The organism is Pseudomonas sp. efr-133-TYG-23 (genome assembly GCF_030209215.1).
Classification (GTDB): Bacteria; Pseudomonadota; Gammaproteobacteria; order Pseudomonadales; family Pseudomonadaceae; genus Aquipseudomonas; species Aquipseudomonas rhodesiae.
This window is the reverse complement of the sequence record NZ_JARVSL010000005.1, coordinates 1-57482: the sequence shown is the minus strand read 5'-3', so window position 1 is coordinate 57482 and position 57482 is coordinate 1. Positions and strand designations below refer to the sequence as shown.

Sequence of the window (57482 nt, the reverse complement as noted above, 5' to 3'; positions counted from 1 at the left end):
AGCAACGGCGCAACCATCAGCAGCCCTACGCCGACCCAGAAACCGTAGTCATGCCCGGTGCCGATCACACCCAACAACAACGGGCCCGACAGTTGGCTCAGCGCATAGCTGCAGCCATACAGCGCCACCAGCCGGCCACGCCACTGCTCCACCACTAATTGATTGATCCAGCTTTCGCCAAGGATAAAAACAATGGTCAGGATCACCCCAATCATCAAACGCAGCGCCAGCCACACGGGATAACTGGGCAGGATCGCCAGTAAACCGATGGACACCGCACCCGCCCACAGACACAAACGCATCAGGTTTGCCGTACCGAGCCAAGCGGCCAAGCGACTGGAAAGCTTAGCGCCGAGCAGCACGCCGAAGGCCGGCATCGCGGCCATTACGCCAATGGCGAAACTGCCGTAGCCCCAGCTCTCCAGACGCAGGGAGACCAGCGGCATACTGACGCCCAGGGCCAAGCCCACGCTGAGTACCGAAGCCAGGACGGCAAAGTAAGTCGCCCAACGCATTGCCACGCTCCTGTGGATAATTATTTTCTAGGTTCAAAACGAACTGTAGGAGCGAGCTTGCGCGGGAGCCGGCTTGCCCGCGATGCAAACACCTCGGTGTGTCAACCACACTTCGGTGATGCTATCGCAGGCAAGCCGGCTCCCGCACAAGCTCGCTCCTACACGGGCCCGGCAGTGTTGCTTACAGCTTGATCCAGGTGGCCTTCAGCTCGGTGTATTTGTCGAACGCGTGCAGCGACTTGTCACGACCGTTGCCCGACTGCTTGAAGCCACCGAACGGCGCGGTCATGTCGCCGCCATCGTACTGGTTGACCCACACACTACCCGCGCGCAGCGCCTTGGCGGTCAGGTGCGCCTTGGAGATATCCGCAGTCCACACCGCCGCGGCCAGGCCGTATTGGGTGTCGTTGGCAATCTTGATCGCTTCTTCGGCGCTATCGAAAGTGATCACCGACAGCACTGGACCAAAAATTTCTTCCTGGGCGATTCTCATGGCATTGGTCACACCATCGAAAATCGTCGGTTCGACGTAGGTGCCGCCGGTCTCTTCCAGCGTGCGCTTGCCGCCCGCCACCAGCTTGGCGCCGTCGGCGTGACCGGCTTCGATGTAGGACAGCACGGTGTTCATCTGCTGGGTGTCCACCAGGGCGCCGACATTGGTCGCCGGGTCCAGCGGGTTGCCGGGCTTCCAGCCTTTAAGGGCCTCGATCACCAGGGGCAGGAATGTATCCTTGATCGAGCGCTCCACCAGCAGGCGCGAACCGGCGGTGCACACTTCGCCCTGGTTGAAGGCAATGGCACTGGCGGCCGACTCGGCGGCGGCCTGCAGGTCGGGAGCGTCGGCGAACACGATGTTGGGGCTCTTGCCGCCTGCTTCCAACCAAACACGCTTCATGTTCGACTCACCAGAGCGAATCAACAGCTGCTTGGCGATCTTGGTCGAGCCAGTGAACACCAGCGTGTCGACGTCCATGTGCAGCGCCAAGGCGTTACCCACGGTGTGGCCATAGCCAGGTAGAACGTTGAACACGCCTTTCGGAATCCCAGCTTCAACGGCCAGTGCCGCGATTCGGATGGCGGTCAGCGGAGATTTTTCGGACGGCTTGAGGATCACCGAGTTACCGGTGGAGAGCGCGGGGCCGAGTTTCCAGCAGGCCATCATCAACGGGAAGTTCCACGGTACGATGGCGCCAACCACGCCGACCGGCTCACGGGTCACAAGGCCCAGTTGATCATGGGGGGTCGCCGCGACTTCATCGTAGATCTTGTCGATGGCTTCACCGCTCCAGCTCAAGGCATTGGCGGCACCGGGCACGTCGATATACAGGGAATCGCTGATAGGCTTGCCCATGTCCAGGGTTTCGAGCAGCGCCAGCTCTTCGGCGTTGGCTTTGAGCAGCGCGGCGAAACGGATCATGGTGGCTTTGCGTTTGGCCGGTGCCAGGCGCGACCACACGCCGGAATTGAAGGTGGCACGGGCGTTTTCCACGGCGCGCTGGGCATCGTCGGCGTCACAGCTGGCAACCGTGGCCAGCAGGCGGCCATCGACCGGGCTGATGCACTCGAAGGTGTCGCCGGAAACGGCGGCGGTGTATTCGCCATTGATGTAGGCGCGGCCTTCGATCTTCAGATCCTTGGCGCGTTGTTCCCAGTCGGCACGGGTCAGGGTGGTCATGCGAGTGTCCTCCTCTTATTGAATACGAGGGCCAGGCGATGTCGCCCGGCAGCCTCAAAGAATTCTTGCCCGCCAGCCAGCTGTTCGGCCAAAGGCAGCTGCCACCCTAAACCAGCGACCAGGGATGTTTCAATATATTTGACATAACGGCGGCAAACGCCCTTGCGATGTTCATTTTAATAAACATAGACTTTGGCCTTACCAACCGCAGGCCAGACGGGATATGCACATGAGCATCCAAGACATCGTCGACTTCAGCCAAGCCAACACCGCCCCCGAACGCTACCGCCCTGGCGCGGAAAAAATCCTCAAGGGCGACCCCGAGCAGACCCTCTACAACCACTACAACAGCCCCTGTGGCCAGATGAATGCGGGGGTCTGGGAGGGTGAAGTGGGGCAATGGAAGGTTAACTACACCGAACATGAATACTGCGAGATCGTGCAGGGCGTGTCGGTGCTGCGCGATGATCAGGGCAACGCCAAGACCCTGCGCGCTGGCGACCGCTTCGTGATCCCCGCCGGTTTCACCGGGACCTGGGAAGTGCTCGAACCTTGTCGCAAAATCTACGTGGTGTTCGAACAGAAAGCCTGATCAGCAACTCGCACGCAAAAAAAAGCCCGCATCGTGAGATACGGGCTTTTTTTCACAAGGAAGGAAATCAATTACTTGATTTTGCCTTCTTTGTAGATCACGTGCTTGCGAACGCGCGGGTCGAACATTTTCTTTTCGAGCTTGTCCGGGGTAGTACGCTTGTTCTTGTCGGTAGTGTAGAAGTGACCAGTACCGGCGCTAGAGATCATTCGAATCAATTCACGCATGATATAGCTCCTTAAACCTTGGCAGCGCGGCGGATGTCGGCCAGCACGGCAGTGATGCCACGCTTGTCGATGATACGCATGCCTTTGGCGGATACGCGCAGACGCACGAAACGTTTCTCTTCTTCAACCCAGAAGCGGTGATGCTGCAGGTTCGGCAGGAAACGACGACGGGTTTTGTTATTTGCGTGGGAAATGTTATTCCCAGTCACCGGACCCTTACCGGTAACTTGACAGACTCTCGACATGCCTCAGCCCTCTAAAACCACATGCCCAACCCGGCATGGGTTGGCCGCTTAATCTCTCAGTCATTTGGCGCCAGGCGCCGCGTTTCTTTAGGGTCTTACCGGCTACACCTACAAGCGAAGGAACCGGGCCCCTAGAAAAGAGCGCTGCTTTATACCAGAAAGACCCAGGTGCAACAACAGCCCGTGTGTTTTTACCGACTTAATTCCAAGCCGCTAACGCCCGAACCGCTGCCAGGAGGGGCCGCCCTTACGGCTGACCGCTCGTCGCACAGAATCAGTTCGAGCCCCCACCTAAGCGATCAGGCGCACGCAGAATCTCACCGAGGCGCCATCAAAACAGTATTTTCGGCAAAAGCACAGGCAAAAATGGGCTAGTCATTTATCAATCAGACCTCTACGGTAGGACTTTTCCAGACTGCACTCGCAGATGGGCCTACGATCTGCAAAGGAAACCTAATATGCGCCTCGCAGCCCTGCCGCTCTTGCTTGCCCCTCTCTTCATTACGCCGTTGGCCTCTGCCGCCAGCAATTTGAGCGTCTGCACCGAGGCCAGCCCCGAAGGGTTCGATGTGGTGCAGTACAACTCGCTGACCACCACCAACGCGTCGGCCGATGTGTTGATGAACCGTCTGGTGGACTACGACGCCACCAGCGGCAAGCTCGTGCCCAGCCTGGCAGACAGTTGGGAAGTCTCGCCCGACGGCCTGACCTACACCTTCAAGCTGCACCCCAACGTGAAATTCCACCGCACCGAGTATTTCACCCCAAGCCGAACGCTGACGGCCGAAGACGTGCGCTTCAGCTTCGAACGCATGCTCGACCCGGCCAACCCTTGGCATAAGATCGCTCAAAGTGGCTTCCCCCATGCACAATCCCTGCAATTGCCCACGCTGATCAAGAAGATTGACGCCCTCGACCCGCTGACGGTGCGCTTCACCCTGGACCACGCCGATTCCACATTCCTCTCGGCCCTGAGCATGGGCTTCGCTTCGATCTACCCGGCGGAGTACGCCGACAAACTGCTCAAGGCTGGCACGCCGGAGAAACTCAACAGCCACCCTATCGGCACCGGCCCCTTCGTTTTTGTGCGTTTTCAAAAAGATGCCGTGGTTCGCTACAAGGCCAACCCGGATTACTTTGCTGGCAAACCGGCTGTGGATAACTTGATCTTCGCGATCACCCCCGATGCCAATGTGCGCCTACAGAAGCTGCATCGCGACGAATGCCAGATCGCCCTGTCGCCCAAGCCTCTGGATGTGGGCGAGGCCCAAAAGGATGCCGCTCTCAAAGTGGAGAAAACCGCTGCGTTCATGACCGCTTTCGTGGCCATCAACAGCCAGCACCCACCGCTGGACAAGCCCGAAGTGCGCCAGGCTATCAACTTGGCATTCGACAAGACCAGCTACCTCAAGGCCGTATTCGAAGGCACCGCCGAAGCCGCCAGCGGGCCTTACCCGCCGAACACCTGGAGCTTTGCCAAGGAGTTGCCGGGTTATCCACAGGACCTCGCCAAAGCCAAAGCGCTGCTGGACCGCGCCGGGCTCAAGGACGGCTTCAAGACCACGATCTGGACGCGCCCCACCGGCAGCCTGCTGAATCCCAACCCTAACCTCGGCGCACAATTACTGCAGGCGGACCTGGCCAAGGTCGGCATCCAGGGCGAGATCCGTGTGATCGAGTGGGGCGAGCTGATACGCCGCGCCAAGGCCGGCGAGCACGACCTGCTGTTTATGGGCTGGGCCGGCGACAACGGCGACCCGGACAACTTCCTGACTCCGCAGTTTTCCTGCGCGGCGGTGAAGTCCGGTACCAACTTTGCGCGCTACTGCGACCCGACGCTCGACAAGCTGATCAGCGCCGGCAAGACCACCAGCGAACAAGGCGTGCGCAGCAAGCTGTATCAACAGGCCCAGGCGCAGATCCAGCAACAGGCGCTGTGGCTACCGTTGGCGCACCCGACCGCCTTCACCCTGACGCGCAAGGGTGTCGAGGGGTATCAGGTCAGCCCATTCGGACGCCAGGATTTCTCCAAGGTCAGCGTCAAGCCCTGAGCCCCGGCCCCCACCGGGCGGGGTCACAACCAGCCATGCTCGGCCATCGACAGCGGGTCGCCGTCGCCGACGATGATGTGGTCCAGCACCCGCACATCCACGACCTCCAACGCCTTTTGCAGCAGCTTGGTCAATTTTCGATCAGCTGCACTGGGTTCAAGGCTGCCGGAAGGGTGGTTATGACATAGGATCAACGCCGCCGCGTTGTAGGCCAGGGCGCGCTTGACCACTTGTCGCGGATAAACTATCGCGGCATCGATCGTCCCCTGGGACAACGCCTCGAAACCCAACACCCGGTGCCGCGAGTCGAGAAACAAGCAGCCGAATATTTCGTGAGGCTCATGCCGCAACATCGATTTGAGGTAGTCGCGCACCACCACCGGGCTATCCAGTACGGAGTCTTTGCGCAAGCGTTCGGCCATATGCCGCCGGGACATTTCCAGTACGGCCTGCAATTGCGCAAATTTCGCCGGCCCCAGTCCCAACTGCTGGTTGAACAGCGTCTGGCTGGCCTCAAGCAACGGCCGTAAGCCGCCGAACTGCGTCAGCAGATGGCGCGCCAGGTCCACCGCGCTGCGGCCTGCCACTCCTGTACGCAGGAAGATCGCCAGCAGCTCGGCGTCGGACAGACTTGCCGCGCCCCACTCCAAAAGTTTCTCCCGTGGCCGCTCTGCCGCTGGCCAATCGCGAATACTCATCCCACCTCCCTGTGCAAGTGCGCCGCTGTTGCGTGGCGGTCGCTGTGTTATCGTAGGCCCTCTTTTTTGCCTGCGATTTCACCTGGGGAGGGGGCATCGCAGGCGTCACTGAACTGGCTTCACTGAACTGGAAAGGCAAACCAATGCAGCGTCTGTATCGGAAACGCATCGTTCTCGGCGTCGGCGGCGGCATTGCCGCTTACAAGAGCGCCGAATTGGTTCGCAGGCTCCTCGACCAGGGCGCCGAAGTGCGCGTGGTCATGACCCGCGGCGGCAGTGAGTTCATTACCCCGCTGACCATGCAGGCCCTGTCCGGCCACCCGGTTCACCTGGATCTGCTCGACCCTGCCGCCGAAGCCGCCATGGGTCATATCGAGCTGGCCAAATGGGCCGACCTGGTGCTGATCGCCCCGGCCACCGCCGACCTGATCGCCCGCTTGGCCCAAGGCATCGCCGACGATCTGCTGACCACTTTGGTACTGGCCACCGACGCTACCGTTGCCATCGCCCCGGCCATGAACCAGGCGATGTGGCGCGACCCGGCGACCCAGGCCAACACCCAACTCCTGCAAGACCGTGGCCTCAAGGTGTTCGGCCCCGCGTCCGGCAGCCAGGCCTGTGGCGACGTGGGCCTGGGCCGCATGCTCGAAGCCACTGATCTGGCGCAATGTGCCGCCGAGTGTTTCCAGCACCTGGCCCTGACCGGCAAGCACGTACTGATCACCGCCGGACCGACCCAGGAAAACATCGACCCGGTCCGCTACATCACCAACCATAGCTCAGGGAAAATGGGCTTCGCCCTGGCCGAAGCTGCGGTTGAGGCAGGCGCACGCGTCACGCTCATCACCGGCCCGGTGCATTTGCCGACCCCGGATCGCGTCACGCGAATCGACGTAGTCAGCGCTCGCGACATGCTTGCAGCTTGTGAAGCAGCCATTCCGTGCGACCTGTTCATCGCTTCGGCGGCGGTGGCGGATTACCGGCCGGAAGTCGTCGCCCCGCAAAAGCTCAAGAAAGACCCTACAAGCGGCGACGGCCTGCTCCTGCAAATGGTGCGCAACCCGGACATCCTGGCCACCATCGCCACGCGTCCCGACCGCCCGTTCAGCGTCGGCTTTGCTGCCGAAACCGAGCACCTGCTGGACTACGCCGCACGCAAATTGAAAGACAAAAACCTCGACTTGATCGTTGCCAATGATGTCGCCAACCCGAGCATCGGCTTCAACAGCGAGGAAAACGCTTGCAGCGTGATCGACCGCGAGCTGCACGCCACCCTTTTCGCCCAGACCAGCAAGGGCAAGATTGCCCGCCAACTGATCTCTTTTATCGCCCAACGGCTGAACCAGGTTTAATTTACATGCACGCTTTGCAAGCCAAGATTCTCGACCCCCGCCTCGGCACCGATTTCCCACTGCCGACCTACGCCACACCGGGTTCCGCCGGCCTGGACCTGCGCGCCATGCTCAAGCAAGACACCGTGCTCGAGCCAGGCCAGACCCTGCTGATCCCCACCGGCCTGTCCATCTACGTAGGCGACCCGGGCCTGGCCGCGCTGATCCTGCCGCGCTCCGGCCTGGGCCATAAGCACGGCATCGTGCTGGGCAATCTGGTGGGGCTGATCGACTCGGACTATCAGGGAGAGCTGATGGTGTCGTGCTGGAACCGTGGGCAAACCGCCTTCAACATCGCCGTTGGCGAACGCATCGCCCAGCTGGTGCTGGTGCCGGTGGTGCAGGCGCACTTCGACCTGGTACAGGAATTCGACGAAACCCAACGCGGCGCGGGCGGTTTTGGGCATTCCGGCAGCCACTGACTAAGCTGGATCGGGCCGGACACTGACGTCCGGCTCAATGCTTCTGGCCAGGCTCTTCAGGATGAAGAATGGGTGAATTTAAACGGCAATATTTCTTGCTTAAAATCAACGCGTTATCTAAGCACGAAGACAGCAAGCGAGCCGCGATGGCATTTTTGCACCACGAACTCTCTGCCGAAAACGCCGTCATACCCTTCAGCTTGAGCCTGCCGGCCACCCCCATTTAGGCCAGCCTTGCCCCCTTCAGATGGAGTTTCCCCCCGCGATGAGTACCGCAGCCCGAGTAGCCCCGACGTTCCCCGACAGCATTTTCCGCGCCTATGACATTCGTGGTGTGGTCCCCAAGACCCTCACCGCCGAAACCGCCTACTGGATCGGCCGCGCCATCGGCGCGCAGAGCCTGGCGCAGGGCGAACCGAATGTATGCGTCGGCCGCGATGGCCGCTTGTCCGGCCCGGAACTGGTGGAGCAACTGATCCAGGGCCTGGCCGACAGCGGCTGCCATGTCAGCGATGTGGGCCTGGTGCCAACGCCGGCGTTGTACTACGCCGCGAACGTACTGGCCGGCAAATCCGGCGTGATGCTAACCGGCAGCCACAACCCGTCGGACTACAATGGCTTCAAGATCGTCATTGCCGGCGACACCCTGGCCAATGAACAGATCCAGGCCCTGCATACCCGCCTCAAGACCAACGACTTGACCAGCGGCCAGGGCAGCATCACCCAGGTCGACATCCTGCAGCGCTACTCCGATGAAATCACCCGCGACGTCAAACTCGCCCGCCGCCTCAAAGTGGTAGTGGACTGCGGCAATGGCGCCGCCGGTGTAATCGCTCCACAGCTGCTCGAAGCCCTGAATTGCGAAGTCGTCCCGCTGTTCTGCGACGTGGACGGCAACTTCCCCAACCATCACCCGGACCCGGGCAAGCCTGAAAACCTGGTGGACCTGATTGCCAAGGTCAAGGAGACCGGCGCTGACGTCGGCCTGGCCTTCGACGGCGACGGCGACCGTGTGGGCGTGGTCACCAACACTGGCGTGAACGTGTTCGCCGACCGCCTGTTGATGCTCTTCGCTCGCGATGTGGTCAAGCGCAACCCCAATGCCGAGATCATCTTTGATGTGAAGTGCACCCGTCGCCTCACGCCGCTGATCAAGGAATACGGCGGTCGCCCGCTAATGTGGAAGACCGGTCACTCGTTGATCAAAAAGAAAATGAAGGAAACCGGTGCCCTGCTGGCCGGCGAGATGAGCGGCCACGTGTTCTTCAAGGAGCGCTGGTTCGGCTTTGACGACGGCATTTACAGCGCCGCGCGCCTGCTGGAGATCCTCAGCAAGGAAGAATCCACCGCCGAAGAGCTGTTTCAGACCTTCCCGAACGATATTTCTACGCCAGAGATCAATATCCATGTGACCGAGGAGAGCAAATTCAGCATCATTGACGCACTGCACGATGCGCAATGGGGTGAAGGCGCCAACCTGACTTCCATTGATGGTGTGCGAGTCGATTACGCCAAAGGCTGGGGCCTGGTTCGCGCATCCAACACCACTCCGGTGCTGGTGCTGCGTTTCGAGGCGGATACCGAGGCTGAGTTGCAGCGCATCAAGGACGTGTTCCACGCCCAGTTGAAACGTGTTGCCCCTGATCTCCAATTACCGTTCTGATCTTTTACCGGAGCCCTGAATGACCCTCGAACGCGAAGCCGCTGCCAACACCGCCAAGGTCCTGTCCGAAGCGTTGCCTTATATTCGACGCTACGTCGGCAAGACGCTGGTGATCAAATACGGCGGCAATGCCATGGAAAGCGACGAGCTGAAAACCGGCTTTGCCCGCGACATCGTGCTGATGAAGGCCGTGGGCATCAACCCGGTGGTGGTGCATGGTGGCGGTCCGCAAATCGGCGACCTGCTCAAGCGTTTGTCGATCGAGAGTCATTTTATCGATGGCATGCGCGTCACTGACGCGCAAACCATGGACGTGGTGGAGATGGTCCTGGGCGGCCAGGTAAACAAAGACATCGTCAACCTGATCAACCGTCACGGCGGCAGCGCCATCGGCCTGACCGGCAAGGACGCGGAGCTGATCCGCGCGAAAAAACTGACGGTCACCCGTCAGACGCCGGAAATGACCCAGCCGGAAATCATCGATATCGGCCAAGTGGGCGAAGTGATCGGTATCAACACCGACCTACTGAACCTGCTGGTAAAAGGCGACTTCATCCCGGTGATCGCGCCCATCGGCGTGGGCGCCAACGGTGAGTCTTACAACATCAACGCCGACCTGGTGGCCGGCAAGGTGGCCGAGGCACTGAAGGCTGAAAAGCTGATGCTGCTGACCAATATCGCCGGCCTGATGGACAAGCAGGGCAAAGTGTTGACCGGCCTGACCACCCAACAAGTCGACGATCTGATCGCCGACGGCACCATCTACGGCGGCATGCTGCCGAAGATTCGTTGCGCCCTCGAAGCGGTGCAGGGCGGCGTGGGCAGCTCGCTGATCATCGATGGCCGCGTACCGAACGCGGTATTGCTGGAGATCTTCACCGACACCGGCATGGGCACGCTGATCAGCAACCGCAAGCGCCCCTAAGTGCTGAATACAAAAAAGGCCCCCGTTCAATCCGATTGAACGGGGGCCTTTTTTATGCGGGACCTGTAAGCACTGCCAGTCAAGGTGGCAGGGGCCTATGTCAGACCCCAAACTGCTCGCGGTATGCACGCACAGCAGGCAAGTGCTGCTTGAGCTGCGGGTCATCTTCCAGGAACTGCAGCACCTGGTTCAACGACACAATACTCACTACCGGAATGCCGAAATCGCGCTCAACTTCCTGGATCGCCGACAACTCACCGTTGCCGCGTTCCTGGCGGTTCAGTGCAATCAGCACGCCGGCCGCTTTAGCGCCTTCCTGGGAAGCGATGATCTGCATCACTTCACGGATCGCGGTGCCGGCCGTAATCACATCATCGATGATCAACACATCGCCAGTCAGTGGCGCGCCGACCAGACTACCGCCCTCGCCATGGGCCTTGGCTTCTTTACGGTTGAAGCACCAAGGCAAATCGCGCCCATGATGCTCGGCCAGGGCCACGGCCGTAGCGGCGGCCAAAGGGATGCCTTTGTAGGCGGGGCCAAACAGCACGTCAAAGGACATACCGCTTTCAACGATGGCTGCCGCGTAGAAACGGCCCAACTGCGCCAGGGCCGAACCGGAGTTGAACAGGCCGGCATTGAAGAAATACGGGCTGGTCCGCCCGGACTTGAGGGTGAACTCACCGAAGCGCAAAACCCCGCGATCGATGGCAAAACGAATGAAATCGCGTTGATACGCCTGCATGAAAAAAGCCTCAGATACCACGGATTTAGCTAATTAGGTAGACGGCGTGTATCATACACGCACGCGATTTTTGGGGCCATTTATGCGGATCATCAGTGTGAACGTTAATGGTATTCAGGCTGCAGTCGAGCGTGGTTTGCTCAGTTGGCTGCAAGCCCAGAATGCCGACGTCATCTGCCTGCAGGACACCCGCGCCTCCGCCTTTGAACTGGACGACCCAGCCTTCCAACTGGATGGCTACTTCCTTTATGCCTGCGATGCCGAAGTGCCCACCCAAGGTGGCGTGGCTTTGTACTCGCGGTTGCAACCCAAGGCGGTCATCAGCGGCCTCGGCTTCGAGACAGCCGACCGCTACGGGCGCTACCTGCAAGCCGATTTCGACAAGGTCAGCATCGCGACCTTGCTGCTTCCATCAGGGCAGAACGGCGATGAAGACTTGAACCAGAAGTTCAAGCTAATGGACGATTTCGCCCGTTACCTGGATAAACAGCGGCGCAAACGTCGCGAGTACATTTATTGTGGCTCGCTGTACGTGGCGCAACAGAAGCTGGATATCAAGAACTGGCGCGACAGCCAGCAATCCCCAGGCTTCCTGGCGCCGGAACGGGCCTGGATGGACGAGATTGTCGGCAACATGGGTTACGTCGATGCCCTGCGCGAAGTCAGTCGTGAAGGCGATCAGTACAGCTGGTGGCCGGACAACGAACAGGCCGAGATGCTCAACCTGGGCTGGCGTTTCGATTACCAACTGCTGACCCCAGGCCTGCGCCGATTCGTTCGCAGCGCACGCCTGCCGCGCCAGCCGCGCTTCTCGCAACACGCGCCGCTGATCGTGGACTACGACTGGACGCTGACCATCTGAGGTCTTTTCCCAGGCACAAAAAAACCGACATCGCTGTCGGTTTTTTTGTGAGCGGTCATTATTTAACCAAACGCCAGGTCAGCGGATAGCGATAAGCGATCCCCTTGTTGGCCTTGATGCCGCCAATGATGGTCAGCACCACAGTGGCAATCGCCAGGGCCGTCATCAGGAAAAAACCAATCACGGCGAATGCCAGCACGATACAGACCAACCAGGCGATAGCCACGGTGATCTGGAAGTTCAAGGCTTCCTTGCCCTGATCGTCGATGAACGGGTCCACTTCCTTTTTCATCTGCCACAGAATCAGCGGCCCAACGACACTGCCGAAAGGGAACACAAACCCGAGAAACGCCGCGAGATGGCACAGCATTGCACTCTGCCGAACCTCGTAGGAAGGCGTAGGTACCGGCATTTGGCTGTCATTCATGGCGCTTCTCCTTGAGGCGGTTTCAGTCGGCCAGGGCGGCGTTCTGCAGTTCGAAAATTTCGCTCATGCCTTTCTGGGCCAAGGCCAGCATGGCGTTCAGATCGGCCGGCTGGAATGGCGCGCCTTCGGCGGTGCCCTGCACTTCGATGAAACCACCGGTGCTGGTCATCACGACGTTCAGGTCGGTCTCGGCGGCGGAGTCTTCCAGGTAGTCCAGGTCCAGCACAGGCTCGCCCTGGTACATGCCGACCGACACGGCGGCGATCATCTGCTTGAGCGGGTCGCCGGCCTTGAGGCCGCCACGCTTCTTGATCACTTTCAAGGCGTCGACCAGAGCCACCATGGCGCCGGTGATGGACGCAGTACGGGTGCCGCCATCGGCCTGGATCACATCGCAGTCAACATACAGAGTCACGTCGCCCAGCTTGGACATGTCCAGGGCGGCGCGCAGGGAGCGGCCGATCAGGCGCTGGATTTCCAAGGTACGACCGCCTTGCTTGCCACGGCTGGCCTCACGCTGGTTACGCTCGCCGGTGGCGCGCGGCAGCATGCCGTATTCAGCGGTCAACCAACCCTGGCCCTGCCCCTTGAGGAAACGCGGCACGCCATTTTCGACGCTGACGGTGCAAATGACCTTGGTATCGCCAAACTCGACCAGTACGGATCCCTCGGCGTGTTTGGTGTAGTTGCGGGTGATGCGGATCGAGCGGAGCTGATCGGCAACGCGACCACTTGGACGTTTCATAGGGGATACCTGTACTGAGGACGAAAACTGCCGGGCATTATAGAGCCGCGAACCGCTTCGGGGCACTTCTAAAAATTCAGTTACGAATGCTCGGCCTGTCGGCCTTTGTTTGGGCGCACTCGCCCCACTGCGCTACAATCCTGCGCCTTCGCAGCCTGCCTGCTTCATTTACCCATCAGCCCGTGATCGCGGGACTGCAACGCGAGGTACCCGCATGGTGCACAGCATGACCGCCTTCGCCCGCGTCGAAAAAGCCGGCGTCCAGGGCACCCTGAGCTGGGAATTGCGCTCGGTCAACAGCCGCTACCTGGAGCCGCACTTGCGTCTGCCGGAGTCGTTCCGCGACCTGGAAGGCGCCGTGCGCGAAGCGCTGCGTCAGGGCATTTCCCGCGGCAAGCTGGAATGCACCCTGCGCTTTACCGAAGAAACCACCGGCAAACCCTTGCAGGTCGACCGCGAACGCGCGGCGCAACTGGTCGCCGCCGCCGAAACCATTGCCGACCTGATCCAGCGCCCCGCACCGCTCAACCCTCTCGAAGTGCTGGCCTGGCCGGGCGTACTGGTAGCTGACGCCGCCGACCCGCAAGCCCTGAATGCCGAAGCCCTCGCCTTGTTCAACCAGGGGCTGAAGGAACTCAAGGCCGGTCGTGAGCGAGAAGGTGCCGAGCTGGCCCGTCTGATCAACGAGCGCCTGACCTCGATCGAAGAGGATGTATCGATCCTGCGTGAGCTGGTGCCGCAGATGCTGGCCACCCAACGCCAGAAGGTGCTCGACCGTTTCGCCGACATGAAGGCCGACCTCGACCCGACGCGCCTGGAGCAGGAAATGGTATTGCTGGCGCAGAAAAGTGACGTCGCCGAAGAACTCGATCGCCTCAGCACTCACATCCTCGAAGTGCGCCGCGTGCTCAAGTCCGGCGGCGCCGCCGGTCGGCGCCTTGATTTCCTGATGCAAGAACTCAACCGCGAAGCCAATACACTGGGCTCCAAGGCCTTCGATCCGCGCAGCACCCAGGCGGCGGTCAACCTCAAAGTGTTGATCGAGCAGATGCGCGAACAAGTACAGAATATTGAGTAAGGCAACCTCCATGACCCACAGCACCGGCACCCTGTACATCATTTCCGCCCCTTCGGGCGCGGGCAAGAGCAGTCTGGTCAAGGCACTGACAGACACCAACGATCAGATCCGCATCTCGATCTCCCACACCACCCGCGCCATGCGTCCGGGCGAGGTGAACGGCGTGCACTATCACTTCGTCGAGCGCACCGAGTTCGTGAAGATGATCGAGCACGGCGACTTCCTGGAACGCGCCGAGGTGTTCGGCAACCTCTACGGAACCTCGCAAAGCCACTTGCAGCAGACCCTGGACGAAGGCCATGACCTGATCCTGGAAATCGACTGGCAGGGCGCCGAACAGGTGCGCAAGCTGATGCCCAATGCGCGCTCGATCTTTATCCTGCCGCCCTCGCTGCAAGCCCTGCACCAACGCCTGACCAACCGTGGCCAGGACAGCGACGAGATCATCGATGGCCGCATGCGTGAAGCCGTTAGCGAAATGAGCCACTACGTCGACTACGATTACCTGATCATCAACGACGACTTTTCACACGCGCTGGATGACCTGAAGGCGATTTTCCGCGCCAATCAGCTCCAGCAGAAGCGCCAACAACAGCGCTTTGGCAAATTACTGGCCGAACTGCTCGGCTGATTGACGCTTCCCAAAACCGCTGCAAGGGCTTTACATTGGCACTTGCAGCGGTTTGACGAGGCTCCGCGAAAAATCAGCGCTTCCCTAAACGCTGGTGATTTTTTAAACTGCTCAGTCCGCTCGCCCAACCGGGCAGCGCGCATCTTGCATTCGCTCCGAGGAATACCATGGCCCGCGTAACCGTTGAAGACTGCCTAGAACACGTGGATAACCGCTTTGAGCTGGTCATGCTCTCTACCAAGCGTGCCCGTCAACTGGCCACTGGCGGCAAAGAGCCTCTGGTCCAGTGGGAAAACGACAAGCCGACCGTTGTCGCCCTGCGTGAAATCGCTGAAGGCCTGATGAGCTACGAGTTCATCGCCAACGCCGAAATCGTTGAAGACGAACCGCTGTTCGCAGCGTTCGAGGACGAGTCCAACGAGGCCGTCTAAGCCTATGCCTGGTCGACGTAGCACGGCGCGGGGTCAAAACCATCGGCAGGAGTTCACACTTTGCCGAGCATAGACGCCCTCGCCGATCGCTTATCGGCCTACCTCGGCCCAGACCAGGTCAACCTGGTCCGCCGAGCGTATTTCTACGCCGAACAAGCCCACGATGGCCAACGCCGCCGCAGTGGCGAGGCGTACGTCACCCATCCCCTTGCGGTGGCTAATATTCTTGCCGACATGCACATGGACCATCAGAGCCTGATGGCCGCGATGCTGCATGACGTGATCGAAGACACCGGAATCGCCAAGGAAGCGCTCAGCTCCCAATTCGGCGAAACCGTGGCCGAACTGGTCGACGGGGTCAGCAAACTGACCCAGATGAATTTCGAGACCAAGGCCGAAGCCCAGGCGGAAAACTTCCAGAAGATGGCCATGGCCATGGCCCGCGATATCCGCGTGATCCTGGTCAAACTGGCCGACCGGCTGCACAACATGCGCACGCTGGAAGTGCTGTCCGGCGAAAAACGCCGGCGCATCGCCAAGGAAACCTTGGAAATCTATGCGCCCATCGCCAATCGGCTGGGCATGCACGCCATTCGCATCGAATTCGAAGACCTCGGCTTCAAGGCGATGCATCCCATGCGCTCGGCGCGCATCTACCAGGCGGTCAAGCGTGCCCGGGGCAACCGCAAGGAAATCGTCAACAAGATCGAAGAGTCGCTGAGCCATTGCCTGGCCATCGACGAAATCGAAGGCGAGGTCAGTGGCCGGCAGAAGCACATCTACGGCATCTATAAAAAGATGCGCGGCAAGCGTCGGGCCTTCAACGAGATCATGGACGTGTATGCGTTCCGGATCATCGTAGACAAGGTCGACACTTGCTACCGCGTGCTCGGCGCTGTGCATAATTTGTACAAACCCCTGCCCGGCCGCTTCAAGGACTACATCGCCATCCCCAAGGCCAACGGCTATCAGTCGCTGCATACCACGCTGTTCGGGATGCATGGCGTGCCGATCGAGATCCAGATCCGCACCCGTGAAATGGAAGAAATGGCCAACAACGGCATCGCCGCCCATTGGCTGTACAAATCCAGTGGCGACGAGCAGCCCAAAGGCACCCATGCCCGCGCCCGCCAATGGGTCAAAGGCGTGCTGGAAATGCAGCAACGCGCGGGCAACTCCCTCGAATTTATCGAAAGTGTGAAGATCGACCTGTTCCCGGACGAGGTCTACGTGTTCACGCCCAAAGGCCGGATCATGGAGCTGCCCAAAGGCTCCACGGCTGTCGATTTCGCCTATGCCGTGCACACCGATGTGGGTAACAGTTGCATCGCCTGCCGCATCAACCGGCGCCTGGCGCCACTGTCGGAGCCGCTGCAGAGCGGTTCCACCGTGGAGATCGTCAGCGCACCGGGCGCACGACCGAACCCGGCCTGGCTCAATTTCGTGGTCACCGGCAAGGCCCGTACGCACATTCGCCACGCTCTGAAACTGCAGCGCCGTTCCGAGTCCGTCAGCCTGGGCGAGCGCCTGCTGAACAAGGTACTCAACGGTTTCGACAGTGCCCTGGACAAGATTCCCCAAGAACGCGTGCAGGCGATGCTTCACGAATATCGCCAGGAAACCATCGAAGACCTGCTGGAAGATATCGGCCTGGGCAACCGCATGGCCTATGTGGTCGCCCGCCGCCTGCTGGGCGAGGGCGAGCAATTGCCGAGCCCCGAAGGCCCATTGGCGATTCGCGGCACCGAGGGCCTGGTGCTCAGCTACGCCAAATGCTGCACACCGATCCCGGGCGATCCGATCGTTGGCCACCTGTCCGCGGGCAAGGGCATGGTGGTGCACCTGGACAACTGCCGAAACATCTCCGAAATCCGGCATAACCCGGAAAAATGCATCCAGCTTTCGTGGGCCAAGGATGTCACCGGCGAATTCAACGTCGAACTGCGCGTTGAGCTGGAGCACCAGCGCGGCCTGATCGCCCTGCTGGCCAGCAGCGTCAACGCCGCCGACGGCAACATCGAAAAGATCAGCATGGACGAACGCGATGGTCGCATCAGCGTGGTCCAACTGGTGGTCAGCGTACACGACCGCGTACACCTGGCCCGTGTGATCAAGAAGCTGCGCGCCTTGACCGGGGTCATCCGCATTACCCGCATGCGTGCGTAGTTCTTCAACCCCGCCACTGCCTATTACAAGGAGTCATTCATGACCAAGACTGTTATCACCAGCGACAAAGCCCCGGCCGCCATCGGTACTTACTCCCAGGCAATCAAGGCAGGCAATACCGTCTACATGTCCGGCCAGATTCCTCTGGACCCAAAAACCATGGAACTGGTAGAAGGCTTCGAAGCCCAGACCGTGCAAGTCTTCGAAAACCTCAAGTCCGTGGCCGAAGCCGCCGGCGGTTCTTTCAAGGACATCGTCAAACTGAACATTTTCCTCACCGACCTGAGCCACTTCGCCAAGGTCAACGAGATCATGGGCAAGTACTTCGAACAGCCGTACCCAGCCCGTGCCGCCATCGGCGTGGCAGCCCTGCCAAAAGGCGCGCAGGTTGAGATGGACGCGATTCTGGTGATCGAGTAAAACACCCGGCGCAGCCCCCACAGGCTGCGCCGACCTCGTTTTAAAAGGATTTCATGATGCGCAAAGCGCTTGTAGCTTCTTCATTGCTCGCCCTGTTGCTCGGCGGCTGTGCCAGCAACCCTGCCGACCAAGACGTGAGCGGCACTTGGATCAATCAGGTCGCCATCGATGCGGCAGCCAAGGGCGGTCCTCTGCGTGAAGCGCTGCAAAGCTTTGGCCCGAACCTCGAATGGGAGGTCAACGTCAAGGCATCTCAAGCCCGTTACTACAACGGTTTTGAGGTCGCCGAAGGCAAGTTGCTCGGGCAACAATCCGGCGCCTGGAGCGTGGATTTCTATGGCAGTTCCGCCACTGAACTCAAGCGCAAAGGTAAGCAGTTGCTGCAAGTGGCCAACGATAACGAGCCCGAGCAACTGTTCGCCCGTGCTAAAGACCCAGCTCCGGAAGGCGCACCATTGGGCGCCAACTTCGAACGAGCGCTCTATGCCGCCTACCTGGGCGGCGACTGGAAAATCACCGACGGCTTCGGCAACGGCGCAATCGTGCAGTTCCAGGCCGACGGCAAGGTTGTCGGCCTACCCAAAGTCGACCGGTATTCGCTGTGCCTGGCAGGCGATTGCGCCTCTATGAGTGGCGGCTACGACAGCATCTGGCTGCAACTCAATGGCCAGGGCAACCCTTGGATTTTCATGCGCAGGGGCAAACAGCTGGAAATTTTCCAGGCGGTCAATACGGCACAGGCAGACGAAGTACCTTCGTTTACGCCAGGCCCTCGTCAATGGTTGTTGGAAAAACAGTAACGGCCCCTGCAGGCAGTTGAATGTGAGAGGGGCGGAGTGACGATTCGGCTTGCCCCTGATAGCAATGCGTCAGTGACAGTTGGGCTGGCTGAGCCACTGCTATCGGGGGCAGGCCCCTCCCACATTTTTCAGATCGTGTTTCAGCCCTTGAGGATCGCCGCGTAGCCTTCCCGGTAAGTCGGGTATGTCGGTGCCCAGCCCAGCGCCTTGATCCGCGCGTTGCTGCATTGCTTGCTCCCCGCACGCCGCACACTGGCCTCGTCTGACCACTCTGTCACGCCCAGATAATCGCGCAGCCAGGCCACCACTTCGGCCAGCGGCGCCGGCGCGTCATCCACACCGATGTAGACCTTATCCAGCGAACCGCCCTGCTCCACATGCCGCAGCAAAAACGCGAGCAAGCCTGCTGCGTCGTCCGCGTGGATCCGGTTGCCATATAACGGTGGATCGACCGCCACCCGGTAACCTTGGCGCACCTGGGTCAGCAACCATTCGCGGCCTGGGCCGTAAATGCCGGTTAACCGCACAATGCTGGCGGGAATGCCGCTGCTCAACGCAACCTGCTCGGCTTCGAGCATGATCTGCCCGGAATAGCCTTTGGCCTGGGTTTCGGACGTTTCGTCGACCCATTCACCGTTCTGCTGCCCATACACACTGCTGCTGGACACAAACAGCAGATGTTTGGGTTGCTGGCCGTAATCGCCGAGCCACTCCAGAACATGTTGCAGCCCCTGCACGTAAGCCGCGCGGTAGCCAGCTTCATCGTGATCGGTCGCGGCGGCGCAATACACCAGGTAATCCACGCCGCCGATTGGCCAGGTATCGGGGCAGTCCTTTTTGAACAGGTCACCGCCAATGCCGATCACCCCGACAGGCAAGCGCGAAATGTCGCGCCGCAGGCCGTACACCTCCCATTCCGAGGCAAGCAATTGGCTGGCTAACCGACTCCCCACATCGCCACATCCGACAATCACAACAGAAGGCGCGGACATCATAAAACTCCGTATTGAAAGGTCTAGGTTAGCCCTCTCAGTTGACCGACGGCCAGAAAAAGGGCAAATAAAGTTACTGTATTACTTCTGTTAACAAGAATTACTTGCAATAATGACCACCCATTTGTCCTCGCCCCTTGCTCTGGGTCTGGAAGGACAATCACTCATTCTTTCTCTCAGGTCCGGCCAGCATGACACGTAATACAACCCCCGCTTCGCCAACCAAGCCTCACAGCCCTTCCCGCGCCTGGCGCGCGATTGCTGCGCTGCTGTTCAGCGTTCTGCTGGCGCCGACCGCCGCATTCGCCGATGCCACCGCACCCGCCACACCTGCTGCCGCCGAGCAGAATGCCGCCACCCCGCCCGCACCGCCTGCCGCGCCAGTCGCCACCGACCCGGCCGCCCCGGCTGCGGACGACACCGGTGTGGTGCTGGAAGAGAACAACACCTTGGGCATGGCCCACGACCTGTCGCCCTGGGGTATGTACCAGAACGCTGACGTGGTGGTGAAAGCTGTGATGATCGGCCTGGCCATAGCCTCGATCATCACTTGGACCATCTGGATCGCCAAAGGCTTCGAGCTGCTGGGCGCCAAGCGTCGCCTGCGTACTGAAATCGTCCATCTGAAAAAGGCCACCACCCTCAAGGAAGCCAGCGAAAGCGCAACCAAGAAAGGCACCCTGGCCAATACCCTGGTGCACGATGCACTGGAAGAGATGCGCCTGTCGGCCAACACTCGCGAAAAAGAAGGCATCAAAGAGCGTGTCGCCTTCCGCCTTGAGCGTCTGGTGGCTGCTTGCGGCCGCAACATGAGCAGCGGCACCGGCGTTCTGGCGACCATCGGTTCCACCGCACCGTTCGTCGGTCTGTTCGGCACCGTATGGGGCATCATGAACAGCTTTATCGGCATCGCCAAAACCCAGACCACCAACCTCGCCGTGGTTGCCCCCGGCATCGCCGAAGCCCTGCTGGCAACTGCTTTGGGTCTGGTGGCAGCGATTCCGGCAGTGGTGATCTACAACGTCTTCGCCCGCTCGATTGCCGGCTACAAGGCCCAGGTGTCGGACGCGTCGGCGGAAGTCCTGCTGCTGGTCAGCCGCGACCTCGACCACCTGCCTACCGAGCGCAGCTCGCAACCGCACATGGTGAAAGTGGGGTAATCGGCCATGGGCCTGCATTTGAATCAAGGCGACGACGAACTCGTCGAGAACCACGAAATCAACGTCACGCCGTTTATCGACGTGATGCTGGTGCTGCTGATCATCTTCATGGTGGCCGCACCGTTGGCCACCGTAGACATCAAGGTCGACCTGCCCGCCTCCAGCGCCAAACCGGCGCCACGGCCGGAAAAACCGATCTTCCTCAGCGTCAAGGCGGATCAACGTCTGTTCCTGGGCGAAGAAGAAGTCAAAACCGAAACCCTGGGCCCGGTGCTCGACGCCAAGACCCAAGGCAAGAAGGACACGACGATCTTCTTCCAAGCCGACAAAGGCGTGGACTACGGCGATCTGATGAGTGTGATGGATGCCCTGCGGGCGGCCGGCTACCTCAAGGTTGGCCTGGTTGGACTTGAGACGGCAGCCAAGAAATGATCACGACGCGCCACAAACTGACGCGTTATGGCACCAGCCTCGCCGTCGTACTGGGCGTGCATGCCATCGCGATTGCCATCGCACTCCACTGGTCGGCGCCGCGCACGGTGCAGTTGCCGCCGGCAGCCATGGTCATCGACCTGGCGCCTGCTCCCGCACCGCCACCGCCTCCGGCCCCGCCGAAGGTGGTGACGCCGCCGCAGCCGCCCGCCCCGGTGGAAGAGCTGCCGCTGCCAAAAATGGCCGAGGCGCCCAAGCCAACGATCCAGGTGCCCAAGCCGGTCAAGCCCAAGCCTAAACCCCAGCCGCCCAAGCCGGTGGAGAAAAAGCCCGAGCCGCCCAAGGAAAAACCTTCCGAGGAGCCACCGAGCGATACGCCGCCGACCCAAGCGCCACCGCAGAAATCGGCACAGCCTGCACCAGGGCCGTCGCCACAACAGCTGGCGGCCAAGGCGTCTTGGGAAGGCACGTTGCTGGCCCACTTGCAGAAGTACAAGAAGTATCCGCCAGGCGCCCAGGCCCGAGGCAAGGAAGGTCTGAACCGCCTGAAGTTCGTGGTCGATGCCGAAGGCAATGTGCTGTCCTACGAGCTGGTGGGCCTTTCCGGCAACGCCGACCTGGACCGCGCCACCCTGGACATGATCCGTCGTGCCCAACCGCTGCCCAAACCGCCGGCCGATATGGTCAAGAGCGGCAGCATCGAGATCGTTGCACCGTTCGTGTACAACATCGAAAAGCGTCGCCGCTGAACATGAGTGTGGCGAGGGGTAACCCTCGTCACTTTCAGCAAAATCCTCAGCAGTTCCCACTCAATCCCTAACAAACTTCTGATAACGTGCGTCTATCGATTGCAGCCGGTATGCTTGGCCCGCAACCTCATGGACGCCCGCTATGACTCTTACAGAATTACGCTACATCGTGACCCTCGCCCAAGAGCAACACTTTGGCCATGCGGCCGAGCGCTGCCATGTCAGCCAGCCGACGCTGTCGGTGGGCGTGAAAAAGCTTGAAGACGAACTCGGTGTGCTGATTTTCGAGCGCAGCAAGAGCGCCGTGCGCCTCACGCCAGTAGGCGAAGGCATCGTCGCCCAGGCCCAGAAGGTGCTGGAGCAGGCGCAAAGCATTCGCGAACTGGCCCAGGCCGGCAAGAACCAACTGACCGCGCCGCTCAAGGTCGGAGCCATCTACACCGTCGGCCCATACCTGTTCCCGCACTTGATTCCGCAACTGCACCGCGTCGCGCCGCAGATGCCGTTGTATATCGAAGAGAACTTCACCCACGTACTGCGCGACAAACTGCGCAACGGCGAGCTGGATGCGATCATCATCGCCCTGCCGTTCAACGAAGCGGATGTGCTCACCCTGGCGCTCTACGACGAGCCGTTCCAGGTGCTGATGCCCGCCTCGCACCCGTGGACCAAAAAAGCCAGCATCGACGCTGCCCTGCTCAACGACAAGAGCCTGCTGCTGCTCGGTGAAGGCCACTGCTTCCGCGATCAGGTGCTGGAAGCCTGCCCGACCCTCACCAAGGGCAACGACGGCGCCAAGCACACCACCGTGGAGTCCAGCTCCCTGGAAACCATCCGTCACATGGTCGCCTCGGGCCTGGGCATCTCGATCCTGCCGCTGTCGGCGGTGGACAGCCATCACTACGCCCCCGGCGTAATCGAAGTACGCCCGCTTACACCGCCGGTGCCGTTCCGCACGGTGGCCATCGCCTGGCGCGCCAGCTTCCCAAGGCCCAAGGCGATTGAGATTCTCGCCGACTCCATCCGCCTGTGCTCGGTGGCCAAGCCGACTGCGGCGAGCTAAGTAACCGTATGACTGAGCTGTCGCAGGTGTCGGTGACGGCACTCAAGGGTGTCGGTGAGGCCATGGCCGAGAAGTTGGCCAAGGTCGGCCTGGAGAACCTCCAGGACGTGCTGTTCCACCTGCCCCTGCGCTATCAGGACCGCACCCGCGTGGTGCCCATCGGCCACTTGCGCCCTGGGCAGGATGCGGTGATCGAAGGCACCGTCAGCGGTGCCGATGTGGTGATGGGCAAGCGCCGCAGCCTGGTGGTGCGCTTGCAGGACGGTACCGGCGGCCTGAGCCTGCGTTTCTACCACTTCAGCAATGCGCAGAAAGAGGGCCTCAAGCGCGGCACCCGCGTGCGCTGCTACGGTGAGGCCCGGCCCGGCGCGTCGGGCCTGGAGATCTACCACCCGGAATACCGCGCCATCACCGGCGACGAACCGCCACCGGTAGATACCACCCTCACCCCGATCTACCCGCTCACCGAAGGCCTGACTCAACAGCGCCTGCGCCAGTTGTGCATGCAGACGCTGTCCATGCTCGGCCCCACCAGCCTGCCCGACTGGCTGCCCTTGGAGTTGGCCCGCGATTACCAGTTGGCGCCACTGGCCGATGCGATTCGCTACCTGCATCACCCCCCCGCCGATGCCGACGTGGACGAGCTGGCCCTGGGTCATCACTGGGCCCAGCACCGCCTGGCCTTTGAAGAGTTGCTGACTCACCAACTGTCCCAGCAACGCCTGCGCGAAAGCATGCGCTCCCTGCGCGCGCCGGCGATGCCCAAGGCCACGCGTCTGCCCGCGCAATACCTGGCCAATCTCGGCTTTACGCCGACCGGCGCCCAGCAGCGCGTAGGCAACGAAATCGCCTACGACCTGAGTCAGCACGAACCCATGCTGCGCCTGATCCAGGGCGACGTCGGCGCAGGCAAGACCGTGGTCGCCGCCCTCGCCGCGCTGCAAGCCCTGGAGGCCGGTTACCAGGTGGCGCTGATGGCGCCTACCGAGATTCTAGCCGAGCAGCATTTCATCACCTTCAAGCGCTGGCTCGAACCGCTGGGCCTGGAAGTGGCGTGGCTGGCGGGCAAGCTCAAAGGCAAGAACCGCGTAGCCGCCCTGGAGCAGATCGCCGCCGGCGCCCCCATGGTGGTGGGCACCCACGCGCTGTTTCAAGACGAAGTGCAGTTCAAGAACCTGGCGCTGGTGATCATCGACGAACAACACCGCTTCGGCGTGCAGCAACGCCTGGCCCTGCGCCAGAAAGGCGTGGGCGGACGTATGAGCCCGCACCAACTGATCATGACTGCCACGCCGATCCCGCGCACTCTGGCGATGAGCGCTTACGCCGACCTCGACACCTCGATCCTCGACGAATTGCCGCCGGGTCGCACCCCGGTCAACACCGTGCTGGTCACCGATACGCGGCGGGTCGAGGTGATCGAGCGCGTGCGCGGCGCGTGCGCCGAAGGGCGCCAGGCGTACTGGGTCTGTACGCTGATCGAAGAGTCCGAAGAGCTGACCTGCCAGGCCGCCGAAACCACCTATGAAGACCTCACCAGCGCCCTGGGCGAACTCAAGGTCGGGCTGATCCATGGTCGTATGAAGCCCGCGGAAAAAGCGGCGGTGATGGCCGAATTCAAGGCCGGCAACCTGCAACTGCTGGTGGCCACTACGGTGATCGAAGTCGGCGTGGACGTGCCCAACGCCAGCCTGATGATTATCGAAAACCCCGAACGCCTGGGCCTGGCGCAATTGCACCAACTGCGCGGCCGCGTCGGTCGAGGCAGCGCCGCCAGCCACTGCGTGCTGCTATACCACCCACCGCTATCGCAGATCGGCCGCCAGCGCCTGGGCATCATGCGCGAAACCAACGACGGTTTTGTCATCGCCGAAAAAGACCTCGAACTACGCGGCCCCGGTGAAATGCTCGGCACGCGCCAGACCGGCCTGTTGCAGTTCAAAGTGGCCGACCTGATGCGCGACGCCGACCTGCTGCCTGCCGTCCGCGATGCGGCGCAAGCGCTGCTGGAGCGCTGGCCGGATCATGTCAGTCCGCTGTTGGATCGCTGGCTGCGGCACGGTCAGCAATACGGCCAGGTTTGACGCAGCCGAAGCAAAAGGCGTCGCGGATCCCCAACCGGGTCACAAAAAGCACTTATCCGACCAACACTTGTATCAAGCTGGTTATACTTCGGTGACTGTACGAAATTGGATCAGGCCATGTCAGAAGTTGCCCACGCCACAGCCCCGCTGGCCGCCCCGCCGGTTATCCGCGCTCTGCTCGCCAAGCTTGCCGTCAGCTACACGGAAGTCGCCGAACAACCGGGCCTGAATCCTGCGCAAAAGGTGCAGGCCGTGCTGTTGGAAGACGCGGTGGGCGCACTGATGGTGCTGTTTCCCCAGAACCAACTGCTGGACCTCAACCGCCTCGCCGAACTCACTGGGCGTCGCCTGACCGCCGTGGCGCCGGATCGCATCAAGCGCATGCTGGACAAGCACGACCTGAAACTGCTGCCGGGCCTGCCGCCGCTCACCAGTTCGCCATGCCTGTACGAAGGCAGCCTGCTCAACGAGCCGAGCCTGTTGGTGCATTCGGGCGAAGCCGGGCTGCTGCTGGAAATCCCCACTGATGCCTTCAAGACGATGCTCACCAAGGCCAGCGCCGCGCAATTCGGCGAGCCGTTGAGCAATATCCGCCCGAACCTCGACCGCCCTAATGATGACCGCGAGGAAATCACCCAGGCGATGCAGGCGTTCACCGCTCGCCGTATCCAGCAGCGCCTGGAAGCGACCATCGAAATTCCGCCGCTGGCCGACACTGCGCAGAAGATCATCAAGCTGCGGGTCGACCCCAACGCCACCATCGACGACATCACCGGCGTGGTGGAAACCGACCCGGCGCTGGCGGCGCAGGTGGTGAGCTGGGCGGCGTCGCCGTACTACGCGTCGCCGGGCAAGATCCGCTCCGTGGAAGACGCCATCGTGCGCGTGCTGGGGTTCGACCTGGTGATCAACCTGGCGCTGGGCTTGGCCCTGGGCAAAACCTTGAGCCTGCCCAAGGACCATCCGCAACAGGCCACGCCGTACTGGCACCAGTCGATCTACACCGCGGCCGTGATCGAGGGCCTGACCCGCGCCATGCCCCGCGCCCAGCGCCCGGAAGCGGGCCTGACGTACCTCGCCGGCCTGCTGCACAACTTTGGCTACCTGTTGCTGGCCCATGTGTTCCCGCCGCACTTCTCGCTGATCTGCCGCCACTTGGAGGTCAACCCACACCTGTGCCACAGCTATGTGGAACAGCACTTGCTGGGCATCAGCCGCGAGCAGATCGGCGCCTGGTTGATGCGTTATTGGGACATGCCGGACGAATTGTCCACCGCCCTGCGCTTCCAGCACGACCCGACCTACGACGGTAACTACGCCGAGTACCCGAACCTGGTGTGCCTGGCCGTTCGCCTGCTGCGCAGCCGTGGGATCGGTTCCGGACCGGACGAAGCGATCCCGGATGCACTGCTTGAGCGTCTGGGCTTGAGCCGGGACAAAGCTGACGAAGTGGTGGGTAAGGTGCTGGACGCCGAAGTTTTGCTGCGCGAATTGGCCTCGCAATTCACTCAGGGCTGAGTGTGGCGCCTGTCAGATAGCAATCGGGGGCAAGCCCCCTCCCACATGGGAATGCATTCCAAATGTGGGAGGGGGCTTGCCCCCGATAAATCCAACTCGGTCTAGCTGAAAAGCCCTACTTCTTTTTCTTCGGCTTCAAGTACTTCGTCAGCCCCTGGAACCAGATCACCAGCGCCGGGTTGCCCTTGATCTGGATCGACTTGTCCTGAATCCCCGTCATAAACGCCAGTTGCTTGTTTTTCGCCTGCATCGTGGCGAAGCCGTAGGCGGCATCTTTAAAGGCAATGGCAAACGCCGGCGCGGGGTGAACACCCGAGCGGCTGGTGATGCGCTGATCTTTGACGATGAAATGACGGGCAACCTTGCCGTCGAGGGTCTGCAACTGGAACGCCAGGTCTTTATCACCCAGTTGTTGCTGAAAGGCAGGGTTGGTGCGGCTGGCTTTGCCCATCATCAGGCCCAGCACCCACAGGAGAAGACGAAATTTCATGCACACGGCCTCGGTGTAATTATTGAGTGGCCGCAGCAGTGTAGCGATTTGCCGGAAGAACGCCACCGATCTCGCGCTTTAGCGGGAGATCGGCTGGCGTTTAACGCTTATAGCAACATGTTGCTTAAACGTTAGGGCAAGGGACCGGTGCCCAGTCGGCCAGGTTTGGATCGCGGCAGGTGCCTTCGATCTGTGCCTTACCGGCGCTGGCGACCTGCTTGCTTTCAGCTTGCTTGGTCTGCGCGGTCTGCAGGGTTTTCTCGGTAGCGACAGCTTCTTTCGGCACCACCGGCAGCACTGGCTTCTTGGCCGGTTTCACAGCCTTTTTGCCCTTGGTCGGAGCAACCACCGGAGTGGTATCGGCGGTGGCCACGGTCACCACGTCGTTACGCTGTACACCGACCTGTTGCAGGTCTTTCTCATAAGCCTGGGTGTAGTTGTTCAGGTCTTCGGCGGCTTTGCCATTGACCGCTACGATCAGGTCGTTGGATTCCTTCAGGCCGGCGACGATTTCCGCCAGGCGCTTGCGGCCTTCGGTGTCGTTGACGGTCTTGGCTTTGCGATCGGCCACCAGCTTGGTGAACGCGCTCTGGTAGCACTGCTGCGAGGCTTTGGCGTAGGCGGTGCTGCGATCGATGTCGGACACGCTCTTGTTGACGTCGGCCGCGTAGGACGCAATGCGCTGGTTGTCGTCGGCAATCTGCTTCTGACGCTCGGTGTAGTAACCCGCCGCGCCGCCGGCCAGGGCACCGCCCGCCGCGCCGATGGCGGCGTTACGGCCGCGCTTGTCCTTGTCGCCGCTCAACACGCCCAGCAGGGCACCGCCGGCAGCGCCGATGGCCGCGCCGGTAACGACCGACTTGGTCATGTCCGAATCGGTGGCACGCAGGTGCTGGACCGGCTCGTAGCAGCTTGGGTAGTACTCGACCTTGGTGCTCGACGCGACCTTGGAGGCCGGCGACGTGGCGCAACCGGTCAGTACGGTGCTGAAACCGGCTGCGATCAGCAGCAAGTGACGCTTGGAAACCGCCTTACGGGAAAAAAGCATAAGTTGTGTTCTCTTCTAAGTTTGACTTGCCCAGCACGGCCGATGCCGCCTGAGTCCCTTCCAAGCTCGCCATACAGCCAACGATCAAGACCGCTGACCGCTCGCTGCGAGCAATTCCTTCAAGATCGTTGCCGGGTCGGCCCGCTGTTGCTTGCGGTAGTTGCCGACATGGCGAACGAACAGTGTTGCGCGCGTCACCAGGCTCTTGCCGAGCACCGGTTTGCGATCCAACTCTTCCTTGATCCGTTGAAACTGCGCCTGGATCACCGCATCGGTATAGCGGGTGCCGGTGGCCAGGTTGTCGATATAGATCGCTACCGCGCCGTCGAGCGCGCTGCGACCGTTCTGGATGGCCGTGGCAAACAACTGCGCGCTGGCTTCGTCTTTGTTGTCCAAGGCCTGCTGCCGACTCTTCTGCAAGTTGATCAGCCGAATGTTGTAGTTGCTGATGGTCTCGGCCACCAGGGCCGCCGACTGGATCAGGTTACCCGCCGCTTCTTCGCGCTGTTGAGCGATCAGCGATACGTTGCGTTTGAGTTCCTCGTTGACCAGGCCCAATTCGGCTTGCAGCTTGGGGTCGACGCTGGCGGCGATAATGCTGTCCAGGCGCTTGGTCGGGTCCTGAGCGTCGTCGATGGCATCGGTCAGCGAGGCCAGGCGACCTTCTTTCTGCCACTGCGCAAACAGCTCCTTGTAGCGCGAGCGCGGCGCCGACAGTGCGCCAATCGCCACGCGGAAACCGGTGGTCTCGTTGCTTTGCTCGGTGCCGTCGGCGGCGAACAATGGGTACTCACGGCGCATGCCGGTGAACAACGTGCCCTCGCCTTCCAGGTAATTACCGCCCTTGACCACAAACCCGCCATAGGTGCCCTGGCGGCGGCCGGCGTGGACCAGCTGGAAGGATTCCTGGACCATTTCCGCAGCGTTGCCAATCACATCGAACATGCCGATCGGGTTGGGCAGTTTGGTGCCGATGGGCATCAACCGCGCGGCCTGGCCAGTACCGCCGGCCACTTGGTTGAAGACAGCGTAGTCGCCCAGCGGGCCGTCACTGTCGCTGCCTTCGGTGCGACGCGGGAACAGCCGCCCTTCCAGGTCCTGACGGCTCACGGCCTGGGCGCCGCGGGCGGCGAATTCCCACTCCACTTCGGTGGGTAGGCGTACAAAGCCCACACCGCCATCGTCCTCGGACGAGCCGCGACCACTGACCGGCAGCGCATCCCGGTGATATTTGAGCAGCCAGGCGCTGTACACCGCCGAGAACCGCTCGGCCTCAAACCGCGACAACTTCACCTTGGGCAAACGCGCGGCCATGCCGGTCGGCGCGTCACAGGCCGGGGCCGGCTCACCGCTGGCCAGGGATTGCGCCTGGGCCATCACCTGAGCGTATTGGCGCGCGGTCACTTCGTACTTACCGATGAAATACAGCATCGGTTTGAGCGGCGTTTTGGCGTCGGTCTTGGGCATCAACGGCGTGATGACTTTGCTCCAGTCCTTGGGCAGGTCTTTGAGGGTGAACTGACCGTTGATGAAGTCGCGACGGTAGCCGGAGATAAACGACTGCTGGTAACCGGCTTCGCCTTCGCTGAAGGGGTAACCGAGGCTGATCTCACGGTCATCGAGAGTGCCCTGGGCCAGCACGTAGGCGTAGCGGAACACCATGTTGCCTTCGCAGGGCAGCGGCAGGCTCACGTCATCCGGCAACGGTTTGGGGTTGTCCAGCTTGTCGCTGGCTTCATCGGCCCAGGCCAGGGAGGCCAGGCTCAGCGCCACACAGGCGCCCAATAACTTATACATCTCTGATCCCTTCAGAAGCCTGGATACGCGCCACCCGCCAACCGCCACAGGCCGCCGCCACGGCGCTGACGCCGAGCACGGCCACCAGGGCCAAGCCATAGTGATGCGCCAACAGATGACTGGCGTGTTCGCCCGGCACCTGCACGAATAATTGATTCAACCCTGCCTCGGCCAGGCCGTATAACCCGGCGCTGAACACGGCGGCAAACCCCGCGCTGTACAGCGCCTGCAACACCACAAACAGCAACAGCGCACCGGTGGAAAACCCCAGCAGGCGCAGCACCGACAATTCTCGACGCTTGCGCGCCACCGCGGCCAGGGCACCGGCGAAAATCGCCGCGAACGCTCCGGCCAATGCCAACCCGGCGATGATCCAGAACACAATCGACAGGTTGCGACTCAAGGATTGCACCTGTGCAATGCTCAACGCCTGGGTCGACACCAGCATGTTCTGTCTCGCAAAAAACACTCGTAACGGCTCCACATCGTTGAGGCCGCGCGCATACAAACGAAACGCCGGGTAGACGCGCTGCTCACCCACGCCTGCCGCCTCACCGTCCCACCCCAGCGCCGGCACCGCACGGCCGTCGCGATAGTCTTCCGCCGCTTCGAGCAAGCCCAGCCCGGCGAACAGTCCGTCCCGGGCGAACGCTTCCAGGGGCAACACCGCCAGCACCTGCAACCGTGTATCACGCGCCTCGACACGCCCGGCCACTTGCCGCGCGAAACGGGTCTCCAGCCAGTCACCGGGCCGTGCCGCGAGTTTCTCGGCGGCGGTGTGGCTCAGGACGATCTGCTCCAGCCCCTTAGGCACCGGCAAGCCGCCGAGCAGCGGATCGCCCGGCGCGGTCGGCAGCATCTCCAGCACCAACGTGCCCACCTGCGCCGTGGCCGCAATCTGCCGCGTGCGCGGGATGGCGAACGCCACGTCCGGCCGTTGACCCAGTTGCTCGATAAACGCGCTGCTGAATCGACCACCGCCCAGCGGAATAATTTCACGGGTGGCGGGGTCCGTCTCCAAACGTTCGGTCAAACTGCTGACCAGTCCAAATTTCAGGCCGAATAACACCAGCAACGGTGCGATCACCGCCACCAACGCCAGCACCGAGCAGGCCGACAGCCACGCGTCGTTGCGGTAGTCCTGCCAGGCGAGCGACGCCACCAGAGGGATGCGCATCAACCGGCCTCCCCCAGCGTCGCCGTGACGCCACCGTCGCTATCGCGTCGGCAATGGATGCGTCGAACCTGCAAGCCACTGGCGCGAGCCAACGGCTCATCGTGGGTGGCGATCACACAGGCGGCGCGATGTTCACGGGCCTGAGCCAGCAAGGCGTGCATGACCCGCTCGGCATTCAATGGATCGAGGGACGCCGTGGGTTCGTCCGCCAATACCAGTTGCGGCGCATGGGCCAAGGCACGGGCACAGCTGACGCGCTGGCGCTGGCCCACCGACAACGCCAAAGGCTTCTTGCCCAACTGATCGCTGATTTCCAATTGGTCGGCCAGGCGCGCCACGCTGCCGTCATCCTTCAGGCCAAGTAGCTGGCGGGACAACGCGATATTGCCGCGCACATCCAGAAACCCCAGTAGCCCGCCGGTTTGCAACACGTAACCCAGGTGCTGACTGCGCAACCGGGCCAAGGTCGATTGCTGATCGGCGCGCCACAGCCCGGCAATGTCCTGTTGATTGAATTCAAAGCGGCCTACCTGATCCGGCGCCAGCACCAGTGCGAGCAGGTCCAGCAAGGTGCTTTTGCCACAGCCGCTGGGCCCGACTATCGCCACTTGCTCGCCCGCACGCAGGTGCAGCGCCGGGATCACCAGGCTGTAGCGCTGGCTACCGGCGCCCCGGCTCTTGTGCACGGCGCTCAGGTTCAGCATCACGGCAGCGTCGACAAGGGCACGCGGTACAACGCGTCGCCCGGCTCGGCATCGCCGAAACGGACCCAGTTGGCCACGTCGTTGTGGAAGGTTTCGTAGAGGCGGATTTTCGAATCCAACTCGTCGATAAAGTCTTCCTGCTCGGCCACGCTCAGCGACAACCACAAATCCTGGGTCATGTTCAGCGACTTGCTGCGGTACGGCAGGCCCTCCAGGTATTCGCCGAGGATGCCGCCGTCGGCCAGGTTGCCGCCCTTGCGCAGGGCCTGCGGGTCGCGGCTCATGTAGGCCGAGGCGCTGGCGATTTCCTGGAAGAAGTCCTTGGGTGAGGTCTGGGTTTTGCGCGCGGCGTCGACGATCAGCTTGAGCGATTGCTGCAAATCGTTGAGCTGCAGCTTGGTCAGCATCACGCACACTTGGAACGCCGGCAGCGCCGGGTTGGTCAGGTCGCGGTCGGCGGTCCAGGCGCTGACCAGTTGCGGCGCCTGGCTCGCAGTTTTGCGACCGAGGAAGTCCATGTGCATCGCATAACCGACCGCTGCGGATTTATCCGCCAGGCTTGGTGCCGAGCTGAGCGTCGGCACCGCTTGCGGTGTGTTGCTGCGCACTTGGTGAACGAGGTTGGCGAACACCGTGCCGATCTCATCCACTCGCTCGCCCAGTTTGCGTACGTCGCCGCCCGGCACCGGCGTGTAGAGGTCGCCGATCTGTGGGTTGGCGTCGGCGGTAAGAATGCGGTATTGGCTTTCGGCGCCGGCGTGGGTTTTCTTGCCGGCGTCGGTGCGCAGGTGCAAGGCGTAGATTTTGATCTGCTTGCCCAACGCAGCCTGGCGCACTTCGGCTTCGTTCATCTGGGTGGCGGCGAACGGGTCGTTCTTGCGCAGCGCGCCGGCATCGGTCACCAACAGGATGATGCGCCCGCCGTAGCCGGACCAGTCCATGCCTTCGACGGCCTGCATTACCCCGGCAAACGCATCTTCGTTGAACGAGTGGCTGGAGACCGTCGAGGCTTTGACCTGGCGCGCCATGTCGAGAAAGCGTTGTGGGTCGCGGCCCTGATCGAGGGTGATCAAGGTTTTGGCCACGTATTCCAGGCCAGGGGTTTTCTTGATGCTGTTTCGGAAGCCCACCAACCCGAAGCTCACGCTGTCCAGCTCGCCACGTTCGGCGATGCGGGTTTGCAGTTCGTGTACCACGTCGCGGACCTGGTCGATATACGGCTGCATCGACACAGTGGTGTCCACCACCAACACCACGGCCGTGCGGAACGCATCGGCATTGGCGTTGAGTACCGGCGTTGCGGGCTTGGCCACGGGGCTGCTGCCGGGGTCGATGGACGCTACGTTAAGCAACTGCACCGGCTGGCCGTTTTCGTCGAAGCTTTCTTTGGAATCGAAGATCGGCAGCAGATAAAACTGGTTCTGCGGCACCGCGCTGGCGGCCGGTTCCAAGGCCAGCACCTGGCCGTTGTCTTCACTATTTTTCTGCGCCTTGGCCAGCACGTTTTTGGCGGCGGCGGGGTCGGCGAGCAATTTCTCCACTTCGCCGGATTGACGCAGGAACATCACCGGTGCGCGGCCCGAGCGTTCGGTGAACTTGAGCACCAGGCTCTGCTTCCAGTCGCTGACCTGAGTGGCCGGTAACCAACCGTCGCTGCGACCATCGGTGGCGGCGCCGACGCGCACCCACGGTTGGCCACCCACGTCTTTACGCTGGTACACGTACAGCACGGAGAACGCCGGCAGCGCCTTGCCCGGCGCACTGCCGGCGTCGCTGGAGAGTTTCGCGCCGGGCTTGCTCAGCACGCGCTGGAACAAGGTTTTCTTGCCCGCCATCAGCAACGGGCGGCCGCCGCCGTCCGCTTCGGCCACTGCCGGTTTGACCTCTGGCGGCGCAGTCGGCGTTTGTGGCGGTTTCGGCTGGCTGGCGGTGGGCGGCGGCACTGGCGTATCGCTGCGACTCATCCACCAATAACTGCCGCCGCCGATGGCCAATGCCACCGCGACCGCCACGGCCGCCAATGCCAATACCGGTCCGCGCCGTTGCTCGCCGTGCTGGGTCGGGGTGACCACCGGCTGACGCGCTGGCGGCGGCGTGGGCTGTGGCTCTGGTTTGCCGGTAGGAATCTCGATGGATTCCGGCGTCATCCCCGCCAGGTCGAAACTGAGCGGCAGAGCCACCGGCCGCACCAGCGTGGCTTCCGGCGAATCCGCCGGCAGTTGGTCCAGCGCCAGCAGCAACGCCGCCGCATCCGGGAAACGGTCGGCGGGGTCTTTGGCCAGCAACTTGCGCAACACGCCTTGATAGCGGCCGTGATGCACCGGCAATTCCGGCAACGGTTCGGTCAGGTGGGCCAGGGCGGTGGAAAGCGCATCGGTGCCGTTGTACGGCAGCTCGCCCACCAGAATTTCATACAGCACCACGCCGAGGGCGTAGAGGTCGGCACGCCCGTCGATCTCCTGGCCGCGCGCCTGCTCCGGGCTCATGTAGCTCGGGGTGCCCACGGCGAAACCGGCCTGGGTGAATTGGGTGCGGTCGTCCAGGGACTTGGCGATGCCGAAGTCGGACAACACCGCCGTACCATCGGCGCGGAACAGGATGTTCGCCGGTTTGACGTCGCGGTGCACCAGGCCCTGGGCATGGGCGTAACCCAAGGCCGAAGCAATCTGGCGAATCAACGTCACGCCCTGCTCAGGCGTCATGCCGGCGGCGATGCGCTCCTTGAGCGTGCCGTTGGGCAGGTATTCCATGGCCATGTAGTACAGCTCACCGACATTGCCGATGTCATGGATGGTCACGGTGTGGGGGTGGGACAGGCGCGCCAGGGTCTTGCCCTCGCGCAGGAAACGCTCGCAGAAGCTCGGGTCGGCCGCCAGGGCCGCTGCCATTACCTTCAACGCCACCTTGCGCTCCAGCGAGCGCTGGGTCGCCAGGTACACGCTGGCCATGGCGCCTTCGCCGATCTCGCCTTCGATGTCATAACCCGGAATCAGGATGTTCATGCCGATACCTTCACGACGATGGCGGTGATGTTGTCCGGGGCGCCGCGGTTAAGGCCCAGGTGCACCAGGCTGCGCACGATTTCATCCGGCGTGTCATGGCCGAGCACTTCACGGATCTCATGGTCTTCGACGGTTTTGTTGAGGCCGTCGCTGCACAGCAGGTAGGTGTCCCCTGGGGCGATTAACAGGTCGACTGTCGCCAGGTTCAGGTGCGCTTCCACGCCGATGGCGCGGGTGACGATGTTGGCGCGCGGATGCACACGGGCTTCGGCTTCGCTGAGCAGGCCGCTGTCTTGCAGGTCTTGCACGTAGCTGTGGTCGCGGGAAATGCCTTCGAGCACGCCGTCGCGCAGACGATACAGGCGACTGTCGCCGGCCCACAGGCATACGCCACGCAGCCCACGAGCGGCGAGGAGCACCACGGTGCTGCCCATCATGGTCACGCCACGGTGGGCGGTCTCTTCGCGCACGGCGGCGTTGATGCGCACCAAATCATTGCGCAGCGCCGCCGTGTATTCATCCAGCGAGCGCCCCAGCGGCACATTGCGCAGGCTGTCGACGATCAAGCTGCTGACATAATCCCCCGCCGCATGCCCGCCCATGCCGTCGGCCACCACCCACAGGCGGTTCTCCGGCAGGTCCAGGCAGGCGTCTTCGTTGACCTGGCGCACCATGCCCACATGGCTTTTGCTCGCGGATTTGTACGTCGACCCCATCTACACCACACCTTCTTGTCCGAGCAAAAACTGCGCAAAATCGCTGGCGGCAGGCAGGCCCTGACACCGCAATAAACCAGGAGAAATCTGTTGCGAGCCTCGGCCCCACCACAGGCTAGCGCCCTCGCAGGCCTGTTCGGCCAGCGCGGCCAGTCGCCCTTGGGGCACGGTCGCGGCGACGCGTTGCAAGCCCGCAAAGCGGCTGTCGAGCGCACGCGGTTCGGTGGTCGGCACGCCCAAGCGGTCTAGGCCCTCGTTGAAGCCTTCGAAGGTTGCGCCGCTGTCCAGGGTGCCGAGCAGCAACTGCTCGGCCTGCTCGAACCAGGCGTCCGGCCCCCCCACCAGCGAGGCGGGGTTGGTGTCGTGATCCAGCAGCGCCACCACTGCCAGCGGGAAATACCGCCCGACCCTGTCAATGCTCGGCATCACCACACCTGCGGCGGCGTCCGGCCCGCACACACCCGGCGCCAGCACAAAGCGCCACAGCGGGCTGACCAGGTACGCATTGAGCCAGTCACCGCCCAGGCTGTTCTGGCTGGCGAGCAACCCCGCCGCCAGCCAGCTGTCCCACGGGCCGATAAAACTCTGGGGCAAAGCGCGGCTGACGAAATCGCCACGGCTGGCCAATTTGCCGTAGAAACCCAACGTCGTCATAGCCGCTCCGGCAGGCTGAAGCCGCTGAGCACGCGGCTCTTGAACGGGTTGAAGGCACTGTTGGCGCGCAGCTCGTACGCGATGCTCGCACCGTCGACCCGCAGGCGCAGGTTGAAACGGTCCGGCGAGTTGCCGGGGGTCAGGTCCGACTGTTCCAGCAGGCGGAACCACGCCCACGGGCCGTCGAGGGTCACGCCCGAACGGCCACTGGCCGATGGCGGCATGATGGAAATACGCACCACGCCAATGCTGCCCGGGTTCGGCCATTGCATCGCCACCGGGCGGCTCGGGCCATGGTCGTAGCTCAGTTGCTGGCCGTCGAGGTCGAGCAGGAATTGGGTGATGCTCGGGTCCATCGACACCGGTTTAAGCTCGAACCGCACAATCGGTTGGGTGCCGCCAGAGCGGAAGAACGCATCGCGAATCGTCGCGGCACGCTGGAAGGTTTGCAGCACGCCCGGCGCGATCCCCAGTTTCTGCGCCGCGCCCGGCTGCCAGCGCCAGGTCTGCGCGGAGGTGTCCACATAGGGTTGCAGGTATTTGCGGAAGTAGTTGTCCATCACCCCGCCCACGCCGAAGAACTGGCCGAAGTCATCCAGGGTGGCGTCCCGTGCGCTGCCCGGCGACATCGGGTAACGCCCGGCCAGCGACTGGCGGTACACGTTGACCACTTCGCTGACCCACGCCGCGTTCAGTTGGTTACGCACCCCGCCCATCATGCTGTTGGTGGTGGAATTGACCACCGACTTGACCATGCCCTGCACCAGCGGCGGCTGGCGCTCGGCATTCAGGCTGACCCGTGTGGCCGCAGCCGCCGCCTGGTTCTTCGCCTCGCCGAGCAACGCATCGCCGCTGGCGCCGACCATGGCGCTGACCTGCACATACAGCGCATTCATGTCCGCCAGCAGGCCGTCGATGGCCGCCGGTTCGCCTTCATTCTTGCTGACGATGCTGTTGAGTTCGGCAAAGTGCGCAGTGACTGGATCGTCCGTCGCCGCCGGCGCGTTGGCCGTAGCTTGCTCCTGGCCCAACAGGCTGCCGAGGCGTTCCTTGAGCTTGTCGACGCCGCCTTCGACCGGCACCCCTTTGGCGGCCAGTTGGCGTTCTTCGGCTTGCAGATCGGTTTCCTTGGCCACCGCCACCAGCAGTTTTTTCAGTGGCGACGTCGGGCCGGAGATCACCCGCAGCACGTCGGCGGCCTGGGCCACGCTGGTGATCGGCACAAAGTCGATGTCCGCCAGCAAGGCGTCCCATTGGCGCTGGTAGTCCTGGAAATACAGGCGCCGCACATCGGCGGCCAGGCTCACCACGTTCTGTTGATCGGCCTGTTCGTGGCCCAGCACCCACTGTTCTTCGGCGAGGGTGCCGGTCTGGTTCAAGCTGCTCAGCAGGAAGGCCTGACGATAACCCTTGGCGGTAAAGAACCCACTCAACGGCTCGCCCAGAGGCTTGCCGCTCTTGCGGCTGAACACCAGCGCGGCATCACGCCCGGCGGCTTCGTTGATGCGAAAGTCCGGGATACCGTCGGGCAGTTTCTGGCGCTTGACCCGGTCATACACACGCTGCGCCACCGGCAGTTGTTGCAATTGACGACGCAGGTCGTCAATCAGCCGCGGGTCCAGGCGTGCGTTCGGCGGATGGCGTTCGAACAGGGCCTGCAAGTGCCCGGTCAGCGCCTGGCGCTGATCGGCCGGCAGGTCCCGTGGCAGGTTGCGGTCCCAGTCCAGGGCGATCCACGCCTTGATGAAGTCCGGGTCGTAGTGCTCGCTGTCGGCGAGCATCAGGTAGGCCTTGAGGCCTTCGTAGAGGAAGTCGGAATTGCCGCCGCCGTGCAGTTGTTCCTCGATGCGCGTCACCAGTCGCGGGGCGAATACGGCAATCAACAATTTGCGGTAGACGCTGGCGGACTCGGCTTCGAGCATGTCGCCCTGATACAGCCCCAGGCCCTCGGACCAACTCGGCGAATCCCCCGCCAGGTTCTTCACCGCATTGAGCAGCGGCAGCACCGCAAGCACGTCGCGCTGTGCCGGGCTGAGGTTTTGCACGGTCTGGCCCAGGGGCGCGACCTTCTGGTCGACCTGAGCGATATAAGCCTGGTTGGCGCGATAACTGACCCACCACAGGCCGCTGACCACCACCACCAGGGCCACGGTGGCCGCGAGGACACCGCGCGCGATCCACTTGCGACGCCGCTCGACCTTGGGATTGACGCCCACCAGGCCACGTTCGGCAAAGGCGACGGCGGTGAACAGTTTTTCGATGAAGTAGCTGCGCCCGGTGCCACTCTGGCGCGCCAAGTGCTGGCGGTCCAGGTTCATGCTCTGGGCCATGGCGCCGATCAGGCGGTCGATAGGGCTGCCTTCCTGGGTGCCGCTGGTGAAATACACGCCGCGCAGCAACACACGCTCTTCAAACGCGTTGGGTTTGAACACACCTTCGAGGAAGCTCTGCAGGCAATCCTTCAAGGCCCCGAATTGCTGCGGGAAGCCGTAGATCAGGTCGCGCCGCGCCGGATCGCGCTCCTGTTGCAGGCGTTCCACCAAGCGTTCGTTGAGGCGCTGTTCCAGGCCGGCGAACTCGCTTTGCAGATGCGCCAGCGGGCTGTCGGCGCTTTTGCCGTCGTCCAGGGCGAAGGTCATGCCCCACACCTGGGCGCGCTCTTCCTTGCTCAGGTTGTCGAAAAACTCCATGAAGCCGGGGACCAAATCGAGTTTGGTCAACATCAGGTAGATCGGGAACCGCACGCCCAATTGCGTGTACAGCTCCTGGATCCGCAGGCGAATCGCCGCCGCGTGGGCGGCGCGCTCGGCGTCGGTGCCGAGCAGCAAATCCGAAAGGCTGATCGCAATGAATGCGCCGTCGATGGGGCGGCGCGAGCGTTGTTTTTTCAGCAGGTCGAGAAAGCCCAGCCACGCGGCTTTATCCACCGTCGAGTTGCTGTCCTGGGTGGTGTAGCGGCCGGCGGTGTCGAGCAATACGGCCTGGTCGGTGAACCACCAGTCGCAGTTACGCGTACCGCCGACGCCACGCACCGCCCCGGCGCCCAGCTGCGCGGCCAGCGGGAAGTGCAGGCCGGAGTTGACCAGTGCGGTGGTCTTGCCCGAACCCGGCGGGCCGATGATCACGTACCACGGCAGTTCGTAGAGGTTGCGCCGCTCGTCGCCGCCAAGTTTGGCTTTCTTGAGCAGCGCCAGGGCCTCGTCCATGCGCTGGCGCAGGGTGGCGAGTTCTTCGGCGGTGGCCACGCTGTTGGGGTCCACCGGGGCGTCCGCCGCCAGGCTGCGCATCACTTCGGCGGCCTGGCGGCGCGCCTGGATAATGCGGAACACGCGATAGGCGATCCACACCGCGAACATCAGGACGATCAATGCCCAGCGGCGCCCCTGCGGCACCAGCACGTCGAGCAACGGCCCGACAAACCAGATGATCAGGCTCAGGGCGATCAGGCCCAGTACCGGGATCACCCAGCGAATCATAAAACTGAAAAACGCCTTCACTCGACGCCCTCCGCCAATACGGTGATTTCAACCCGACGATTGCGGGCACGGCCTTCGGCGGTGGCGTTGGTGGCCACCGGCTCAGTGTCGCTGCGGCCCTCGGCGCTGAAGCGCTCGGCCTGGCCGGTCTTGGCCGCAAGGATCTCCAGTACCGACTTGGCCCGCGCTTCAGACAGCGCCCAGTTGGATGGGAAGCGCAGCGTGGCAATCGGGCGGTTATCGCTGTGCCCGGTCACGCGCACCTGGCCCTTGACCTTGCGGATGGCGTCGGCGATGCGCAGCATCAACGGCTGGTAGTCATCGACAATGCTGGAGCTGGCGGACGCAAAGAGTTCGTCGCCACGGATTGTCACCACCGAGCGGTCGACGGCATCTTCCACCGCCACCCGGCCAGCCTTGATGTCGTCCACCAGGAAGCCGGCCAGGCGCGGGCGTTCGATGACCTTCGGCTGCGCCACAGGGCGGTCGATGCTCTGCACCGGGATCTCGCCCAGGGCATGGATATTCTTGAACACCGGCTCGGCCTGGCCCGCCAGCAGCATGCGCAAGACGAACAGCAGCGCCAGCAGCAGCGCCAGGCCGATGGCCACGGCGATCCACGGCGGCATAAATTGCGCCAGGCGATCTCGCGCCACGGTCACGCCGCGCCAATGCGGCGACAACTCGCGCTCGTGCTCGCCACGGGCGCTGCGAATCGCCGCAGCGGTGCGCTCGCGCAGGGCTTCCAACTGGCTGCGGCCGTCGTTCATCACGCGGTAGCGACCTTCGAAACCCAGGCACATGCACAGGTACAGCAACTCCAGCAGGTACAAGCGTTCCCGAGGGCTTTGCAGGCAATGGTCGAGCAACTGGAAGACTTTTTCGCCGCCCCAGGCTTCGTTATGCACGGTGATCAATAGGCTCTGCTTGCCCCACTCGCTGGTGCTGCCCCACGGCGTGCTCAGCACCGCCTCATCCAGGGCGGTACACAACGCATAGCGCGCCAGCAGCACTTCGTTGCGCGCCACGCCGGCGGCCTCGGCACGTTCTTCGAACTGGCGCAGGTAGGCCAACAGTTGCGCGCGCAGGCTGGCCGGCGCCGGGTGGGCGATGGTGTTGCGCAGCCGCGTCAGCAATGCCAGCAGCGGGCCGGCGGCGCTTTCCAGCGGGTTGAGGCCCTGGCTCTTGCCGGTGAGCATCGGCGCGGCGGGCACTGACAAAGGCGCGGGCTCTGCACGCGCGGGTTCCGGCGCACGGCCACCCGGGCGCGGCATGAACTGGGTGCGGTCGTCATCATTGGGATGCATCGCGGATTATCCTCGGATCGCCCAGAAGGCCAGGTTCAAGCCCGGGAATTGCCCGGCGATATGGAAAGCAAAACCACCGGAATTGCTCAGTTGCTGCCAGTGCTCGCTGCCCCGGTCCAGTTCGTAATAGGTCGAGCCCGCGTGGTACGGCAGTTGGCGCGGCGCCACCGGCAACGGCACCAGGCCGATGCCCGGCAGTTGCAGGTTGACCATGTCGCGGATGTGCTCCACCGAACCCACTTTGCTCTGCTGGCCGAAGCGCGCGCGCAGGGTTTCGCCAGGCACATCGGCACGTACCACCAGGATGAAACTGGCGTTGTCGAGCAGGGTCTTGTCGGCCAGCATCGCCACGTGGATGCCGTAGGCTTTTTCCACAATCGGGATCGGCGTGGCTTTGCTGTCGATCAGCATCGACAGCGCCTCGCGCAACGCCGCCATCACCGGGGCGAAGCTCACGGCCAGGTCGTCGTGCTGGTACTGCGGGTATTCCTGAGGGCGCCGGCCCGAGGTGGAGAACGTGGAAAACTCCCCAGCCAGGCTGACCAGTTCACTGAAGAAACGCTCCGGGTGCAGCGGGCTCAACTGGCTGAAATGCTGGATCAGCGGCTGGGCGCGGTTGACCAGTTGCAGCAGCATGAAGTCGGCGATTTCCGACGCGCCGCCAGCGCCCGAGGCCACCACGCGGCCGGCCAGAGCTTCGCCACGCTGGTGCAACAGGCCCAGCAGTTCGCTGCGAAATGCCGTCAGCGGTTTGCTTGCGGCCACGTCCAGCACGGGCGGGATGTAGCTGTCGTCGAGCACCAGCGCGCGGTCGGCGCGTTTTTCCTTGATGCGTACCACACCGATGGCCGCGTAATCACTGATGCCATCCTGGGCGGTCAACAGGCGCAAAGCGCGAGAGCCTACGGCCACCGGCGCGCGGTTTTCGAACGGCGCGTTGTCGTCGCGCACTTCACGCACTTGGCTCACGTAACGTGCGGCTTCCAGGGCCTCGCCTTCGTCGACGGTGTCGCGCACGCCGGCACGCTTGAGCGGCAGGGCCAGGTACACCAGGCCGTCACGCAGGCTGTCATCGATGTTCAGCGGGCTCGGCGCCAGGTCGTCCTGAGGGATATTGAACGGCGTGCCGTCAGGCAACAGGCCCCGCGCCGTGACGATGGCCAGCTTGCCCTGGGCCAACAGGCCCTGGTCGATCAGCAACTCGGAAAAGCCCCAGGCACCGGCGGACAACGGGCGGCTGCGGGCGTCGATCAGGTTTTCCAGGTAACGGTCATGCTGCTGGAAGTGCTGCGTTCCGATGAACATGCCTTCCGACCAGACCACGCGATTGTTCCAGGACATGGGGGCTCCGATTGCTTATTGGGCAGGGCTGGATGGGGTAACCACGACGTCGGCGCGCACCGCACGCACATCGAGGCTGATCTGGTATTCGGTGTACTGACGCGCCGGCACGTTGATCACCGTGCGCCACTGCGCGCGGTCGAGTTCGCGGTAGCCCACCAGCAAACCGATCTGGCGTGTGGACGGGTCGAGGTCGCGCTGAATGCTCAACTGCTGGCCGGGCTGGACCGTCACTTCGTCCTGGTCCAGCAGGTCCAGGCCCAGGGTCGATTGCGCGCGGTCGGCCAGGGAGAAATAGTCGGAACGGGCAAAGGTGGCGGCGTTCTTCAGTTCGAAAATCCGCACCCGTACCGGCGCGGCCTGGCCATTGGCGCCGGGGTTGAGCCCTGCAATCGCATGGAAGTGCAGCTCGACCGCCGCGGTATCGGCGTCAGCCTCGGCGGCGGTGTCGGGTTTGGCGGCATCTTTGGCACACGCCGTCAGCAGCAGCGCGGTGGCGACTGCGAGTAAAAACCTGGGAATCATCCTGCGTCCTCAATGACGTACTTAGCTATCCGTTAATCCGTGTGTGGCGGTCAGCGCCGCTGTCGGGCGCTGTGTTCTTCGTAGGCCCGGCTGAATTCGCGGCCGAACAGGTCCTGGAAATCCTCCTGGGCCTCACGGGAAATATTGCTGTAAAGCTCGGTGAACTGCTGCCAGTACTGGGCCTGGCGCGAACCGCTGAAAATACCCGAGAGCCCGCCGGGCTTGCCCATGCGCTCTTCGAGTTGCGCCGGTTCGAAGCGCTTGAGCAGGTGTTTGATCGCCGCTTCTACACCCGCCATCACCGCCAACTGGTGGGCGCGCAGGTCGTCGAAACTTTCCCGCACGGCGACATCCGGCGCCATAAACGCTTGGTTGCCGTGACGCAGCAACAGCAGTAACGCTTCATCGGCATTCGGTGCGAATTTCAACGGATTGTTTTCAGCCGGCTGGATCATGGTCTGCTGCATGCGGAACTCGCCCTTGAGGCTGGCCCGGGCGCGCAGGACATCGATCAGACCTTCGACCATCAGCCGGTAGCTGCGGCCGATGCTTTCCATCTGCGCGCAAGCGTCGGCCTTGTCCAGGCGCAGCTGGTCCAGGCCAGCGCCACGAAGGAAGGCTTGCAGCAGGTCCGGCTGCCCGGCGCTGGCCACCGGCGGTGCTACGTCGGGCGCAGGGGCGGACGGAGTCAGCGGCGGTGACGGCGGTGGCGGTGATGGCATCGGTGCCGGTGCCGGCGCGCTGATAATCGGCGGCGGCGCGTCGCTGAGCAGGTCCCAGTCTTCGGGGATCACCGAAGCGGACACCAGCGGCGGTTCGGCCACCGGCATACTGACCGGCGTCGGCGGGCGGAAATCGTGTTGTTCGCTGGGGACGTGGTCGGCCACGGTGGGCGGCGGCACGGCGGTGGGGCTGAGGAAGTCAAACAGGTCCGGCAGCGTGTCCATCGACGAGGCGCCCTGGAACTGCGGCGCGATCACCGGGGTCGGCATGGGCGCAGGCACCGAGGGGCTGGCGACGGCCCCCATCAGCGCTTCGAAGCTGTTCGGCGACTCACCGGCAAAGGGTTGGCTTTCAACCGCTTGCACGCTGAAATCAATGCGTGCCTGGATTTCGTAGTCGCCGATGCGGATCAGCTCGCCGTCCTGCAGAGGTTCGCTATTGCCACGGCGCATACGAATACCGGCGTTAACCAACTCCACACCGTTTGTACTGTTATCGGTTAAATAATAACGGCCGTCTTTGTATTGAATAACGCAATGTTGGGACGACACGAGGCGCTCGGGATCAGGCAATACCCAGTCATTATCCGAGCTGCGGCCGATCGCCATCGAGCCCTGATTCATGGACTTTTCGGGACATTGCCCGGGGGTAATCTTGTGATAACTAGTGATAGTCAAACACAGCGACATCTTGCCTCCTTGCTGATACTTCGCGCGCGGTCGATTCCCGGGCCGAACATTGCCGGGAAATCCCCATCAGGTCGTGCAATCGACCCTTCACAACCCGCAGTTGCCAGCATGATCGCTGATCTTAACTGGGCCGCATGACAAAAATCCTGCCTCGGTACGTGCTTCGACCCATCAGTCGTACAGGTTGTTAAGCACCGCACATCTGTCACAGAGGGCGAATAGCTTACCTTGACAAGGCATAAGTACTACACCAAAAATGCACAACTTCTTGAACACCAGTGATGGCACATTAATAGCAGTGTGCTTATATGACCAAGAAAACATGCAAAGTTCCTCGCGCAACTAATGCATGAATTGCCCGGCATTTAACGGGCCGATAGGGAGATCGATTTCAGTGGATGTGCCTTTGCTGCTCGCCGCCGTTTCCGCGAACTCGCCATGTGGCGAAGACATGGAATATGACGCGGATTTTCTCCAGCTAGAGCGTGATGCCAAGGGCCAACCCGAGCGCAGCATGGGCGATGCCATTCTGCCCGCCGAACCGCCGGAATGGCGCAGCATCCAGCAGCAGAGCCTCGACTTGCTGCAGCGCAGCAAAGACCTGCGCATCACCCATTTTCTATTGCAAAGTTCCCTGGCCCTGCAGGGCGTGGCCGGTCTGGCCGAAGTCCTCACGCTGATCGACGCACTGCTGCGCGAATACTGGGCCGACTTGCACCCGCGCCTGGACGCCGACGACGATAACGACCCCACCGTGCGCATCAATGCACTGGCCGGCCTGACCAGCGACGCGACCATTCGCCTGCTGCGCGAAAGCATCCTCACGCGCTCGCGCACCTTCGGCCCCGTGAGCCTGCGCGCCGCGCTCAATGCCAGCGGGCTGATGCACTTTCCGGATGAACAACTGGGCGCCCAGCAGCTCAACGCGGCGTTCCTCGACAGCGACCCCGACCACCTGCAAGCCACCCGCGACGCCTTGAGCACCGCGCGGGCAGCCTGCGAAGCCATTGAACAACAGGTCAACGAACAAGTCGGTTCCGCCCAGGGCGTGGACCTGAGCGCATTGAAGCAGCCACTCAAGCAAGCGCTGCAAGTCCTCAATCAGGCGGTACCCGGTACCGACAGCAGCAGCGAACCCGAGGCCGTCAGTGAAGACAATGCCCCCTCGGTCGACTTCGCCCCTGCCCCAGCGGCGCCACGCCCGGTTGGCGATATCGCCAACCGCGACGACGTGCTGCGCAGCCTCGACAAAATCCTTGCGTATTACACCCGGCACGAGCCTTCGAGCCCGCTGCCGGTGTTGTTGAACCGGGCCAAAAATCTGGTTCATGCCGATTTCGAAGCGATCGTGCGCAACCTGATCCCCGACGGCATGTCCCAATTTGAAAACCTGCGCGGCCCGGACGGCGAGTAAGCCGCCCGGCTGTGCAGTAACAACACCGTCGCTCAAGCGACCAGGAGCAGCAACGTGGCGAAGCAAAGTTCTCAGAAATTCATCGCGCGCAACCGCGCGCCTCGAGTGCAGATCGAGTACGACGTCGAGCTCTACGGCGCCGAGAAAAAGGTCCAGCTGCCCTTCGTGATGGGTGTGATGGCCGACCTCGCCGGCAAGCCTGCCGAGCCGCTGGCGCCCGTGGCCGACCGCAAGTTCCTTGAAGTGGATGTCGACAACTTCGACTCGCGCCTCAAGGCCATGCAGCCGCGCGTGGCATTCCATGTGCCGAACGAACTGACCGGCGAAGGCAACCTGAGCCTGGACATGACCTTCGAAAGCATGGACGACTTCAGCCCGGCCGCCGTGGCCCGCAAGGTCGATGCGCTGAACCAGTTGCTCGAAGCCCGCACCCAGCTGGCCAACCTGCTGACCTACATGGACGGCAAGACCGGCGCTGAAGAAATCATCATGAAGGCAATCAAGGACCCGGCACTGCTTCAGGCACTTGCCAGCGCGCCGAAGCCTGCAGGGGATCAGTAATCATGACCGACAACACCGCACGCGAAGGCGTCCAGAGCCTGGGCGCCACTGAAGAAACCAGCGAATTCGCATCCTTGCTGATGCAGGAATTCAAGCCCAAGACCGAACGTGCCCGCGAAGCCGTGGAAACCGCCGTGCGCACCTTGGCCGAACAAGCCCTGGCGCAGACCGATCTGGTGTCCAACGACGCGATCAAGTCGATCGAATCGATCATCGCTGCCATCGACGCCAAGTTGACCGCCCAGGTCAACCAGATCATCCACCACCCGGACTTCCAGCAGCTGGAAAGCGCCTGGCGTGGCCTGCACTACTTGGTCAACAACACCGAGACCGATGAGCAGCTCAAGATCCGTGTGCTCAATATCTCCAAGCCGGACCTGCACAAGACCCTGAAGAAATTCAAGGGCACCGCGTGGGACCAGAGCCCGATCTTCAAGAAGATGTACGAAGAAGAATACGGCCAGTTCGGCGGCGAGCCGTACGGCTGCCTGGTGGGCGACTACTACTTCGACCAGTCGCCACCGGACGTCGAACTGCTGGGCGAGTTGTCGAAAGTCTGCGCCGCCATGCACTCCCCCTTCATCGCTGCGGCATCGCCGACCGTGATGGGCATGGGCTCGTGGCAGGAACTGTCGAACCCGCGCGACCTGACCAAGATCTTCACCACCCCGGAATACGCCGGCTGGCGTTCGTTGCGTGAATCGGAAGACTCGCGCTACATCGGCCTGACCATGCCGCGCTTCCTGGCGCGCCTGCCGTATGGCGCCAAGACCGATCCGGTGGAAGCCTTCGCGTTCGAAGAAAACACCGACGGCGCCGACAGCTCCAAGTACACCTGGGCCAACGCCGCTTACGCGATGGCGGTGAACATCAACCGTTCGTTCAAACACTACGGCTGGTGCTCGCGCATCCGTGGCGTGGAGTCCGGCGGTGAAGTGGAAAACCTGCCGGCCCACACGTTCCCTACCGACGATGGTGGCGTGGACATGAAGTGCCCGACCGAGATCGCTATCAGCGACCGTCGCGAAGCGGAGCTGGCGAAGAACGGTTTCATGCCGCTGCTGCACAAGAAAAACACCGATTTCGCTGCCTTCATCGGCGCGCAATCGTTGCAGAAACCCGCCGAATACGACGATCCGGACGCCACCGCCAACGCCAACCTGGCCGCGCGCCTGCCGTACCTGTTCGCCACCTGCCGTTTCGCCCACTACTTGAAGTGCATCGTGCGCGACAAGATCGGTTCCTTCAAAGAGAAGGACGAGATGCAGCGCTGGTTGCAGGACTGGATCCTCAACTACGTGGACGGCGATCCGGCGCACTCCACCGAAACCACCAAGGCCCAGCACCCGTTGGCGGCCGCCGAGGTGATCGTGGAAGAAGTGGAAGGCAACCCGGGTTACTACAACTCCAAGTTCTACCTGCGCCCGCACTACCAGCTCGAAGGGCTGACCGTGTCGTTGCGTCTGGTGTCGAAGCTGCCTTCGGCGAAAAGCGCCTAAACCACAGATGAGCCGGCTCTCGTGTAGGAGGGGGTGTGCCCCCTCTCACACAAAAGCACTGCCCATTTGGAGTGACTCAAATATCAGTGGCAAGCGCCACACAGGGAGAAAACATGGCTGTTGATATTTTCATCAAGATCGGCGACATCAAGGGCGAGTCCATGGACAAAGCCCACAAAGACGAAATCGACGTGCTGAACTGGAGCTGGGGCATGTCCCAGTCCGGCAACATGCACGTTGGCGGTGGCGGCGGTGCGGGCAAGGTGAACATCCAGGACCTGTCGCTGACCAAGTACGTCGACAAAGCGTCGCCTAACCTGATGATGCTGTGCGCCAGCGGCAAGCACATCGACAAGGTCAAGCTGACCGTGCGCAAAGCCGGTGGTGAAAGCCAGGTCGAGTACATGGTGATCAACCTGGAAGAAGTGTTGGTGACGTCGCTGAGCACCGGCGGTTCGGGCACCGATGACCGTCTGACCGAGAACGTCACCCTGAACTTCGCCCAAGTGATGGTGGACTACCAGCCGCAGAAAGCCGACGGCACCAAAGACGGCGGCGCGGTCAAGTTTGGCTGGAACATCCGTTCCAACACCAAGCGCTGATAGCCCTGGTGCCGTGGCCCTGCGCCACGGCACTACGGTCTCAAGCGCAGCCTCTTGTTCCTCTCGCAATCCGTCCGTGGAGCTGCTTTGGTGGTAACTGAAATCGCTTCCCGCGACCGTCTGCAACCGTCCCTGTTGGACCGGTTGACCGACGAAGACCCAACCAATCCCAAGGAAAGCGCCGACAAACGCGTGCTGTCCCTGACCCAATTGAAAGCCTCGGTGCTGCGTGACCTGGCGTGGCTGCTCAATACCACGTCGTTGCTTGATGCCGATGCGACGCTGCACACCCCGGCCGGTACGTCGGTGATCAATTACGGCCTGCCGGCGCTGGCGGGCAACAGCGTGTCCAGCGTGGACATCAAAGCGCTGGAGGCCCTGATCTATCAGGCCATCGCCACCTTCGAGCCGCGCATCCTGCGCCACACCCTGCGCGTCAAAGCCCGGGTCGGCCACGGCGAGATGAACCACAACGCCTTGAGCTTCGAGATCGAAGGCGACCTGTGGGCACAGCCGGTGCCGTTGCGCCTGCTGCTGCAAACCGACCTGGACCTGGAATCCGGCCATGTGCGCGTGGTCAACGCTGACCAACGGAGGCGCTTATGAACCCGCGCCTGCTGGAGCTGTACAACCAGGAACTGCACCACGTGCGCGAAAGCGCCGCCGAGTTCGCCAAGGAATACCCGAAGATCGCCAGTCGGCTGACCCTGTCCGGTATGGACTGCGCCGACCCGTACGTCGAACGCCTGCTCGAAGGCTTTGCCTACCTGACCGCCCGCGTGCAGCTCAAGCTCGACGCCGAGTACCCGACCTTCACCCACAATTTGCTGGAAATCGCCTACCCGCATTACCTGGCGCCGACGCCGTCGATGACCGTGGTGCAATTGCAGACCGACCCCGACGAAGGTTCGCTGGTCGGCGGTTTCCCGTTGCCGCGCGACACCGTCCTGCGCGCCGCCCTCGGCCGCGAGACCCAAACCTGCTGCGAGTACCGCACCGCGCACCCGGTGACGCTGTGGCCGCTGCAGGTGAGCAATGCCGAGTACTTCGGCAACCCGGCCACCGTACTCGGGCGCCTGGCCGCCAGCGAACCGAAGGCCAAGGCCGGCCTGCGCCTGACCCTGCGCACCGGCGCCGAGCTGCCATTCAACAGCCTCGATCTGGACAGCCTGCCGCTGTACCTCAGCGGCGCCGACGAGCAACCGTTCCGCCTTTACGAGCAACTGCTGGGCAACGCCTGCGCGGTGTTCGCGCGCAAGCCCGGTGGCGATTGGGTCGAGCGCCTACCGCAAGACGCACTGCGTTCACGCGGGTTCGACGACGCGGACGCGGCCATGCCGGTAGTGGCGCGGGCGTTCCAGGGTTATCGGTTGTTGCAGGAATACTTCGCCCTGCCCCAGCGGTTCCTGTTCGTGGAGTTCGCCGAGCTGAGCCGGGCGGTCAAGCGCTGCGACGGCCAGGAGCTGGAATTGATCGTGCTGTTCGACCGTCACGAGCCGAGCCTGGAAGGCAGTGTCGGCGCGGCGCAGTTCCTGCCGTTCTGCACCCCGGCGATCAACCTGTTCCCCAAACGCCTGGACCGTATTCACCTGTCCGACCGCGTCAATGAACACCATGTGATCGCCGACCGCACCCGGCCGATGGATTTCGAGGTGCATTCCCTCACCGGCCTGACCGGCCATGGCACCGGACCGGAGCAGCCGTTTCTGCCGTTCTACGCGGTGCGCGACCCGTCGCGCTACGGGCGGGACAAGGCCTACTACACGGTGCGCCGCGAGCCTCGCGTGCTGTCCAGCGACCAACGCCGCAACGGCCCGCGCTCCACCTACGTGGGCAGCGAAACCTTTGTGAGCCTGGTGGACAGCCAGCAAGCGCCGTACCGTCACGACCTGCGCCAACTCGGCGTAACCGCCCTGTGCACCAACCGCGATCTGCCGCTGTTCATGAGCGTGGGCAATGGCAAGACCGACTTCACCCTGGCCGACAGCGCCCCGGTGCTGGCCGTGCGCTGCGTAGCCGGCCCGAGCCGCCCGCGCGCCAGCCATGCCCATGACGCCAAGGCTTGGCGCCTGATCAGCCAGCTGTCGCTCAATTACCTGTCCCTGAGCGAACAGGGCCAGGGCGCCGGCGCCTTGCGCGAGCTGCTGCGGCTGTATGGCGACAGCAACGATGCCGCGCTGCAATTGCAGATCGAGGGTTTGCGCGAAGTCAGCAGTAAAGCCGTGACCCGGCGCCTGCCGATGCCCGGCCCGATCGTGTTTGGCCGGGGCCTGGAAATCACCTTGGAATTCGATGAAAACGCGTTTCGCGGCACCGGCGTGTTCCTGCTCGGTGCGGTGTTGGAACGCTTCCTGGCACGTTACGTGTCGATCAACAGCTTTACCGAGACGGTGATCCGTACCACCGAACGCGGCGAGATCATGCGATGGAAAGCCAAGCCCGGACGTCGTCCGACCCTGTGAGTACCCTGGAAGCGATGCACCAGGAGCCCTGGGAATACGATTTCTTCCAGGCCCTGCGGCGCATCGAATGCGAGTCGCCGCAGCTGCCGCGCCTGGGCCATTCCCTGCGCCTGGCGGACGACCCGTTGCGCCTCGGGCAACAGGCCGACTGCACGTTCGCCCCGGCCACCCTGGCGTCGCTGGAGCCTGGCGGTGACGGCCGGCCGGCGCGGCTGGAGCAGTTCTTCTTCGGCCTGGGCGGCCCCAACGGCCCGCTGCCGTTGCACATCACCGAATACGTGCGCGAGCGTCAACGCAACAACGCCGACAGCACCAGCAAACAGTTTCTGGACGTGTTCCACCACCGTCTGCTCAGCCTGTTCTACCGAGCCTGGGCCGAGGCGCGGCCGACGGTCAGCCACGACCGCCCCGACGATGACTACTGGTCCGCGCGCCTCGCCGCGTTGAGCGGTCGCGGCATGCCGAGCCTGCTCAACCAGGGGCTGATTCCCGACACGGCCAAGCTGCATTACAGCGGCCACCTGTCGGCACAGACCCGCTATCCGGACGGTCTCAAAGCCATCCTCAGCGAGTACTTCGGCCTGCCGGTAGAGATCGAGGAATACGTCGGCCAATGGCTCGAACTGCCCGAACGCAGCCGCGTGGGCGTCAACGCCAACCGGCTGGGCGTGGACCTGTGCCTGGGCAGCCATGTGTGGGACCGCCAGCATAAATTCCGTATCCGCCTGGGCCCGCTCACGCTCGATGACTACATGGGCATGCTGCCCGGCCACCAGCCGTTCAACGAACTGGTGGCGTGGGTAGCCGAGTATCTGGGCCACGAATTGGACTGGGACTTGAACCTGGTCCTGCAACAACCCGAAGTACCGGCGCTGCGGCTTAACGGCCAGTTTCGCCTGGGCTTCAACACGTGGCTCGGCCAACCTGCGCACGACGCCAACGACCTAATCCTGGCCCGGCATTACGCCGATCAAGCCACCACCTCAAGGAATCCAGAGCATGGGTGAAATCAGTCGCGCCGCACTGTTCGGCAAACTCAACAGCGTGGCCTACAAAGCCATCGAAGCCGCCACCGTGTTCTGCAAGTTGCGGGGCAATCCTTACGTGGAACTGGCCCACTGGTTCCACCAGTTGCTGCAACTGCAGGACTCGGACCTGCACCGCATCATCCGCCAGTTCAACGTCGAGCCGGCGCGCCTGGCCCGCGACCTGACCGAAGCCTTGGACCGTCTGCCGCGCGGCTCGACTTCCATCACCGACCTGTCGTCCCACGTAGAAGAAGCAGTGGAACGTGGCTGGGTCTACGGCAGCCTGATGTTCGGCGAAAGCCAGGTGCGCACCGGTTATCTGGTGCTGGGCATTCTCAAGACCCCGAGCCTGCGCCATGCGTTGTTGGGCTTGTCCGGCGAGTTCGACAAGATCAAGGCCGAGGCCCTGAGCGAGCGTTTTGACGAATACGTCGGCGACTCGCCGGAAAACGCCTTGACCGCCAGCGACGGTTTCAACGCCGGCGCCGTTCCGGGCGAAGCCAGCGGCGCCATGGCGCCCAGCGCAATGGGCAAGCAGGAAGCCCTCAAGCGCTTCACTGTGGACCTGACCGAACAGGCGCGCAGCGGCAAGCTCGACCCGATCGTGGGGCGTGACGAAGAGATCCGCCAATTGGTCGACATCCTCATGCGTCGGCGCCAGAACAACCCGATCCTCACCGGTGAAGCCGGGGTGGGTAAAACCGCCGTGGTCGAAGGGTTTGCCCTGCGCATCGTCGCCGGCGATGTGCCGCCGTCGCTCAAGGATGTGGAACTGCGCAGCCTGGATGTGGGCTTGCTGCAAGCCGGCGCCAGCATGAAAGGCGAGTTCGAACAGCGCCTGCGCCAGGTGATTGAAGACGTGCAGGCTTCGCCCAAGCCGATCATCCTGTTTATCGACGAAGCCCATACGCTGGTGGGCGCTGGTGGCGCCGCCGGCACCGGCGATGCGGCCAACCTGCTCAAGCCTGCGCTGGCCCGCGGCACCCTGCGCACCGTGGCCGCCACCACCTGGGCCGAGTACAAGAAGCACATCGAGAAAGACCCGGCCCTGACCCGCCGCTTCCAAGTGGTGCAAGTGGCCGAGCCCTCCGAAGACAAAGCCCTGCTGATGATGCGCGGCGTGGCCTCGACCATGGAACAGCACCACCAGGTGCAGATCCTTGACGAAGCCCTGGAAGCCTCAGTGAAGCTGTCGCACCGCTACATTCCGGCGCGCCAGTTGCCGGACAAATCCGTGAGCCTGCTGGATACCGCCTGCGCCCGTGTCGCCATCAGCCTGCACGCGGTGCCGGCCGAAGTGGACGACAGCCGCCGTCGCATCGAGGCCCTGGAAACCGAGCTGCAGATCATTGCCCGCGAGCATGCCATTGGCATTGACACCGGCGCGCGCCAGAGCAACAGCGAAGCCCTGTTGGCCGCCGAACGCGAGCGCCTGGCCACCCTCGAAAGCCGTTGGGCCGAAGAGAAAGCCCTGGTGGACGAGCTGCTCGCAACCCGTGCCACCCTGCGCGAAAAGGCCGGGGTGGTGGACAGTGGCAACGACGAATTACGCACTCAATTGGTCGACCTGCAACAACGCCTCACCGCCCTGCAAGGCGAAACCCCGCTGATCCTGCCGACCGTGGATTACCAGGCCGTGGCCTCGGTGGTCGCCGACTGGACCGGCATCCCGGTGGGCCGTATGGCGCGCAACGAATTGGAAACCGTGCTGAACCTGGATCAGCACCTGAAAAAACGCATCATCGGCCAGGACCATGCCTTGCAGATGATCGCCAAGCGCATCCAGACCTCTCGCGCCGGCCTCGACAACCCGAGCAAGCCGATCGGTGTATTCATGCTGGCCGGCACCTCCGGCGTGGGCAAGACCGAAACCGCCCTGGCCCTGGCCGAAGCCATGTATGGCGGTGAGCAGAACGTAATCACCATCAACATGAGCGAGTTCCAGGAAGCCCACACCGTGTCGACCCTCAAGGGCGCGCCACCAGGCTACATCGGCTACGGCGAGGGCGGTGTGCTGACCGAAGCGGTACGGCGCAAGCCCTACAGCGTGGTGCTGCTGGACGAGGTGGAAAAAGCCCACCCGGACGTGCACGAGATTTTCTTCCAAGTGTTCGACAAAGGCGTAATGGAAGACGGCGAAGGCCGGGTGATCGACTTCAAGAACACCTTGATTCTGCTGACCACCAACGCCGGCACCGAGCTGATTTCCCAGGTCTGCAAAGACCCGGCGAACATCCCCGAGCCCGAGGAGATTGCCAAGGCCCTGCGCCAGCCGCTGCTGGAGATCTTCCCACCGGCCCTGCTCGGCCGCCTGGTGACGATCCCTTACTACCCGCTGAGCGACGAGATGCTCAAGGCGATCACCCGCTTGCAGCTCAACCGCATCAAAAAACGTGTGGAGAACACCCACAAAGTCGCCTTCGACTACGACGACGCGGTGGTCGACCTGATCGTCTCGCGTTGCACCGAAACCGAAAGCGGCGGACGCATGATCGACACCATCCTTACCAACAGCCTGCTGCCGGACATGAGCCGTGAATTCCTCACGCGCATGCTTGAGGGCAAGGCACTGGCGGGTGTGCGGATCAGCAGTCGGGATAATGAGCTGCACTACGACTTCAACGACGCCGAATAACGACTGTTGAAATAAGGTTTAAATGTGGGAGGGGGCTTGCCCCCGATAGCGGTGAATCAGTCACTGCATGCATCAACTGACACACTGCTATCGGGGGCAAGCCCCCTCCCACATTTGGACTGGGTTCCTTCAGTTATTGGGGTACTTCGATGCTATTCAACCAAGCCTCACGCCTGGCCAAGATCACCAGCCCCCTCGGGCCGGATGTGCTGCTGCTCAATGAAATGGGCGGTGGTGAAGAGCTGGGGCGCCTGTTCAATTACGAGCTGCAACTGACGTCCCTGGACGCCAACATCGACCTCAACCAGTTGCTCGGCAAACCCATGAGCGTCGGCCTGCAATTGGCGGACGGCGGCGAGCGGCACTTCCACGGCATCGTCGCGCGGTGCAGCCAGAACATTGATCAAGGCCAGTTCGCAAGTTACCAAGTGACGCTGCGCCCGTGGTTCTGGCTGCTCACGCGCACCTCGGACTGCCGGATTTTCCAGAACCTGAGCATCCCGCAGATCATCAAGCAGGTGTTCCGCGACCTGGGCTTTTCCGACTTCGAAGACGCCCTTAGCCGGCCGTATCGCGAGTGGGAATACTGCGTGCAGTACCGCGAAACCAGCTTCGATTTCGTCAGCCGTTTGATGGAACAGGAAGGCATCTACTACTTCTTCCGCCATGAGCAGGACCGCCATGTGCTGGTACTGGCCGATGCCTATGGCGCCCACACCACCGTGCCGGGCTACGCGTCGGTGCCGTACTACCCCAAGGATGAGCAACAGCGCGAACGCGACCATATGCACAACTGGCATTTGGCGCAGGAGGTGCAGCCGGGCTCCCTGGAACTCAACGACTACGACTTCCAGCGCCCCAGCGCCAGCATCGACGTGCGCTCGGCCATGCCGCGCCCACATACCGCCGGCGACTACCCGCTCTACGACTACCCCGGCACCTATGTGCAAAGCGAAGACGGCGAGCACTACGCGCGTACCCGCATCGAAGCGCTGCAAACCCTGCACGAACAGATCGAGTTTGCCGGCAATGCACGCGGCCTGGGTTCGGGCCATCTGTTCAGCCTCACCGGCTTCAGCCGCCAGGACCAGAATCGCGAATACCTGATCGTTGGCATCCGCTACTACATCGTCCAGGAAAACCTCGAAAGCGGCGGCGGTTCGGCCTCGGCGCAGTTCGAAAGCAGCCTGACCTGCATCGACGCCCAGCAAAGCTTCCGCCCGTTGGCCACCACTCACCGGCCCATCGTCAAAGGCCCGCAGACCGCGCTGGTGGTCGGCCCCAAAGGCGAGGAAATCTGGACCGACCAGTACGGCCGCGTAAAGGTGCATTTCTATTGGGACCGTCACGACCAATCCAACGAAAACAGCTCGTGCTGGATTCGTGTGTCGCAGTCCTGGGCCGGCAAGAACTGGGGCTCGATGCAGATTCCGCGGATCGGCCAGGAAGTGATTGTGAGCTTTTTGGAAGGCGACCCGGACCGACCGATCATCACCGGACGGGTGTACAACGCCGAGCAGACCGTGCCCTACGACCTGCCCGAGAACGCAACCCAGAGCGGCATGAAAAGCCGCTCCAGCAAGGGCGGCACGCCGGCCAACTTCAATGAAATCCGCATGGAGGACAAGAAGGGCCTGGAGCAGTTGTATATCCATGCCGAGCGCAATCAGGACATCGTGGTGGAGGTGGATGAGAGCCACTCCGTCGGGCACGACCGCAACAAGAGTATTGGCCACAACGAGACGGTCACCATCGGCAACAACCGCCTGCGCATCGTCAAGCAGGAAGACATCCTCTCGGTGGGCCAGCGCAAGACCGACAGCATCAGCCAGAGCTATGTGATCGAGGTGGGCGAAAACCTGCGCCTGGTCTGCGGCGAAAGCATCCTGGAGTTGAATGCCAGCGGGCAGATCAACCTCACCGGCGTAAACATCAGCTTCTATGCCAGCGGCGATGCCGAGATCAATACCAAAGGCGTGCTGCACCTCAATAACGGCGGCGGCCCTGGCGCCACGCCCGATGGACAGGGCCAGAAAACCAGCATCGACGCCAATATCAAAGCCGCGTTCCCCGCGCCGAAAAGCTCCTGACGAGACCCGTTTGCCATGACGTACCGAATCAACGAATTCCAGTTCCAACTGCCGGCGAGCGAGCTGCAGGATGCGACGATCAACATCCTCAAATTCCCTGAGCTGGGCACATCCCTGATCGTCAGCCGCAGCCAGCTGGCCGACGGCGAAACCCTGCACAGCAACTTCAACGACCAGCTCCAGCGCCTGGAAAAACAGGTGCAGGATCTGCGCTATCAACCGGGCGTGGACGTGCGCTTGGGCGCCGCGCAGGAAGTGGAAGGCATCGAGCTGCGCAGCCAGTTCAACAAGGGCAACGACAAGGTGTTCCAATACCAGCTGGCGCTGGTGATACCGGGCACGCGCAAGATGCTCGCCTTGAGTTATGTGAAGGCCGAGAAGCTTGGGGAGGCCGAAGCGGCGCATTGGGCGCTGATCAAGAACTCGCTGTCGTTCGACGCCATTTCCTGATGAGCTGCCTGCATGTCTGACGCGCTTTGGGCGGCCCGCATGGGCGATGCACTCTCTCACACTTCGATGATGGCCGACATCCTCGGCGGGGTGCTGGAAGTGGCGGCCAACATCGCGATCACGGCGGTGGCGACGGCGGCGGTGGTTGCCGCCACTGGGATTACCGTGGCCACTGGCGGGCTCGGTTGCTTCCTGTTGGGCGCCGTGGTGGGCACGGTTGTCGGCCTGGCCATGAGCAAGACCGGCGCGGACAAAGGCTTATCGAATTTATGCGAGAGCTTCAGCAACGCCCTGTTTCCGCCCACGGTGCAGGCGAACATCCTCACCGGTTCCACCAACACCCTGACCAATAACATTCCGGCCGCTCGCGCCGCCGGGGCGATCA

At 62.5% G+C, this 57482-nt stretch carries 52 protein-coding genes and 1 pseudogene (1 of these 53 running past the window's edge); 31 read left to right on the top strand and 22 right to left on the bottom strand.

What is annotated here, in order from left to right:
- On the bottom strand, positions 1–515 hold the start of the coding sequence (locus QRN41_RS02815; protein WP_167416961.1) for an MFS transporter. The gene continues 631 nt to the left of window position 1, outside the view; 515 of the gene's 1146 nt are visible here — the first part of the coding sequence; it begins with the start codon at positions 513–515; the stop codon falls past the left edge of the window.
- A 181-nt stretch (positions 516–696) separates the two neighbouring features.
- On the bottom strand, positions 697–2190 hold the full coding sequence (locus QRN41_RS02810; protein ID WP_034101472.1) for an aldehyde dehydrogenase: 1494 nt from the start codon (positions 2188–2190) through the stop codon (positions 697–699).
- 229 nt (positions 2191–2419) lie between these two features.
- Between QRN41_RS02810 and QRN41_RS02805 the strand changes: the two genes are divergently transcribed.
- Positions 2420–2782: a cupin domain-containing protein gene (locus QRN41_RS02805; protein ID WP_034101473.1), complete on the top strand. Its 363-nt coding sequence runs from the start codon at positions 2420–2422 to the stop codon at positions 2780–2782.
- A 71-nt stretch (positions 2783–2853) separates the two neighbouring features.
- On the opposite strand, the gene rpmG is transcribed toward QRN41_RS02805, so the two are convergent.
- Positions 2854–3009 carry a 50S ribosomal protein L33 gene (gene rpmG, locus QRN41_RS02800; protein WP_003176906.1) on the bottom strand — a complete coding sequence of 52 codons (156 nt, stop codon included), beginning with the start codon at positions 3007–3009 and terminating at the stop codon, positions 2854–2856.
- Between the two features lie 11 nt (positions 3010–3020).
- Complete coding sequence (gene rpmB / locus QRN41_RS02795) at positions 3021–3254, bottom strand: 50S ribosomal protein L28 (RefSeq protein ID WP_034101474.1); 234 nt, start codon at positions 3252–3254, stop codon at positions 3021–3023.
- A 458-nt stretch (positions 3255–3712) separates the two neighbouring features.
- On the opposite strand from rpmB, the gene QRN41_RS02790 reads away from it, so the two are divergent.
- On the top strand, positions 3713–5305 hold the full coding sequence (locus tag QRN41_RS02790) for an ABC transporter substrate-binding protein (RefSeq protein WP_167416960.1): 1593 nt from the start codon (positions 3713–3715) through the stop codon (positions 5303–5305).
- A 23-nt stretch (positions 5306–5328) separates the two neighbouring features.
- On the opposite strand, the gene radC is transcribed toward QRN41_RS02790, so the two are convergent.
- Positions 5329–6003: a RadC family protein gene (radC, locus tag QRN41_RS02785; RefSeq protein ID WP_167416959.1), complete on the bottom strand. Its 675-nt coding sequence runs from the start codon at positions 6001–6003 to the stop codon at positions 5329–5331.
- 143 nt (positions 6004–6146) lie between these two features.
- Between radC and coaBC the strand changes: the two genes are divergently transcribed.
- From coaBC to argB, 5 genes and pseudogenes are all read left to right on the top strand, one after another.
- Positions 6147–7355 (top strand): bifunctional phosphopantothenoylcysteine decarboxylase/phosphopantothenate--cysteine ligase CoaBC, encoded by a 1209-nt coding sequence (gene coaBC / locus QRN41_RS02780; RefSeq protein ID WP_034139819.1) that lies wholly within the window; start codon positions 6147–6149, stop codon positions 7353–7355.
- A 5-nt stretch (positions 7356–7360) separates the two neighbouring features.
- Complete coding sequence (gene dut, locus QRN41_RS02775) at positions 7361–7816, top strand: dUTP diphosphatase (protein ID WP_285421138.1); 456 nt, start codon at positions 7361–7363, stop codon at positions 7814–7816.
- Between the two features lie 68 nt (positions 7817–7884).
- Positions 7885–8043 (top strand): hypothetical protein, encoded by a 159-nt coding sequence (locus tag QRN41_RS02770; RefSeq protein WP_156796375.1) that lies wholly within the window; start codon positions 7885–7887, stop codon positions 8041–8043.
- Between the two features lie 14 nt (positions 8044–8057).
- Positions 8058–9479: pseudogene (locus tag QRN41_RS02765) on the top strand (phosphomannomutase/phosphoglucomutase); the annotation flags it as partial.
- Between the two features lie 19 nt (positions 9480–9498).
- Positions 9499–10404: an acetylglutamate kinase gene (argB, locus tag QRN41_RS02760; RefSeq protein WP_010207505.1), complete on the top strand. Its 906-nt coding sequence runs from the start codon at positions 9499–9501 to the stop codon at positions 10402–10404.
- A gap of 100 nt (positions 10405–10504) precedes the next feature.
- On the opposite strand, the gene pyrE is transcribed toward argB, so the two are convergent.
- Positions 10505–11149: an orotate phosphoribosyltransferase gene (pyrE, locus tag QRN41_RS02755; RefSeq protein WP_034101480.1), complete on the bottom strand. Its 645-nt coding sequence runs from the start codon at positions 11147–11149 to the stop codon at positions 10505–10507.
- A gap of 82 nt (positions 11150–11231) precedes the next feature.
- Between pyrE and crc the strand changes: the two genes are divergently transcribed.
- On the top strand, positions 11232–12011 hold the full coding sequence (crc, locus tag QRN41_RS02750; RefSeq protein ID WP_003195493.1) for a catabolite repression control protein Crc: 780 nt from the start codon (positions 11232–11234) through the stop codon (positions 12009–12011).
- A gap of 58 nt (positions 12012–12069) precedes the next feature.
- On the opposite strand, the gene QRN41_RS02745 is transcribed toward crc, so the two are convergent.
- Together QRN41_RS02745 and rph are read right to left on the bottom strand one after the other, a co-directional pair.
- Positions 12070–12438, bottom strand: coding sequence for a DUF4870 domain-containing protein (locus QRN41_RS02745; protein WP_034101481.1), 369 nt, complete (start codon positions 12436–12438; stop codon positions 12070–12072).
- A gap of 22 nt (positions 12439–12460) precedes the next feature.
- Positions 12461–13183: a ribonuclease PH gene (gene rph / locus QRN41_RS02740; RefSeq protein ID WP_034101482.1), complete on the bottom strand. Its 723-nt coding sequence runs from the start codon at positions 13181–13183 to the stop codon at positions 12461–12463.
- Positions 13184–13397: 214 nt separating this feature from the next.
- On the opposite strand from rph, the gene QRN41_RS02735 reads away from it, so the two are divergent.
- From QRN41_RS02735 to QRN41_RS02710, 6 genes are all read left to right on the top strand, one after another.
- Complete coding sequence (locus QRN41_RS02735; RefSeq protein WP_123479203.1) at positions 13398–14261, top strand: YicC/YloC family endoribonuclease; 864 nt, start codon at positions 13398–13400, stop codon at positions 14259–14261.
- Positions 14262–14271: 10 nt separating this feature from the next.
- On the top strand, positions 14272–14892 hold the full coding sequence (gmk, locus tag QRN41_RS02730) for a guanylate kinase (RefSeq protein WP_034139821.1): 621 nt from the start codon (positions 14272–14274) through the stop codon (positions 14890–14892).
- Between the two features lie 167 nt (positions 14893–15059).
- Positions 15060–15323: a DNA-directed RNA polymerase subunit omega gene (gene rpoZ / locus QRN41_RS02725; protein ID WP_003176920.1), complete on the top strand. Its 264-nt coding sequence runs from the start codon at positions 15060–15062 to the stop codon at positions 15321–15323.
- A gap of 60 nt (positions 15324–15383) precedes the next feature.
- Positions 15384–17489, top strand: coding sequence for a bifunctional GTP diphosphokinase/guanosine-3',5'-bis pyrophosphate 3'-pyrophosphohydrolase (spoT, locus tag QRN41_RS02720; protein ID WP_034101485.1), 2106 nt, complete (start codon positions 15384–15386; stop codon positions 17487–17489).
- A 39-nt stretch (positions 17490–17528) separates the two neighbouring features.
- Entirely contained in the window at positions 17529–17909 is a 381-nt protein-coding gene (gene ridA, locus QRN41_RS02715; RefSeq protein ID WP_003176922.1) for a deaminase RidA, read from the top strand.
- Positions 17910–17965: 56 nt separating this feature from the next.
- Positions 17966–18709 (top strand): hypothetical protein, encoded by a 744-nt coding sequence (locus QRN41_RS02710; RefSeq protein ID WP_167416953.1) that lies wholly within the window; start codon positions 17966–17968, stop codon positions 18707–18709.
- 140 nt (positions 18710–18849) lie between these two features.
- Here QRN41_RS02710 and QRN41_RS02705 read toward each other — a convergent pair whose 3' ends face one another.
- Positions 18850–19701 carry an SDR family oxidoreductase gene (locus QRN41_RS02705; RefSeq protein WP_285421137.1) on the bottom strand — a complete coding sequence of 284 codons (852 nt, stop codon included), beginning with the start codon at positions 19699–19701 and terminating at the stop codon, positions 18850–18852.
- 191 nt (positions 19702–19892) lie between these two features.
- Here QRN41_RS02705 and exbB point away from each other — a divergent pair, with 191 nt between their 5' ends.
- From exbB to QRN41_RS02675, 6 genes are all read left to right on the top strand, one after another.
- On the top strand, positions 19893–20861 hold the full coding sequence (exbB, locus tag QRN41_RS02700) for a tonB-system energizer ExbB (RefSeq protein ID WP_034139823.1): 969 nt from the start codon (positions 19893–19895) through the stop codon (positions 20859–20861).
- A 6-nt stretch (positions 20862–20867) separates the two neighbouring features.
- Positions 20868–21293, top strand: a complete 426-nt coding sequence (gene exbD, locus QRN41_RS02695) for a TonB system transport protein ExbD (protein ID WP_017526806.1) — start codon at positions 20868–20870, stop codon at positions 21291–21293.
- Complete coding sequence (locus QRN41_RS02690) at positions 21290–22042, top strand: TonB family protein (protein WP_034101489.1); 753 nt, start codon at positions 21290–21292, stop codon at positions 22040–22042. The genes exbD and QRN41_RS02690 overlap by 4 nt, the downstream gene beginning before the upstream one ends.
- 142 nt (positions 22043–22184) lie before the next feature.
- Entirely contained in the window at positions 22185–23105 is a 921-nt protein-coding gene (locus QRN41_RS02685; protein ID WP_034101490.1) for a hydrogen peroxide-inducible genes activator, read from the top strand.
- An 8-nt stretch (positions 23106–23113) separates the two neighbouring features.
- On the top strand, positions 23114–25189 hold the full coding sequence (gene recG, locus QRN41_RS02680) for an ATP-dependent DNA helicase RecG (RefSeq protein WP_034101491.1): 2076 nt from the start codon (positions 23114–23116) through the stop codon (positions 25187–25189).
- 117 nt (positions 25190–25306) lie between these two features.
- Positions 25307–26707 carry an aminoacyl-tRNA deacylase and HDOD domain-containing protein gene (locus QRN41_RS02675; protein ID WP_034115456.1) on the top strand — a complete coding sequence of 467 codons (1401 nt, stop codon included), beginning with the start codon at positions 25307–25309 and terminating at the stop codon, positions 26705–26707.
- Positions 26708–26822: 115 nt separating this feature from the next.
- On the opposite strand, the gene QRN41_RS02670 is transcribed toward QRN41_RS02675, so the two are convergent.
- From QRN41_RS02670 to tagH, 13 genes are all read right to left on the bottom strand, one after another.
- Entirely contained in the window at positions 26823–27197 is a 375-nt protein-coding gene (locus QRN41_RS02670; protein WP_003195530.1) for a hypothetical protein, read from the bottom strand.
- A 124-nt stretch (positions 27198–27321) separates the two neighbouring features.
- Positions 27322–28245 carry a type VI secretion system-associated lipoprotein TagQ gene (tagQ, locus tag QRN41_RS02665; protein WP_167416951.1) on the bottom strand — a complete coding sequence of 308 codons (924 nt, stop codon included), beginning with the start codon at positions 28243–28245 and terminating at the stop codon, positions 27322–27324.
- A gap of 84 nt (positions 28246–28329) precedes the next feature.
- Positions 28330–30042, bottom strand: coding sequence for a formylglycine-generating enzyme family protein (locus QRN41_RS02660; protein ID WP_167416950.1), 1713 nt, complete (start codon positions 30040–30042; stop codon positions 28330–28332).
- The gene (locus QRN41_RS02655) at positions 30035–31219 is read right to left on the bottom strand and encodes an ABC transporter permease family protein (protein ID WP_034115459.1); all 1185 of its coding nucleotides are present in this window, start codon (positions 31217–31219) and stop codon (positions 30035–30037) included. Before QRN41_RS02655 ends, QRN41_RS02660 begins: the two co-directional genes overlap by 8 nt.
- Positions 31219–31923, bottom strand: a complete 705-nt coding sequence (locus QRN41_RS02650; RefSeq protein WP_285421162.1) for an ABC transporter ATP-binding protein — start codon at positions 31921–31923, stop codon at positions 31219–31221. Before QRN41_RS02650 ends, QRN41_RS02655 begins: the two co-directional genes overlap by 1 nt.
- Positions 31923–34925: a serine/threonine-protein kinase gene (locus tag QRN41_RS02645; protein ID WP_285421136.1), complete on the bottom strand. Its 3003-nt coding sequence runs from the start codon at positions 34923–34925 to the stop codon at positions 31923–31925. The genes QRN41_RS02650 and QRN41_RS02645 overlap by 1 nt, the downstream gene beginning before the upstream one ends.
- Positions 34922–35641 carry a PP2C family protein-serine/threonine phosphatase gene (locus tag QRN41_RS02640; protein WP_034115462.1) on the bottom strand — a complete coding sequence of 240 codons (720 nt, stop codon included), beginning with the start codon at positions 35639–35641 and terminating at the stop codon, positions 34922–34924. The genes QRN41_RS02645 and QRN41_RS02640 overlap by 4 nt, the downstream gene beginning before the upstream one ends.
- Positions 35642–36295 (bottom strand): type VI secretion system-associated protein TagF, encoded by a 654-nt coding sequence (gene tagF, locus QRN41_RS02635; RefSeq protein WP_034115463.1) that lies wholly within the window; start codon positions 36293–36295, stop codon positions 35642–35644.
- Positions 36292–39792, bottom strand: coding sequence for a type VI secretion system membrane subunit TssM (tssM, locus tag QRN41_RS02630; RefSeq protein ID WP_285421135.1), 3501 nt, complete (start codon positions 39790–39792; stop codon positions 36292–36294). The genes tagF and tssM overlap by 4 nt, the downstream gene beginning before the upstream one ends.
- Positions 39789–41078, bottom strand: a complete 1290-nt coding sequence (locus QRN41_RS02625) for a DotU family type VI secretion system protein (protein ID WP_285421134.1) — start codon at positions 41076–41078, stop codon at positions 39789–39791. Before QRN41_RS02625 ends, tssM begins: the two co-directional genes overlap by 4 nt.
- Before the next feature lie 6 nt (positions 41079–41084).
- Complete coding sequence (tssK, locus tag QRN41_RS02620) at positions 41085–42419, bottom strand: type VI secretion system baseplate subunit TssK (protein WP_034101502.1); 1335 nt, start codon at positions 42417–42419, stop codon at positions 41085–41087.
- Positions 42420–42434: 15 nt separating this feature from the next.
- A complete protein-coding gene (tssJ, locus tag QRN41_RS02615) occupies positions 42435–42944 on the bottom strand; it encodes a type VI secretion system lipoprotein TssJ (protein ID WP_034139831.1) in 510 nt (169 codons plus the stop codon).
- Between the two features lie 50 nt (positions 42945–42994).
- A complete protein-coding gene (gene tagH, locus QRN41_RS02610; protein ID WP_285421133.1) occupies positions 42995–44356 on the bottom strand; it encodes a type VI secretion system-associated FHA domain protein TagH in 1362 nt (453 codons plus the stop codon).
- A gap of 394 nt (positions 44357–44750) precedes the next feature.
- On the opposite strand from tagH, the gene tssA reads away from it, so the two are divergent.
- The 11 genes from tssA to QRN41_RS02555 all read left to right on the top strand — a co-directional run.
- On the top strand, positions 44751–45770 hold the full coding sequence (tssA, locus tag QRN41_RS02605; protein WP_285421132.1) for a type VI secretion system protein TssA: 1020 nt from the start codon (positions 44751–44753) through the stop codon (positions 45768–45770).
- A gap of 54 nt (positions 45771–45824) precedes the next feature.
- A complete protein-coding gene (tssB, locus tag QRN41_RS02600) occupies positions 45825–46331 on the top strand; it encodes a type VI secretion system contractile sheath small subunit (protein ID WP_034101506.1) in 507 nt (168 codons plus the stop codon).
- A 2-nt stretch (positions 46332–46333) separates the two neighbouring features.
- Positions 46334–47830: a type VI secretion system contractile sheath large subunit gene (gene tssC / locus QRN41_RS02595; protein ID WP_034101507.1), complete on the top strand. Its 1497-nt coding sequence runs from the start codon at positions 46334–46336 to the stop codon at positions 47828–47830.
- 113 nt (positions 47831–47943) lie between these two features.
- Entirely contained in the window at positions 47944–48432 is a 489-nt protein-coding gene (locus QRN41_RS02590; protein WP_017526783.1) for an Hcp family type VI secretion system effector, read from the top strand.
- A 90-nt stretch (positions 48433–48522) separates the two neighbouring features.
- Positions 48523–49038: a type VI secretion system baseplate subunit TssE gene (gene tssE / locus QRN41_RS02585; protein ID WP_034101768.1), complete on the top strand. Its 516-nt coding sequence runs from the start codon at positions 48523–48525 to the stop codon at positions 49036–49038.
- Positions 49035–50894, top strand: a complete 1860-nt coding sequence (gene tssF / locus QRN41_RS02580) for a type VI secretion system baseplate subunit TssF (protein WP_034101508.1) — start codon at positions 49035–49037, stop codon at positions 50892–50894. The genes tssE and tssF overlap by 4 nt, the downstream gene beginning before the upstream one ends.
- Complete coding sequence (gene tssG / locus QRN41_RS02575) at positions 50858–51901, top strand: type VI secretion system baseplate subunit TssG (protein WP_034101509.1); 1044 nt, start codon at positions 50858–50860, stop codon at positions 51899–51901. Before tssF ends, tssG begins: the two co-directional genes overlap by 37 nt.
- The gene (tssH, locus tag QRN41_RS02570) at positions 51894–54557 is read left to right on the top strand and encodes a type VI secretion system ATPase TssH (RefSeq protein WP_034101510.1); all 2664 of its coding nucleotides are present in this window, start codon (positions 51894–51896) and stop codon (positions 54555–54557) included. Before tssG ends, tssH begins: the two co-directional genes overlap by 8 nt.
- Before the next feature lie 149 nt (positions 54558–54706).
- Positions 54707–56647 carry a type VI secretion system Vgr family protein gene (locus QRN41_RS02565; RefSeq protein WP_034101511.1) on the top strand — a complete coding sequence of 647 codons (1941 nt, stop codon included), beginning with the start codon at positions 54707–54709 and terminating at the stop codon, positions 56645–56647.
- A gap of 15 nt (positions 56648–56662) precedes the next feature.
- Positions 56663–57097 carry a DcrB-related protein gene (locus tag QRN41_RS02560; protein WP_034101512.1) on the top strand — a complete coding sequence of 145 codons (435 nt, stop codon included), beginning with the start codon at positions 56663–56665 and terminating at the stop codon, positions 57095–57097.
- A gap of 12 nt (positions 57098–57109) precedes the next feature.
- Positions 57110–57482: hypothetical protein (locus QRN41_RS02555; protein WP_285421131.1), on the top strand; the 373-nt coding region annotated here is incomplete at its 3' end.

What these genes read in the sequence shown, in the direction of transcription:
- rpoZ (WP_003176920.1), top strand. Translation starts at nt 15,060, where the DNA reads ATGGCCCGCGTAACCGTTGAAGACTGCCTAGAACACGTGGATAACCGC.
- QRN41_RS02710 (WP_167416953.1), top strand. Translation starts at nt 17,966, where the DNA reads ATGCGCAAAGCGCTTGTAGCTTCTTCATTGCTCGCCCTGTTGCTCGGC.
- tssF (WP_034101508.1), top strand. Translation starts at nt 49,035, where the DNA reads ATGAACCCGCGCCTGCTGGAGCTGTACAACCAGGAACTGCACCACGTG.
- QRN41_RS02770 (WP_156796375.1), top strand. Translation starts at nt 7,885, where the DNA reads ATGGGTGAATTTAAACGGCAATATTTCTTGCTTAAAATCAACGCGTTA.
- dut (WP_285421138.1), top strand. Translation starts at nt 7,361, where the DNA reads ATGCACGCTTTGCAAGCCAAGATTCTCGACCCCCGCCTCGGCACCGAT.
- exbB (WP_034139823.1), top strand. Translation starts at nt 19,893, where the DNA reads ATGACACGTAATACAACCCCCGCTTCGCCAACCAAGCCTCACAGCCCT.
- QRN41_RS02790 (WP_167416960.1), top strand. Translation starts at nt 3,713, where the DNA reads ATGCGCCTCGCAGCCCTGCCGCTCTTGCTTGCCCCTCTCTTCATTACG.
- tssH (WP_034101510.1), top strand. Translation starts at nt 51,894, where the DNA reads ATGGGTGAAATCAGTCGCGCCGCACTGTTCGGCAAACTCAACAGCGTG.
- rph (WP_034101482.1), bottom strand. Translation starts at nt 13,183, where the DNA reads ATGAAACGTCCAAGTGGTCGCGTTGCCGATCAGCTCCGCTCGATCCGC.
- tssG (WP_034101509.1), top strand. Translation starts at nt 50,858, where the DNA reads ATGGAAAGCCAAGCCCGGACGTCGTCCGACCCTGTGAGTACCCTGGAA.
- QRN41_RS02625 (WP_285421134.1), bottom strand. Translation starts at nt 41,078, where the DNA reads ATGCATCCCAATGATGACGACCGCACCCAGTTCATGCCGCGCCCGGGT.
- exbD (WP_017526806.1), top strand. Translation starts at nt 20,868, where the DNA reads ATGGGCCTGCATTTGAATCAAGGCGACGACGAACTCGTCGAGAACCAC.
- QRN41_RS02565 (WP_034101511.1), top strand. Translation starts at nt 54,707, where the DNA reads ATGCTATTCAACCAAGCCTCACGCCTGGCCAAGATCACCAGCCCCCTC.
- coaBC (WP_034139819.1), top strand. Translation starts at nt 6,147, where the DNA reads ATGCAGCGTCTGTATCGGAAACGCATCGTTCTCGGCGTCGGCGGCGGC.
- QRN41_RS02645 (WP_285421136.1), bottom strand. Translation starts at nt 34,925, where the DNA reads ATGAACATCCTGATTCCGGGTTATGACATCGAAGGCGAGATCGGCGAA.
- QRN41_RS02705 (WP_285421137.1), bottom strand. Translation starts at nt 19,701, where the DNA reads ATGTCCGCGCCTTCTGTTGTGATTGTCGGATGTGGCGATGTGGGGAGT.
- rpmB (WP_034101474.1), bottom strand. Translation starts at nt 3,254, where the DNA reads ATGTCGAGAGTCTGTCAAGTTACCGGTAAGGGTCCGGTGACTGGGAAT.
- QRN41_RS02690 (WP_034101489.1), top strand. Translation starts at nt 21,290, where the DNA reads ATGATCACGACGCGCCACAAACTGACGCGTTATGGCACCAGCCTCGCC.
- QRN41_RS02655 (WP_034115459.1), bottom strand. Translation starts at nt 31,219, where the DNA reads ATGCGCATCCCTCTGGTGGCGTCGCTCGCCTGGCAGGACTACCGCAAC.
- QRN41_RS02685 (WP_034101490.1), top strand. Translation starts at nt 22,185, where the DNA reads ATGACTCTTACAGAATTACGCTACATCGTGACCCTCGCCCAAGAGCAA.
- QRN41_RS02745 (WP_034101481.1), bottom strand. Translation starts at nt 12,438, where the DNA reads ATGAATGACAGCCAAATGCCGGTACCTACGCCTTCCTACGAGGTTCGG.
- QRN41_RS02810 (WP_034101472.1), bottom strand. Translation starts at nt 2,190, where the DNA reads ATGACCACCCTGACCCGTGCCGACTGGGAACAACGCGCCAAGGATCTG.
- rpmG (WP_003176906.1), bottom strand. Translation starts at nt 3,009, where the DNA reads ATGCGTGAATTGATTCGAATGATCTCTAGCGCCGGTACTGGTCACTTC.
- pyrE (WP_034101480.1), bottom strand. Translation starts at nt 11,149, where the DNA reads ATGCAGGCGTATCAACGCGATTTCATTCGTTTTGCCATCGATCGCGGG.
- QRN41_RS02560 (WP_034101512.1), top strand. Translation starts at nt 56,663, where the DNA reads ATGACGTACCGAATCAACGAATTCCAGTTCCAACTGCCGGCGAGCGAG.
- gmk (WP_034139821.1), top strand. Translation starts at nt 14,272, where the DNA reads ATGACCCACAGCACCGGCACCCTGTACATCATTTCCGCCCCTTCGGGC.
- QRN41_RS02670 (WP_003195530.1), bottom strand. Translation starts at nt 27,197, where the DNA reads ATGAAATTTCGTCTTCTCCTGTGGGTGCTGGGCCTGATGATGGGCAAA.
- tagH (WP_285421133.1), bottom strand. Translation starts at nt 44,356, where the DNA reads ATGTCGCTGTGTTTGACTATCACTAGTTATCACAAGATTACCCCCGGG.
- QRN41_RS02640 (WP_034115462.1), bottom strand. Translation starts at nt 35,641, where the DNA reads ATGGGGTCGACGTACAAATCCGCGAGCAAAAGCCATGTGGGCATGGTG.
- QRN41_RS02660 (WP_167416950.1), bottom strand. Translation starts at nt 30,042, where the DNA reads ATGTATAAGTTATTGGGCGCCTGTGTGGCGCTGAGCCTGGCCTCCCTG.
- tssK (WP_034101502.1), bottom strand. Translation starts at nt 42,419, where the DNA reads ATGTCCTGGAACAATCGCGTGGTCTGGTCGGAAGGCATGTTCATCGGA.
- tagQ (WP_167416951.1), bottom strand. Translation starts at nt 28,245, where the DNA reads ATGCTTTTTTCCCGTAAGGCGGTTTCCAAGCGTCACTTGCTGCTGATC.
- ridA (WP_003176922.1), top strand. Translation starts at nt 17,529, where the DNA reads ATGACCAAGACTGTTATCACCAGCGACAAAGCCCCGGCCGCCATCGGT.
- tagF (WP_034115463.1), bottom strand. Translation starts at nt 36,295, where the DNA reads ATGACGACGTTGGGTTTCTACGGCAAATTGGCCAGCCGTGGCGATTTC.
- argB (WP_010207505.1), top strand. Translation starts at nt 9,499, where the DNA reads ATGACCCTCGAACGCGAAGCCGCTGCCAACACCGCCAAGGTCCTGTCC.
- QRN41_RS02735 (WP_123479203.1), top strand. Translation starts at nt 13,398, where the DNA reads ATGGTGCACAGCATGACCGCCTTCGCCCGCGTCGAAAAAGCCGGCGTC.
- tssC (WP_034101507.1), top strand. Translation starts at nt 46,334, where the DNA reads ATGACCGACAACACCGCACGCGAAGGCGTCCAGAGCCTGGGCGCCACT.
- radC (WP_167416959.1), bottom strand. Translation starts at nt 6,003, where the DNA reads ATGAGTATTCGCGATTGGCCAGCGGCAGAGCGGCCACGGGAGAAACTT.
- tssJ (WP_034139831.1), bottom strand. Translation starts at nt 42,944, where the DNA reads ATGATTCCCAGGTTTTTACTCGCAGTCGCCACCGCGCTGCTGCTGACG.
- recG (WP_034101491.1), top strand. Translation starts at nt 23,114, where the DNA reads ATGACTGAGCTGTCGCAGGTGTCGGTGACGGCACTCAAGGGTGTCGGT.
- QRN41_RS02650 (WP_285421162.1), bottom strand. Translation starts at nt 31,923, where the DNA reads ATGCTGAACCTGAGCGCCGTGCACAAGAGCCGGGGCGCCGGTAGCCAG.
- QRN41_RS02805 (WP_034101473.1), top strand. Translation starts at nt 2,420, where the DNA reads ATGAGCATCCAAGACATCGTCGACTTCAGCCAAGCCAACACCGCCCCC.
- crc (WP_003195493.1), top strand. Translation starts at nt 11,232, where the DNA reads ATGCGGATCATCAGTGTGAACGTTAATGGTATTCAGGCTGCAGTCGAG.
- QRN41_RS02675 (WP_034115456.1), top strand. Translation starts at nt 25,307, where the DNA reads ATGTCAGAAGTTGCCCACGCCACAGCCCCGCTGGCCGCCCCGCCGGTT.
- QRN41_RS02590 (WP_017526783.1), top strand. Translation starts at nt 47,944, where the DNA reads ATGGCTGTTGATATTTTCATCAAGATCGGCGACATCAAGGGCGAGTCC.